Raw genomic sequence first — 57368 nt, forward strand, 5'->3', positions numbered from 1 at the left:
TGCCGAAGTCATAGCCGCTTACTGCCGTGGCTTTAACGAAGGCAACGAACAGCTGAAAGCCGATGCAATACGCTGGCTTCGCGGGGAGTTCACCACCAGAACGGATGCACGAGCGGCCCTGGGGGTCAGAAGCATCGTTGACGACGCGTCCGTTTACGATCAGCTCAAACTGCTTTCCCGATTTGTGCGTCTGGCAGGCTTCGGCGGGCTTATGGTGTGCCTGGACGAACTGGTCAACCTCTACAAGCTTGCCAACACGCAGGCTCGCAATGCGAACTACGAACAGATCCTGCGCATCCTCAATGACTCACTGCAAGGGTCGACTGACGGACTGGGCTTCGTTCTGGGCGGCACGCCGGAATTCCTGATGGACACTCGCCGCGGCCTCTACAGCTACCCGGCTTTACAGTCGCGCCTGGCAGAAAACACCTTTGCCAAGGCCGGCTACGTCGACCTTTCCGGCCCTGTCATTCGGCTGACCAGCCTGACCCCGGAGGACTTCTATGTCCTGCTGCTGAACCTGCGTAATGTTTATGCCTACGGCGATGCGGAACACTACCTGCTTCCGGAAGAGGCCATCCCGGCCTTCATCGAGCACTGCGGTCAGCGTCTGGGCGAGGCTTACTTTCGAACGCCACGCACCACCATCACCGCGTTCATCAACCTGCTGGCGGTTCTTGAGCAAAACCCTGAGGCCGACTGGAGAAACCTTTTGGGCGCCATTGACATTGCCAGGGATGACGGCGGCAAAAGTGATTTCACTGTAGAGGCCGATGATGAACTCACAAGCTTCAAGCTCTGACTCATCCGCATTCGAACGGCTTCACCCCGATGTACAACAATGGGTGTGGTCGCAAGGCTGGACATCGCTCAGGGATGCTCAGGAATGGGCCATACCTGCGCTGATCGACGCTGATCGCGACGTCATCATTGCGGCCTCCACTGCAGCGGGCAAGACCGAGGCGGCGTTTCTGCCCATTCTGACCCATTTGCTCAACAACACCGATGCGCCAGGCGCTGTGCTCTATATCAGCCCGCTCAAGGCCTTGATCAATGATCAGTGGGACAGGCTGACACGTCTTTGCGAGCGCCTGGAAATTCCGGTGGTCGGCTGGCACGGGGACGTTTCGGCAAGCAGGAAGCACCGCTTTCTGAAATCGCCCAGAGGGATCCTGCTCATAACCCCAGAATCGCTGGAAGCCCTGTTCGTGAACCGGGGCTCAGCGCTTGCGGGGCTCTTTCAGCCCCTTCGCTATATCGTCATCGACGAATTACACGCGTTCATCGGCAGCGAGCGCGGTAAACAATTGCAGTCCCTGATGCACCGCGTAGAAACGGTTGTCGGCAAAAAGCTGCCACGCGTAGGCCTGTCTGCGACTCTGGGCGAGATGGCACTCGCCCGCGAGTTCCTCCGTCCGGGTCAAGGCCGACGCATGGACGAAATCATTTCTCGAGCCTCGGGCCAGGACCTTCAGGTTCAGGTACGCGGTTACACCATGCTGCCGATGAAGAAACTGACAGCAAACCTGCAGATGGTCGTGACAAAAGACGATGGCAACGATGATCAGGACGAAGAGCAGGAAGAGGATGTCTCCGGGACCAGGCACGCCATAGCCGCGCATATGTACAAGGTGTTGCGTGGCAGTAACAACCTGATCTTTCCCAACAGCCGCGACAAGGTTGAATGGTACGCCGACCGGCTGCGGCACTTGTGCGAAAACGACGGTTTGCCGAACGAGTTCCTGCCTCACCACGGAAGCTTGTCCCGAGACTTGCGTGAAGATACGGAGCGAGCACTGAAAGCGGGTAGCCCGCCCGCCTCGGCCGTCTGCACCACGACCCTCGAACTTGGCATCGATATCGGCAACATCAAAGCAGTTGCGCAGATCGGCCCTCCGCCATCAGTGGCCAGCCTGCGCCAGCGACTCGGTCGCTCCGGACGTCGCGCAGGTGAGCCTGCCACACTTCGCGCCTATTGCCAGGAAGACACCCTGACACCTGATTCGGACCTCTCGGATCAGCTCCGGCAAAACCTGGTGCAGACGATCGCCATGATTCGATTGTTGATCGAGAAGTGGTTCGAACCTCCGAGAGCCAACGGCCTGCACGCCTCGACGCTGGTTCAGCAATGCCTGTCGACGATTGCACAGCAAGGTGGTGCACATGCCTCGCAACTGTGGAATGAGCTGATCGCGAGCGGAACATTTGCAGCCGTTGATAAAACCGACTTCATGGCCCTTCTCAAGGCGCTGGGTGAAAAGAAACTGATCGTCCAGGACAGCTCTGGCCTGCTATTGCCTGGCGAAATCGGTGAAAAGCTGGTCAACCACTATGAGTTTTACAGTGCATTCAGCAGCGATGAGGAATTCAGACTGCTTCGCGATGGCAAGCCGTTGGGTTCCATTCCTGTCAGTCGCCCGCTGACCCTGGGGCAACGCATCATCTTCGCAGGCAAACGCTGGCAGGTCATGGATGTAGACCTGGAAAAGAAAGTCATTGCGGTCAGACGCGCACGTGGCGGCGAACCTCCGGTATTCGACGGGCTGGGCGCCAAGATCCATGACCGGGTGCGTGAAGAAATGCGCGCGGTACTGACGGAGGTCACGCCCTGCCCGTTCCTTGATGCCAATGCACAAGCCCTGCTGGCGGAAGCGCGCCAGACCTTTCACCGGCTGGGGCTGGCTGACCAGCGCCTGACGGGTTCGACCTCAAGCAGCTACCTGCTGACCTGGGCGGGCGACTACACCAATGATGCGCTGTGCCTGCTACTCAACCAGGCTGGGGTCATGTGCACAGCTTCGGGGTTGGTACTGGAAATCAGTGCTTCTCAGGAAAGTGTGCGGGCAGCACTGGCCAGAATTGCAGAGCTGGATGCGACCGATGTGGAGCCCCTGTTGAAAGATGTGAAGAATCTGATCCGGGAAAAGTGGGACTGGGCCCTGCCAAAATCGCTGTTGATCAAATCATTTGCCTCCAGCCAGCTGGATATACCCAACGCGATTGCGCTTGCCAAGACATTGACGACCTGACGGCAGGCCTGGCGGCTCGGCCCGCGCCGTCTGATATATTGATGCGCATCCCGTATTAATAGATCGACCTTCAAATGCCCATCAATTTCGACCTCAACGACCTCCAGGCATTTCGTGCCGTGGTCGAGAATGGCAGCTTCCGCAAGGCCGCTGAAACCGTGCAGATCACCCAGCCTGCGCTCAGTCGGCGAATAGAAAAGCTCGAGTCTGCGCTGAATGTGAAGCTGTTCGAGCGGACCACCCGCAGGGTCAGTCTGACCACGGTCGGCCGCGCATTTCTGCCTCAGGTCGAGCGCATTCTGGACGATCTGGACAGCGCATTGATGACCATCGAAGGCGTCGGCTCCACACGAATGGGCAGCGTGACGATTGCCTGCGTGCCTTCAGCCGCCTATTACTTCATGCCGCAGGTCATCAGCGCCTTCCACCGGCTGTTTCCGAAAATCAGAATTCGGGTCATGGACGCCAGCGCCAATGAGGTCAACAGTGCGGTTGCCTTGGGCGAAGCCGATTTCGGGGTGAGTTTCAGCGGCAATCTGGCACCGGAGGTGGATTTCGAACTGCTGCTGCAAGAACGCTACGTGATGGCCTGCAGGCGGGATCACCCGCTGGCAACGTGCGACAGCGTCAGTTGGGAAGAGATGTACCGCCACGACTACATCGGCCTGGACATCACCTCGGGTAATCGTCTGGTGCTGGATCAGGCGCTGGCACCGTCGCGCCCGCACAAGGAAAGCATCTGCGAAACCCGTCATGTCACGACCATGATCGGCCTGGTGGAAGCCGGGCTTGGCGTGGCTGCGGTGCCTTCGATCGCGATGCCGATGACCGCTCACCCGTTTCTGGTGAGCGTGCCATTGGTTGCGCCCGAGGTGATTCGCAACGTAGGGCTGATCAAGCGTCGTGGCAGGACCTTGACACCGGCAGCCCTCGAGCTGGAGCAACTGGTCAGGAAAATGCCGTCACGCTCAGCGGGGAACTGAATCCAGACCGGTAGACTGCACTGCAGCCTGGGCTTTCGGGGAGGCCAGGTAATCCAGCAAGGCCTTCGCCTCTTTCGGGTGCTCGGCATTGACCGGGATGCCCGCGGCATAACGGGTAACCGACTGAACATCTTCCGGGATCTTCGCCACGAACGTCACGCCGGGAATCGGCAGCAGCTCGGCAACCTGTTGAAAGCCGACCTCGTAGTCGCCCTTGGCAACCACCGAAGCAACCGGGATGCGCTCGATCATCTTGCCCTTCGGCGCGAGCTCCTTCTCGATACCGAGCTTTTTGAAAAGCTCTTTTTCGATGTACACGCCACTGGCGCTGTCGGAGTAAGCGACCGACCTGGCCTTGAGCAAGGTCGCCTTGAGCTCACTGTCGGTGCCAATCGCAGGCTTGGCCGCACCCTCCTTCACCACCATTCCGATCCGCGAGTCAGCCAGCTCGACACGCGATGCCGGGTCTACCTTGCCTTGCTTGATCAGATCATCCAGCGCATAGCCGACCATGATCACCACATCGGCGTGCTCGCCACGGGCCAGACGATTGGGAATGGCCTCGGGCGCCTTGCCCATCGATGGGCCGAGAATGGTGTCCAGCGAGTCCCCGGAAGACGCCGCGTATTGCGGTCCGAGCAGTTTGTACGCAGCCGTAAAGCCGCCGGAGGTCATGACCTTGAGCTGTTCAGCCTGCGCCGCCGCACTGACCGCGATACAGCCGAGAAAAAGCGCGGCCAATTGAGTTTTGTATAACGATTTCATAGCGATTTTCCTTGATTAAACAGCCAGTTGCGGGCGGGTCGAGATGTGCCGGTAGAGCACCAGTGTGGCACCCAACGCACAGGCTGCAGCGAACGTCATCCAGTAAGCAGGTGCAGCCTTGTCTCCGGTCAGGTGAATCAACCAGGTCGAGATCGCCGGGGTGAAACCACCGAAAACCGCCGTCGCCAGGCTGTAGGCCAGCGAGAAACCGGCAACACGCACCTCTACCGGCATGATTTCGGTCAGCGCCGGGATCATCGCGCCGTTATACAAGCCGTAGAGGAACGAGAACCACAACAGCACTTCCAGCATGTGTCCGAAGCTGGGCGCCAGAGCGAGGAAAGACAGCGCCGGGTACGCACTGATGATGGTCAGCAGGGTCATCGCTACCAGCAGTGGCTTGCGCCCGAACCGGTCGCTCAACATGCCGCCGACCGGCAGCCAGATAAAGTTGGAGACACCGACCAGCAAGGTCACCAGAAGTGCATCGGAGGTACTCAGGTTGAGCACGGTTTTGCCGAATGTCGGTGCGTAGATGGTGATCAGGTAAAAGGTGGTAGTGGTCATCGCCACCATCAGCATTCCGGCAATCACCACGCGCCAGTTTTGCAGCAGCGTCGCGAACACCTGTCGCATGGTCGGACGATGAGAGCGAGTGGCGAACGCTTCGGTTTCCTGCAGGCTGCGGCGCAGCAGGAAAATGAACGGGATGATCAGGCAGCCGATGGCGAACGGAATTCTCCAGCCCCAATCAGCGACAGCAGCAGGTTCCATCCATTGGTTCAAGCCGTAACCCAGTGCAGCGGCAACAACGATTGCCACCTGCTGGCTACCTGACTGCCAGCTGGTGTAGAAGCCCTTGCGGCCGGGTGTCGCCATCTCCGCCAGATACACTGACACGCCACCCAACTCGGCACCGGCAGAAAAGCCTTGCAGCAAGCGGCCGACCAATACCAGGGCCGGCGCCCACAGGCCGATGCTTGCGTAACCGGGCACCAGAACGATCAGCAGCGTGCCACTGGCCATGATCGACAGGGTCACAATCAAGCCTTTGCGCCGGCCCACGTCATCGATGTAAGCGCCCAGAATCACGGCACCCAACGGACGCATCAGGAAGCCCGCACCGAAGACCGCGAAGGTCATCATCAGCGAAGCAAACTCACTGCTGGCCGGGAAAAAGGCGGAGGCGATCTGGGTGGCGTAAAAGCCGAACAGGAAGAAGTCGAATTGCTCGAGGAAATTACCGGAGGTGACCCGAAATACCGCGCCTGCCTTCGACCGGGAGGATTCTTTTCGTAATGAGGATGAGCCGTGCATCAGTGTTCTCCAGCGATCTTATTAGAGTGTTGTAAGCGCTTGTGATGGAGGAGTCTGCCGGACACACTTTGAAACGATAAGTGCTATGTTTTCATCGATTGATGCCCACTGAACATCAATCCGGGCGCAAACCGTTGCATCCCGGCCCAGCGCTTGCAGGTCAACACGCGCCAAACTCACACGCCTGCCCTTGAATTCTTTATCATTGCGCATGTTTTGTTGGCAGAGCCGATCATGAAATTCGCCATCTCCCTTTTTTCCGCCGCGCATGCGCCCTCCTCTCGGCGAGCCTTGCAGTTCGCCAGGGCGGTGCTGGCAGGCGGACATGAAATTGTCCGGTTGTTCTTCTATCAGGACGGCGTACACAGCGCGTCCGCCAACGTCGTGACGCCGCAGGACGAGCAGGATATGGCACTGCAGTGGCGTGACTTCATCGTCGAGCACAAGCTGGACGGCGTGGTGTGCATTGCCGCCGCGTTGCGTCGCGGTGTGCTCGACACGCAAGAGGCCGAGCGTTACCAGCGGCCGGCGGCAAACCTGCGCGAGCCATGGGAATTGTCCGGGCTGGGCCAGCTGCACGATGCCGTGCAATCGGCTGATCGCCTGATCTGCTTCGGAGGGCCATGAGATGCCCAGATCACTATTGGTTGTCAGCCGTCAGTCGCCGTGGTCCGGCCCAGGTGCCCGCGAAGCACTGGATATCGTACTGGCGGGCGGAGCATTCGATCTGTCGGTGGGCCTGCTGTTTCTGGACGATGGGGTTTTTCAGTTGTCGCCACAGCAGTCGCCCGACGCTCTGCAACAGAAAGACCTGACCGCAAACCTGAAAGCCCTGCCGATGTTCGGTGTCGAAGACCTTTACGTCTGCGGGCAGAGCCTGGCCGAGCGCGGCATCTCTCCTGGCGCATTGAGCGAAGAGCTGAGCCAATTGACTACGCGCGCGGAATTGTCAGCGCTTTTTGACCGCTACGACGAGGTGATCACGATCTGATGGCTACTTTGCACGTTGTCTCTCACTCGCCGTTCGCCGACACCCGGCTGGACAGTTGCCTGCGCTTGCTGGGCAACGATGATGGCGTACTGCTCTGTGGCGATGCCACCTATGCGCTGATGCCATCCAGTGCGCAGCTCAAAGCCCTTCAGTCGTTGGTCGACTCATCGCAACTGTTCGCCCTCGACGAAGACCTCAGCGCACGCAATCTCCCCCTCCCTGCCGGAGTCAGCAGCATCGATTACCCGGCGTTCGTGGAGCTGTCGCTGCGCTTCGACAAGGTCAATACCTGGTTATGAAACAGTTGAACATTAACGGGCGCAGCATCGAACTGGACAAGGATGGTTTTCTGCAAGACCTCAGCGACTGGTCGCTGGACGTCGCCCACGCCTTGTCTGCCGAGGAAGGTATCGAGCTGAGTGCCGAGCACCTTGAAATCCTTGAGCTGCTGCGAGGTTTTTACGCCGAGTTCCAGCTTTCGCCCGCGACGCGGCCGCTGATCAAATACACCGCGCTGAAGCTGGGTGCGGAAAAAGGCAACAGCATGCACCTCAATCGCCTGTTCAACGGCACTCCCGCCAAACTCGCCGCCAAGCTGGCGGGCCTGCCCAAGCCGACCAATTGCATATGAATGATTACGCTGCGCTTGTCACTGAAACACCAGAAGAGCATCCCTTTGCGACCTTCGTTCGCATTCTGGGCAAAGGCAAACGTGGCGCGCGCAACCTGACTCGCGAGGAAGCACGGGAAGCCATGGGCATGTTGCTCGATGAAAAAGTCGAGGACACCCAGCTTGGCGCTTTTCTGATGCTGCTGCGTCATAAGGAAGAAAGCCCCGAGGAGCTGGCGGGGTTTACCGAGGCGGTGCGTGAACGTCTGCATGCTCCCGACATGCAGGTCGACATCGACTGGCCGACCTACGCCGGGAAAAAGCGTCACCTGCCCTGGTATCTGCTGGCAGCCAAATGCCTGGCGCAAAACGGCGTCAGGATCCTCCTGCACGGCGGCGGTGCGCATACCGCAGGGCGTCTGTACACCGAGCAGTTGCTCGATCTGCTGAAGATACCGCTGTGCCGCAACTGGTCAGCGGTCAAGACTTCGCTCGAGCAAGACCATCTGGCGTTCATTCCGCTCGCTGACTGGGCACCGCAGTTGCAGCGCATGATCGATCTGCGCAACACGCTGGGGCTACGCTCGCCGATTCATTCGCTGGCACGCATTCTCAATCCGCTGCAGGCGCGTTGCGGTCTGCAAAGCATTTTTCACCCGGGCTATCAGAGCGTGCATCGCGATGCCAGCAGCCTGCTCGGCGACAACGCCATCGTGGTCAAGGGTGACGGCGGCGAAATCGAGATCAACCCCGACACCATCAGCCACCTGTACGGCACCACCGGCGGCCAGCCGTGGGATGAAGAATGGCCAGCGCTCTCACCACGCCGCCACGTAAAACCGGCGACACTCGACCCGCAGCAACTGCTGGCCTTGTGGCGAGGAGAAATCGAAGACAGTTACCCGCAACTGGCATTGATATCGACCATGGCGCTCGCCCTTCGCGGCCTGGGCGTCGATCGTGACGAGGCCTTCGCCCAGGCACAGGTATTCTGGGATCGCCGCGACATCAATCTGTGACCCTTCGGCCTTTTGACAATGAAAGGCCGTAATACAGTCGAACCGATGCACCTGCGCTGACCTCCAAGCTCTATAACCTGGGAATGGGAGTCAGACATGGGCCTTCTGGTCGAAGGACGCTGGCAAGACCAGTGGTACGAAAGCAGCAAAGATGGCGCATTTCAGCGCGAAAATGCGCAGCGACGCAATTGGGTCACGCCCGATGGACAGCCGGGACCGTCCGGTGCAGGCGGGTTTGCTGCGCAGGCGGGCCGCTATCACCTGTACGTGTCTCTGGCTTGCCCGTGGGCACACCGCACGCTTATTTTGCGCAAGCTCAAGGGCCTGGAAGGCCTTATCGATGTATCGGTAGTCAGTTGGCTGATGCTGGAAGACGGCTGGACCTTCGATCAGCAGAAAGGCTCCAGCGGCGATGCCCTGGATGACCTGCAGTTCCTTCACCAGCGCTATACCGCCGACGACCCTCGATACACCGGCCGCGTCACCGTTCCGGTGCTGTGGGACAAGCAGCAGCAATGCATCGTCAGCAACGAATCTGCGGAAATCGTCCGCATGTTCAATTCTGCATTCGACGAGCTGACCGGCAATACGCTGGATTTCTACCCGCAAGCGCTACGCGCGAGCATTGACGAGCTCAACGAGCAGATCTACCCGAAGGTCAACAACGGCGTGTACCGGGTTGGTTTCGCCACCTCGCAGGGCGCGTATGAGGAGGCGTTCGACGATGTGTTCGCTGAACTGGACGTGCTGGAAAACCTGCTCGGTGAAAAGCGTTACCTGACAGGCAAACACCTCACCGAAGCCGACATACGCCTGTTCACCACCATCGTGCGCTTCGATGCGGTGTATTACAGCCACTTCAAATGCAACCTGCGGCGCATCGCAGATTACCCCAATCTCAGCAACTGGCTACGCGAGCTGTATCAGTGGCCGGGTATCGCGGAGACGGTAAGTTTCGAACACATCAAAGGGCATTACTACGGGAGCCATCGCACCATCAACCCGACCGGCATCATACCGAAGGGGCCCGCACTCGATCTGCAGGCAGATCACGACCGTGAGCGACTGTCCGGTGAAGGTGTCTGGAACAACTGACGTATGGGAAGAAGTGGTGGATAGCCCGGACGGGCTACCCACCATTGGCATCAGAGAGTCGCCTGAGCGCCCTCGAACCACGCCAGCTTTTCACGCAACTTGACCACCTCACCGATGATCACCAGCGTCGGCGCATGAACATCATGCTCGGCGACCAGCTGCGGCAGGTTTGCCAAAGTACCCGTGAACACACGCTGATTGACGGTGGTGCCCTGCTCGACCAGTGCAGCAGGCGTGTCGGCAGAGCGACCGTGCCGGATCAACTGATCACAGATAACCGGCAAACCGATCAGCCCCATGTAAAACACCAATGTTTGCGCAGGCGCTACCAGGTCTGACCAGGGCAGATCTGTTGTGCCGTTCTTCAAGTGCCCGGTGATGAAACGTACCGATTGCGCATGATCACGGTGCGTCAGCGGTATACCCGCATACGCCGCGCAACCGCTGGCAGCGGTGATGCCAGGCACCACCTGAAACGGGATGCCATGCGCCGCCAGTTCTTCGATTTCCTCGCCGCCACGGCCGAAGATGAACGGATCGCCGCCCTTCAGACGCACCACTCGCTTGCCCTGTTTTGCCAGCGCCACGAGTTGCTGGTTGATCTGCTCCTGCGGAACGGCATGCTCCGCACGGCGTTTGCCAACGTAAACACGCTCTGCATCACGACGGCACAGGTCAAGAATCGTTGGCGCGACCAGGCGGTCATACAGCACCACATCCGCTTGCTGCATCAGGCGCAAGGCGCGGAAAGTCAGCAAATCCGGATCACCGGGACCCGCACCGACCAGATAGACCTCACCGGTCTCGGAAGGCGGCTCGCCAGCAATCTTGGCGATCAGCATACGTTCGGCTTCAGCACCCTGCCCGGCCAGCTGGCGATCGGCAATGGCGCCCTGAAAAACATCTTCCCAGAACGCTCGGCGCTGCTGCACATTCGGAAACAGGCCTTTGACCTGATTGCGAAAGCGCGCAGCCAGTCCGGCGAGCTGCCCGTAGCTGGAGGGAATCCAGGTTTCCAGCTTGGCGCGAATCAAACGCGCCAGCACCGGCGCATCGCCGCCACTGGACACGGCAATCACCAAGGGCGAGCGGTCGACGATGGCCGGAAAGATCACCGTACACAGCGCCGGGGCGTCGACCACGTTGACCGGAACGCAACGCAAGCGGGCATCGCGGGACACCTGCGCATTGAGCGGCTCATCATCCGTCGCAGCAATGATCAGCACGCAACCATCAAGGTCGCATTCGCTGTAGCCGCGCAGGATCATTTCACCGCCGCTCTGGACAACCAGCTCGCTCAGTTGCGCCTCGATTTCCGGCGCAACCACGCGCAGCACTGCACCGGCGTCGGCAATCAGGCGTGATTTGCGCAGCGCAATTTCACCGCCGCCAACCACCAGCACCCGGCTGCCACGCAGGTTATGGAACAGCGGCAGAAATTCCATTTAACCGATGACCTCAAGGCCGCCCATGTACGGCTTGAGCACCTCAGGCACACGAATCGAACCGTCCGCCTGCTGATAGTTCTCCAGCACTGCCACCAGTGTGCGACCTACCGCCAGGCCCGACCCGTTGAGGGTGTGGACCAGCTCCGGCTTGCCGGTTTCCGGGTTGCGCCAGCGAGCCTGCATGCGCCGCGCCTGGAAATCACCGCAGTTGGAGCAGGAAGAGATTTCGCGATATTTGTCCTGGCTCGGAATCCAGACTTCAAGGTCGTAGGTCTTCACCGCACTGAAACCCATGTCGCCGGTGCACAGCGCCAGCGTGCGATAAGGCAGTTCAAGCAGTTGCAGCACGCGTTCGGCGTTGCCGGTCAGCGACTCGAGCGCGGCCATGGAGTCATCAGGCGCAACGATCTGGACCATCTCGACCTTGTCGAACTGGTGCTGGCGAATCATGCCGCGGGTATCACGCCCGGACGCGCCCGCCTCACTGCGGAAGCAAGGGGTATGGGCGACAAACTTGAGAGGCAGCTGTTTGGCATCAAGAATTTCACCCGACACGATATTGGTCAGCGACACTTCGGCAGTCGGGATCAGGTACAGATCGGCCTCGCCTTCGCGGGAGATCTTGAACAGGTCTTCCTCGAACTTGGGTAACTGACCTGTGCCCTGCAACGCTGGTGCCTGCACCAGATACGGCGTGTAAGTCTCTTCGTAGCCGTGCTCGTTGATGTGCAGATTGATCATGAACTGTGCCAGGGCACGGTGCAGACGCGCGATCGGGCCACGCAGCAGCGCAAAGCGCGCGCCGGACAGCTTGGCGGCAGTCTCGAAATCCAGCCAGCCGAACTTCTCGCCCAGCGCGACGTGATCCTTGACCTCGAAATCGAATGACGTCGGCGTACCCCAGCGACGCACTTCGACGTTGCCTTCTTCGTCGGCACCGACCGGCACGGACTCGTGAGGCAGGTTCGGAATGCTCAGCACCAGCGCATCCAGTTCGGCCTGAATGCCGTCCAGCTCGACCTTGCCTTCGCTCAGCTCGTTGCCCATGCGCTCGACATCAGCCATCAACGGCGCAATGTCTTCGCCGCGCTGCTTGGCCTGACCAATGGATTTGGAACGTGCATTGCGCTCGGCCTGCAGCTGTTCGGTGCGGGTCTGCACTACCTTGCGCTGGGCTTCCAGCGATTCAATGCGCGCCACATCCAGCGTGAAACCACGGGAAGCCAGGCGATCCGCTACGTCCTGAAGTTGAGTACGTAACAGTTTGGAATCGAGCATATCGTTCTCTCGTCTATCAAAGTCTGGTCAGGGACAGGCCAGCCCAGGTTGCGAGCAGCCCGCCGAATACGCTGATACCGGCATAGCCGAGGGCCAGCGGTACCTGCCCGCTTTCCAGCAGGCGCAGCGTATCCAGTGAAAAGGATGAAAAGGTCGTCAGACCGCCTACAAAGCCGACAAGCAAGCCGGCACGAATTTCGATGGGCACTTCCGGACGCAGCAGGAACAGTCCGTACAGTACACCGATGATCAGGCACCCGACGATGTTGACCGCCAGCGTCGCCGCATAAAAATAACGTGGCCAGTTGGCGCTGACCCAGGTACCTGTCGCAAAGCGCAATAATGTACCAGCGATCCCGGCAATCGACACCGCAAGAATAGTCTGAATCATCACTTTCTCCGCTTACGAGGGCTGGCATCGTCCAATGCATTCAGATGCCTGAGCTTTTCACCGATCTTGAGCTCCAGACCGCGAGGCACAGGCTGGTAATACTGCCGTGGCTCCAGCTCGTCTGGAAAGTAGTCTTCGCCAGCTGCGTAAGCATCAGGCTCATCATGGGCATAGCGATATTCTTCGCCGTAACCGAGTTGCTTCATCAGCTTGGTAGGCGCATTGCGCAAGTGCAGTGGAACCTCCAGCGAACCGTGCTCGCCCGCTTCGCGCATGGCCGCCTTGAACGCCATGTAGACCGCGTTGCTTTTTGGCGCACAGGCGAGATAGACAATGGCCTGTGCAACCGCCAGCTCGCCCTCGGGACTGCCAAGGCGTTCCTGTACATCCCAGGCGGACATGCACAACGGCAGCGCACGAGGGTCGGCATTGCCGATATCTTCACTGGCCATGCGCACCACGCGGCGCGCCAGATACAGTGGGTCACAGCCACCGTCGATCATCCGCGCAAACCAGTACAGGGCCGCGTCGGGATTGGAACCACGAATCGACTTGTGCAGTGCCGATATCTGGTCGTAGAACGCCTCGCCGCCCTTGTCGAAGCGGCGTCGACTGTCACCCAACAGGCTCTGCAGCAGCCCGACATCGATTTCGCTGCCGTCTTCGGCCAGATCCGAGGCGTTCTCCAGCAGGTTGAGCATGCGCCGACCGTCGCCATCGGCGGCGGACATCAGAATCGCAAACCCCTCATCGCTCAGGGTCAACTGCCGCTTGCCCAGCCCGCGCTCTTCGGTCAGGGCACGATTGACCAGCTTGCGCAGCGCCGCCTCGTCCAGGCTTTTGAGCACGTAGACACGCGCCCGGGACAACAAGGCGTTGTTGAGTTCGAACGAGGGGTTTTCGGTGGTCGCGCCGATAAAGATCAGCGTGCCGTCCTCGACGTAAGGCAGGAAGGCATCCTGCTGTGACTTGTTGAAGCGGTGCACTTCGTCGACGAACAGGATGGTGCGCTTGCCGTACTGTCCGGCCTGCTGCCGGGCGACTTCGACGGCCTGACGGATTTCCTTGACCCCGGCGAGCACCGCCGAAACCGTCTCGAAGTGCGCGTCCGACACTTTGGCCAGCAGCTTCGCCAGGGTGGTCTTGCCCACCCCTGGCGGGCCCCAGAAAATCATCGAGTGCAGTGCGCCTTGCTCCAGCGCCTCACGTAGAGGCTTGCCGTGGGCAAGCACGTGTTCCTGGCCGACATATTCATCCAGGTTGGTAGCACGCAAACGTGCAGCCAGAGGCTGAGCTATCGGTTCGCGGCTGAACAAGTCCATGGTCAGAAATCGGCCCTTTTACTCTTGAATGACATCAGCGCCCTTGGGAATCTGGAACTGAAACTTGCTGGCTGCGATCGACTCGTTGGCCTTGACCCCGGTAAACAGGATATTGGTGCGCTGACCCACGCTGTCGATCAATTGCATGTCGTTGATGATGCCGTTGCGAAACGACAGGCGCAGGCTGTCGAACAGCGTGTCCTTGGTCTTGGGCTTGAGCACGAAATCGATAACGCCACCCGCCTCTTTCGCGGTGATGTCGAAGCTTTCACTGATCTTCGATACATCACCGGACAACAGCAAGGCTGGAGTCTGGGTCAGGCGCTGGTCGAGCTTCTTGATCGTCACCTGCTCCAGATCAGGGTCCCACAGCGAGACTTTCTTGCCGTCCGAGACCATCAACTGCTCCTGTGGCGCATCGGTATGCCAGTTGAACAGGCCAGGACGCTGCAGGGCCATTTCGCCGGTGGTTTCCTGCAACTGGGTACCGCCACCGTCCAGCGTCAGTTGCGAGAAGCGCGCGGTCAGGGTCTGGGATTTCTCCAGCAACTGAGTCAGGCGCGCCACGTCTTTGCTGTCGGCATGGGCGGGGATCATGGAGAAGGTCAGTGCGGTGGCCAACAGCATGCGGATAAGGCGCATTGGATTCCTCTTTGAAGTCGATGATGATACGACAGCGTGGCGTGCACGCCGTCGCCGCAATACGGGGTGATAAAATCAGTCGCGCACCGGCCCGGGGGCCAGGACTTCGCGCGAACCGTTGGTATTCATGGAGGTCACGACCCCTGCCATTTCCATCGCTTCGATCATGCGCGCTGCGCGGTTATAGCCGATCTTCAACTTGCGCTGTACGGCAGAAATCGAAGCGCGACGGCTTTCCAGCACGAACTTGACGGCCTCATCGTAAAGCGCGTCGCTTTCGCTGTCTTCACTGCCTTCGCCGCCACCGCCATCAAAGCCGCTGCCGGGCTCTTCGACGCCAGCGAGAATATCGTCGTTGTAGTCCGGGGAACCACGCAGCTTCCAGGCTTCTACCACACGATGCACTTCTTCGTCGGAAACGAACGCGCCATGCACACGAATCGGCAGGCTGGTGCCTGGCGGCATGTACAGCATGTCGCCGTGGCCCAACAGTTGTTCTGCACCGCCCTGGTCGATGATGGTCCGCGAATCGATCTTGCTCGACACCTGGAACGCCATACGCGTCGGAATGTTGGCCTTGATCAGACCGGTGATCACATCCACCGACGGACGCTGGGTCGCGAGAATCAGGTGGATGCCCGCAGCACGCGCTTTCTGGGCGATACGCGCGATCAGCTCTTCGACCTTTTTGCCGACGATCATCATCATGTCGGCGAACTCGTCCACCACCACGACGATGGTCGGCAGCTTGCTTAGCAGCGGCGCTTCGTCATGAATGCTTTCGCGCTTGTACAGCGGATCGGCAAGCGGCTCGCCTGCATCCTGAGCTTCCTTGACCTTCTGGTTGAAGCCGGACAGGTTACGCACGCCCATCTTCGCCATCAGCTTGTAGCGGCGCTCCATCTCGGCAACGCTCCAGCGCAGGGCGTTGGCGGCGTCCTTCATGTCGGTGACCACCGGACACAACAGGTGCGGAATACCTTCGTAGATGGACAGCTCGAGCATTTTCGGGTCGATCATGATCAGCTTGGCGTCTTCCGGGCCGGACTTGAACAGGATCGACAGGATCATGGCGTTCACACCCACCGATTTACCGGAACCGGTCGTACCGGCCACCAGCAGGTGGGGCATCTTCGCCAGATCGGTAATCACCGGCTTGCCGCCGATGTCGTGGCCCAGCGCCAGGGTGACGGGCGACTTGGCGTTATCGTATTCGGGGGTGGACAACACTTCGGAGAAGCGCACGATCTGGCGATCTTCGTTAGGGATCTCGATACCGACGGTGGTCTTGCCCGGAATCACCTCGACCACACGAACGCTGGTCACGGCGAGCGAGCGCGCAAGGTCCTTGGCGAGGTTGGAAATGCGGCTGACCTTGACGCCGGCGGCTGGCTGGATCTCGTAGCGGGTAATCACCGGACCGGGATGGATGGAGTCTACCGAGACCTCCACACCGAATTCCTTGAGCTTGATTTCCAGCAAATGACCGACGGCCGCCAGAGACTCTGGCGAATAGTTGAGCTGCTTCTTCTCTGCCGGGTCGAGGATGGAAATCGGCGGCAGCGTGCCTTCCACTGCGCTGTCCACGAACAGCGGGGCCTGCTTTTCCTTCATGACGCGCTTGCTGGGCTCTACAGGCTTCGAAGGCGCTGGCGCGATGACCGCTGGCACGTGTTTTTCGCGCTCGGTCATGTGTTTGCTCAACGACGCTTCACGCTCCACCAGACGTTCTCTGGCCTTGGCCTGCTCGCGACGATCGGGCGCCACAGGCGCCACCACATCGTTGACGCGCATGTCCACCTCACGCAACTGCGCAACCATCTGCTTGCGTTCGGCGCGGGCGGTCCACCAGCGGTTCGCAGCGCCCTGAAACAGTTCGAACAGGTCGAGGGTGATCTTGCCGGTGACATCCATCACCTTGAACCAGGACAGGTCGGTAAACACCGTCAGGCCGAACAGAAACAGGGCGATGAACAGCAAGGTGCTGCCCTGAATATTCAGGGCTTTCTTGGCCAGATCGCCGAGCACTTCGCCCAGCACACCGCCTGCCGAGCCCGGGAAGCCTGCCGAGAAATGAAAGTGGATATGCGCCAGCGCAGCGCCCGCGAGGATCAGGAACACCAGCCCGATCAGACGCCAGGAAAACAGCCAGCCGCTCCACTGCCAAGGCTCATGGCGATGGCGAAAGACCTGCCAGGCCTTGATCGCCAGCAACAGCGGGAAGATGTAGGCGAAATAGCCCAGAATCATGAACAGAATATCGGCACAGAACGCACCTGCACGCCCTGCGGCATTCTGCACCTGTGCCGCATTGCTGCTGGTATGGCTCCAGCCGGGATCGCTCTGATCGTAGGTCAGCAAGGCCATCATCAGATACAGGCACAGTGCGCCAAAGGCGATCAGGGCCCCTTCCTTGAGCCGGTAGTGCAATTGCTGCCGCCAAAGCGGGACAGCGCTGGGTGCTGGGGTGGATTTCTTCAAAACGCTTTATTTCCTGCGCGGTAGCGCGAACATCTCGTTGATTGACCAGAAACGGCTGTCGGACGGCACTGACTGCTCCCGCGTGAACAGGGAGTGCAGACAGCGGGAAAGCCTGCCGACAGACGCTTGAATGATAACGCCCAAAACAGGCATTGTACGGTTTTACAGCCACTTGAGTCTGTACGAAAACACACCAGATCCACTTCAGACGGTTCCGCAAGACGGAACACGCTTTCACCTTCACTGACGATGTTCAATTTGAGCATGCATTACGTTTTGTGACAAAGGCTTATGGCGTGTTTCTGTCAACGGCCCGCAACATGAACGACCACATGACCTCTGCGAGGCTCGCGCCCTACCGCATGCACAAGGTACGCGCCATAATGACAACCGCTTGTGACCACGCCTGTCGCACAGAGTTGCACACACAGACAGGTGCGCCCTCCCCTTCCGTAAAGTTGTGATGCCATGCTGACCTGGTTGACCCGCAACAGCCTCGATTTCCCCCCACTGGAAAAAGCCCTTCGTGAACCCAACGGTTTACTTGCCGCAGGCGGAGACTTGTCGGCCGATCGCCTGATCAGCGCTTATCGACATGGCTGCTTTCCCTGGTTTCAGGACGGTCAGCCGATTCTCTGGTGGTCTCCCGATCCGCGCACGGTGCTGTTTCCTGAAGAACTGCATGTCTCGCGAAGCCTCGGCAAGCTTCTGCGCCAGTCGCGCTATCGGGTGACCTTCGATCAGGATTTTGCCAGCGTGATCAAGGCCTGCGCTGCACCTCGCAGCTACGCCAACGAAACCTGGATAACCGGCTCGATGCAGGCGGCCTACGTTGAGTTGCACCGCCGTGGCCACGCGCACAGCGTCGAGGTCTGGGATCAGGATGAACTGGTCGGCGGACTTTACGGCCTGGCAATGGGCCAGCTGTTTTTCGGCGAGTCGATGTTCAGCCGGGCAGACAACGCCTCGAAAATCGGCTTTGCCACGCTGGTAGAGCATTTGACTGGCTGGGGATTTGTGTTGATCGATTGCCAGATGCCCACTCAACATTTGCATAGCTTCGGCGCGCGCGCCATTCCTCGGCAGACTTTTGCCGATTACCTGTCCCGCCATCTGGATCAGCCGACCGACGCCGACTGGTCAGCTAGGCGAGTTTGACAGGCTGACATACACTCATGGTAAGGATTCACCATTAGGCGACGACCATGACAGAGCTGGCGAGGCTGAAGTTTTATGCCACTCAACCGCACACTTGCAGTTACCTGCCCGAAGAGCAGGCGACGACCCTGTTTCTGGACCCCAGCCAGCCGATGGATGTACAGGTCTATGCCGACCTGTCGGACATGGGTTTTCGCCGCAGCGGTGATCACCTCTATCGCCCGCACTGCCAGAACTGCAGCGCCTGTGTACCTGCACGCATTCCGGTGAGCCTCTTCGTTCCCGACCGTCAGCAAAAACGCATTCTGAAACGCAATGCCGACATTCAGGTGCAAAGCGCCAAACCGGTGTTCACTCAGGAATATTTCGATCTTTATCAGCGTTATATCGAACAGCGTCACGCTGACGGCGACATGTTTCCGCCAAGCCGTGAGCAATTTTCGACATTTCTGGTTCGCGACCTGCCTTTTTCGCGCTTTTACGAGTTTCGGGTCGATCAACGCCTGCTGGCAGTTGCCGTCACCGACCTTCTGCCCAATGGGCTTTCAGCGGTCTATACGTTCTATGAACCCGATGAAGAACGCCGCAGTCTGGGCCGTTACGCGATTTTGTGGCAGATCGCCGAAGCGGCCAGACTGGAACTGCAGGCGGTGTACCTCGGCTACTGGATCAAGAACTGCAAAAAGATGAATTACAAGACCCAATATCGCCCCATCGAGCTGCTCACCAATCAAAGATGGGTCACTCTGTATTGAACCCCTTGGCTTAAACTGGTTTTTTCGGGCACAATGCACGCCGCTTTTGCCTGGCGCCACTTGCACCGGGCCACTCATTTGTATACCGAGGGCTTTACTGCATGTCGAAAGAAGACAGCTTCGAAATGGAAGGCACTGTCGTCGACACCCTGCCCAACACCATGTTTCGCGTGGAGTTGGAAAACGGGCACGTCGTAACCGCGCATATCTCCGGCAAGATGCGCAAGAATTACATCCGTATTCTGACCGGTGACAAAGTGCGCGTAGAGCTGACGCCCTATGACCTGAGCAAAGGGCGCATCACCTACCGCGCTCGCTAAACAGGTATTAACGAAAACGCCCGGCATAAGCCGGGCGTTTTTGTATGCCTGTTTTTTACAGTCGATGTCCTCTACCTGCCCCGCATCCATCAATGATGCGGGGCGAGGCGTCGGCTATCAGGCCATTTCTGCCGTGGTTTCGAAATCGAAGGTGATCTCGCCATCCTTGATATCGATGTGAACCACGCCGCCATGTTCTGACAGTTCGCCGAACAGGATCTCTTCGGCGAGAGGCCGTTTGATCTTGTCCTGAATCAGGCGCGCCATAGGTCTGGCACCCATTGCCGCATCGTAACCACCCTGCGCCAGCCAGCTTCTCGCCGCCTCGGACACTTCGAGCAGTACGCGCTTGTCTTCCAGCTGGGCCTGAAGCTCGGTGAGGAACTTGTCGACCACGCTCTTGATGACTTCGTGGCTGAGGCGACCGAACTGAATGATGGTATCCAGACGGTTGCGGAACTCCGGCGTGAAGCTCTTCTTGATCACTTCCATCGCGTCAGACGAGTGGTCCTGATGCGTGAAACCGATCGAAGCGCGCGCAGCAGACTCGGCCCCGGCGTTGGTAGTCATGATCACGATCACATTGCGGAAGTCCGCCTTGCGCCCGTTATTGTCGGTCAGCGTACCGTGGTCCATTACCTGCAGAAGCAGATTGAAGACTTCCGGGTGAGCCTTTTCGATTTCATCGAGCAACAGCACGCAATGCGGCTGACGGGTAATGGCCTCGGTCAGCAGGCCGCCCTGGTCGAAACCGACGTAGCCCGGAGGCGCGCCGATCAGACGGGAAACGGTATGCCGTTCCATGTACTCGGACATGTCGAAACGGATCAACTCGACGCCCAGCGCCTTGGCCAGCTGACGAGCCGCCTCGGTCTTGCCGACGCCCGTAGGACCGGCGAACAGGAACGAACCGACCGGTTTGTCAGGCGACTTTAGACCTGCCCGAGACAGTTTGATCGCAGTCGACAACGAATCGATGGCCGCATCCTGTCCAAACACCGTGAGCTTGAGATCGCGCTCCAGATTACGCAGCAGTTCCTTGTCGGAACTGTTGACGTGCTTTGGCGGAATGCGCGCGATCTTGGCGACAATATCTTCGACCTGAGGCACGTCGATACGCTTGACGCGTTGTTCGACAGGCTGCAGACGCTGATAGGCACCCGCTTCATCGATCACATCAATGGCCTTGTCAGGCATATGACGGTCGTTGATGTAGCGCGAAGCGAGCTCGGCGGCGGCGCGCAGGGCCTCGTCGCTATACTCGATGCTGTGATGCTGCTCGAAACGGCTTTTCAGGCCGCGCAGGATGCCGATGGTGTCCTCGACCGAAGGCTCGGACACGTCGACTTTCTGGAAGCGACGTGCCAAGGCACGATCCTTCTCGAAAATCCCGCGAAACTCCTGAAAGGTGGTCGAACCGATACAACGGATCTCGCCGGACGACAGCAGCGGCTTGAGCAGGTTGGAAGCATCCATCACCCCGCCGGAAGCTGCGCCAGCACCGATGATCGTGTGGATCTCGTCAATGAACAGGATCGCCTGAGGACGCTTGCGCAGCTCGTTGAGCAACGCCTTGAAGCGCTTCTCGAAATCGCCACGGTATTTCGTCCCGGCCAGCAACGCGCCCAGGTCGAGCGAGTAGACGACGCTGTTGGCAAGCAGGTCAGGCACCTGATTGTCGACGATGCGCTTGGCCAGACCTTCGGCGATGGCCGTTTTACCGACACCCGCTTCGCCGACCAGCAAAGGATTGTTCTTGCGACGACGAGCCAGAATCTGTGCCACCCGCTCGACTTCGCTTTCGCGGCCGACCAGTGGATCGATGCGCCCCTGGCGCGCCAACTCGTTCAGATTGCTGGCATAGGCATCCAGAGGATTGCCTGAGGAAGATGCTTCACCGCCCTCGTCGTCCTGCATATCCTGTTCACCTTCAGAAGAGTGTTCGCCATGCCCTGGAACCTTGGAGATACCGTGGGCGATATAGTTGACGACATCGATCCGGGCCACGCTCTGCTGCTTGAGCAGAAATACGGCCTGGCTTTCCTGCTCACTGAAAATCGCAACCAGCACATTGGCGCCGGTCACTTCGCGCTTGCCTGAGCTCTGCACGTGGAAGACTGCCCGTTGCAGCACACGCTGGAACCCGAGCGTCGGTTGTGTCTCGCGGTCCTCGTCATGAACGGGGATCAGCGGAGTGGTGGAGTCGATGAACTCCTGCAGATCATGCTTGAGTTTATCGAGGTTTGCGCCGCAGGCACGCAGGACAGTGGCTGCAGCCTCATTATCCAATAGAGCCAGCAGGAGATGCTCGACCGTCATGAACTCATGACGCTTCGAACGTGCCTCCTTGAAGGCAAGATTGAGGGTGACTTCGAGCTCACGGTTTAACATAGCTTCACCTCATACCCAAGTGGTCGGCGTTTAACCGTCCTTCTCGATCTCACAGAGTAGCGGATGCTGGCTCTCCCTGGCGTATTGATTGACCTGCATTGCCTTGGTCTCGGCGATGTCGCGGGTAAACAATCCGCAGACTGCCCGTCCCTCTGTATGGACGGCCAGCATGACTTTGGTGGCCAGCTCACGATTCAGGTTAAAAAACACCTCGAGTACTTCTACGACGAAATCCATCGGGGTGTAGTCATCGTTGAATAAAACCACCTTGTACATCGGTGGCGCCTGCAGGGTCGGCTTGGTGTCCTGCACCGCAATGCCCGCCGAGTCGTCCTCGTGCGACTGCGGATCATCCTGATTGAATGTTAGTCGAATCTTGCTGAATGCATGCATGGAAAGAAATGTTCGTTTGAGGGCGGATTGAGCAATTTAGTCGCAGTCTGGACGGTTTTTAAATGGGCTGCCACATGACCTTGACTATCAGCTAAACGGTGTTACAAACAATAGAGCCCACATTGGGTAAAAAGGGTCCGCGCAGTCAACCAAAATTTTTTGGGGTGGGCAGCGGATTGAAGTGGATGATACTCCTGACGGAGTCCTTTGCAGAGGGAGATGGTGATGATTGAAGGAAAAGTCAAGTGGTTCAACAATGCAAAAGGGTTTGGGTTCATAAACGCTGAAGACAAGAGTGACGAGGATCTGTTCGTTCATTTCTCAGCCATCGAAATGGACGGTTACAAAACTCTAAGGGCTGGCCAGAAAGTCAGATTTGAACGCGTCCACGGTCCAAAAGGGCTTCTGGCGATAAAAATCAGCAGTTCGGAAGAAAAAAAGCTGGATCCGGCAAAAGAAACAAATCCGCTGCACCAGCAGGACCACGCTCACGCGGACGCCTGATACTCATGTTGAAAAAGTGATTAGACCTATAGTGGCAGCCATCAGAGCCAGCCGAATTAATAGAAACATGCAATGAGCTTTGCCGGAGACGTAAAAAGACAGGGACATTGGTCTGTTTTATATCCGTCACGCTCCACAGGGTGTCGAATTAGCGGTTATTGCACCGCGGATGCCCAGACTCCAATTCAGGACGTTCCGCTCGTCTGCTCCAAACCCCTCTGAGCAACGAAAATCGCCCTTCCCATCCGATCCCCCGCCTCAGCGCTTGCCAAGCCCCACATGCAGGCATTCCAGACACCTGTATGGAAGACTGCGCGTTCGACCAACGGCGGATATTCATTTTTCGATAGCTCGCATAGCATTAATGCTTGGTGCCAATGGTTTGATATACTCGCGCCGTGACCGCAGAGTCATCAAGGCCGACCCGTCCGAATTCTGACCCTCGGCCTTCCTTATGCGTCGGGCTGCTACCTGACCCGACAGCTTGACGCTCGACTGATGCACCCAACATCACCGCGAATAAACCTCGACCTGGCTCATGGCCGAACCGTGGGCAAGCGCGCTTAGAATGCGCGTATCGAGATTTTGTGCATGCTCAGCAAAAGAGAGTTAATACGAATGTCCAACCGCTCGAAGATCATCTACACCTTCACCGACGAAGCTCCGGCCCTCGCCACCTATTCGCTGCTGCCTATTATCGAAGCGTTCACAGCCTCCTCCGATATCGACGTGGAAACGCGCGACATCTCCCTGGCGGGCCGTGTTCTTTCAAGCTTCCCGGAGTCGCTTGGCGCCGATCAACAAGTGCCGGATCATCTCGCCGAGCTGGGCAAACTGGCCACTACGCCAGAAGCCAACATCATCAAGCTGCCTAACATCAGCGCCTCGGTCCCGCAATTGAAGGCGACCATCAAGGAGCTTCAGGATCAGGGCTACAAGATTCCCGACTACCCTGAAAACCCTGCCACCGACGCGGAAAAAGAAACCCGCGCACGCTACGACAAGACCAAGGGCAGCGCCGTGAACCCGGTTCTGCGCGAAGGCAACTCCGATCGCCGTGCCCCACTGTCGGTCAAGAACTACGCGCGCAAGCACCCGCACAAGATGGGCGCCTGGTCAGCTGACTCCAAGGCTCACGTTGCACACATGAGCAACGGCGACTTCTACGGCAGCGAAAAAGCCGTCGAGATCGCAGCCGACAACACCGTTAAGATCGAGCTCGTCGCCCAGGACGGCACCACCACCGTCCTGAAGGAAAAAACCTCCGTCAAGGCTGGCGAGGTCGTCGACTGCTCGGTCATGAGCGCCAAGGCCCTGCGCAGCTTCATTGCTGCCGAAATCGAAGACGCCCGCAAGCAGGGCGTGCTGTTTTCGGTGCACTTGAAAGCCACCATGATGAAGATCTCCGACCCGATCATGTTTGGCCAGATCGTCGACGAGTTCTACAAGGACGCGCTGACCAAGCACGCCGATACGCTCAAGCAGATCGGCTTCAGCCTGAACAACGGCATCGGCGACCTGTACGAGCGCATCACTGCCCTGCCCGCTGACAAGCAGGCAGAAATCAAGGCTGACATCGAAGCGGTCTACGCCGTTCGTCCACAGCTGGCGATGGTCAATTCCGACAAGGGCATCACCAACCTGCACGTGCCGAGCGACGTTATCGTCGACGCCTCGATGCCAGCGATGATTCGTGACTCCGGCAAGATGTGGGGCACAGATGGTCAGTTGCACGATGCCAAGGCCGTCATTCCGGATCGCTGCTACGCCACCATTTATCAAGCGGTCATCGAAGACTGCAAGAAAAATGGCGCATTCGACCCGACTACCATGGGCAGCGTACCGAACGTCGGCCTGATGGCTCAGAAAGCCGAAGAGTATGGCTCCCACGACAAGACGTTCCACATTCAGACCAACGGCGTGGTTCGCGTAACCGACAGCCAGGGCAACCTGCTGATGGAACAGAACGTCGAAGCCGGCGATATCTGGCGTATGTGCCAGGCCAAGGATGCACCGATCCAGGATTGGGTGAAACTGGCCGTCAACCGTGCCCGCGCCAGCAACACCCCGGCTATCTTCTGGCTGGACTCGTCCCGCGCCCACGACAGCGTGATGATCGAGAAAGTGCGCAAGTACCTGGGCGATCACGACACGTCGGGCCTGGATATCCAGATCCTGTCACCTGTCGACGCGATGAAGCTGACCCTGGAACGCACTCGCGCAGGCAAGGACACCATTTCGGTGACCGGCAACGTTCTGCGCGACTACCTGACTGACCTGTTCCCGATCATGGAACTGGGCACCAGCGCGAAGATGCTGTCGATCGTTCCACTGATGAACGGCGGCGGCCTGTTCGAAACCGGCGCGGGTGGTTCGGCTCCGAAGCACGTGCAGCAGTTCGTCGAGGAAAACTTCCTGCGCTGGGATTCGCTGGGCGAATTCCTGGCGCTGGCAGCGTCCCTCGAGCATCTGGGCCATGCCTACAACAATCCGAAAGCGCTGGTTCTGTCCAGGACCCTCGACCAGGCCACTGGCGAGTTCCTGGACCGCAACAAGTCGCCTTCGCGCAAGGTAGGCGGTATCGACAACCGCGGCAGCCACTTCTACCTGACCCTGTTCTGGGCTCAGGCACTGGCTGCTCAGAACGACGATGCAGACCTCAAGGCGCAGTTCGCACCTCTGGCCAAGACTCTGACCGACAACGAAGAAAAAATCGTTGCCGAGCTGAACGCCGTTCAGGGCAAGCCGGTGGACATTGGCGGCTACTACTTCCCTAACCCGGAAGTCACCAGCAAGGCCATGCGCCCGAGCGCCACGCTCAACGCGGCCATCGCCGCGCTGTAAGAGGCAATCCGAGGCGGTGCATAAAAATGCACCGCCTCGCAAAAAAATCCCCGGCTTGTTGCCGGGGATTTTTTTTACCCATGAAAAATTTCAGCTACAGGTGTGATCTCTTGCGACTGGGAGATCCCAGCTCAAGAACATGATCACCCCCTTTCAACTTTTCAGCGTGCGCGAAAGAAAGTCGCGAATGTATTCGGCGATCTCAGGCGCGTGTGTTTCCAATGCAAAGTGCCCTGCATCCAGCAGATGCACTTCAGCAGCCGGGACGTCCTTGCGATAAGCATGCGCGCCAGGCGGTATGAACGCCGGATCGTGCTTGCCCCAGACCGCCAGCAAGGGAGGCTGATATTTGCGCAGGTATTCCTGAAACGAGGGGTAAGCCGCTACGTTACTGCGGTAGTCAAGAATCAGGTCAAGCTGGATCTCTTCTGCGCCCGGCCGCGCCATATACATAATGTCGAGGTTGTAGCCATCGGGAGAAAGCTTTTCAGGATCGGTTCCCGTACCGTATTGCCAGTCCCGGATGACTTGCGGTGACAAAGAGGCGCGACAGGCTTCGCGATTGGCTGCCGAAGGCTCGCGCCAATAGGCTTGCCACGGGCCCCATTGATCGCTGAATCCTTCCAGGTAGGCGTTGCCGTTCTGACTGATGATTGCAGTCACCTTCTCCGGGTTAGCCGCTGCGAGCCGCAAACCTGTCGGTGCACCATAGTCGAATAGGTATAACGCGTATTTCTTCAGGCCCAGTGCCTCGGTGAAGCGCTCGATCACCTTGTAAAGGTTTTCGAATGTGTAATCGAACTGCCCGCGCGATGGAGCCTTGGTATTACCGAATCCAGGCAGATCGGGAGCGATCAGGCGGTACTGACTCGCCAGCAAGGGCATCAGGTCGCGAAACATGTGGCTGGAACTCGGAAAACCATGAAGCAACAGCAGCACCGGGGCGTCCTTGGCTCCGACTTCGCGATAGAACACATCGACGTCCCCTACCTGCTGAGTGTGAAACGTCACGCGGAAGGCATCATCACTGTTCATTGTATTTTCCCTGGATAGAGGTTTATTGCTTGCAGAAGCGGCGCTCACCAAAGACGCCCCGAGAGCAGAAGCAGCGCCTAACGCTGACGCTTGTAAAACCTTGCGCCGACTGACACCGGATGCGGCATTTTCAGCGTCGGCTGAACCGAAATTTTTCATAGAAGAGTCTGACCGGGCTGGATGAATGAGTCGCCCATCCTAATCATTGCGCATAGACTGCAGAATCACCGCAAAAATCAATTGACCATTTCAGATTATGAAATGCTGGTAGGATTTCGCATCTCTCGTGGCAAGCAGGCGGCCTATGGACCGTATTCAGGAAATGACGCTTTTTGCCGCACTTGCCGAGCAAACCAGTTTTGCCGGGGTGGCCCGCCACTTTGGCCTGTCGACCGCTACGGTAACCCGGGCTGTCGCGAGCCTGGAGAGCCGCCTGGGCATCCTGCTGGTGGTGCGCACCACCCGCAACATGCGGCTCACCGAGGCGGGCCAGCGCTTCGCCGCGGATTGCCGCCGACTGCTCGCCGACCTTGATGAGGCTGAAAGCGCGGCAGGCGGCTTGCATGCGTTGCCAAGCGGAATGCTGACGGTCACCGCACCTCAGATGTTCGGCGCGCTGCATGTCGTGCCCGTAATGACGAGCTTTCTAGAGCGGTTTCCGGCTGTCGACATCCGCGCCATTCTGGTCGACCGGGTAGTGTCCATGCTCGATGAGGGCGTCGACGTGGCGGTCAGGATCGGCACCCTGCCCGATTCGTCTCTTACCGCAATCCCGACAGGTAGCGTGCGGCGCATGGTTTGCGCCTCCCCTGCCTATCTCGAAAAGCATGGAGCCCCGCAGCATCCCGACGATTTGCGACAGCATTCGACAGTTTCAACCACCACCGCCGAACGCTCGCCTCACTGGCTTTTCCGGATCGATGACAAGCATTACTCAGTAGACGTCGCATCGAGACTCAGCCTGACGTCTTATCAGGCGGCGATCAGCGCAGCGTTACAGGGCTGGGGACTGACCCAGGTGCCGCACTATCAGATACGCGAGCACCTGCAGGAAGGCAGGCTCAAGTGCGTTCTGGACACGTTCGAAATAATCCCGGAACCGGTTCACGTTGTTTACCTGGAGGGCCGTCGTCGCTCATCCAAAGTGCGAGCCTTTGTAGACTTCTGCGTCAGCGCCCTGAGGCATGATCTGCAGTTCGAGCAACAATAAGCTGTTACGGCTGACTCATTACCTGCAAGGAGACCCTTATCATGACCTGGCAAGCCCACGTTACCGTCGCCACCATCGTCGAAGATCAAGGCCGCTTTCTGTTCGTCGAAGAAATCAAAGGCGGACGCGCCGTACTCAACCAACCCGCCGGGCACCTCGACCCGAACGAGAGCCTGCAACGCGCTGCGGTGCGTGAAACCCTGGAAGAAACCGGCTGGGACGTCGAATTGACCAGCGTGGTGGGCATCTACCTGTACACCGCACCGAGCAATGGCGTGACCTACCAGCGCATCTGCTTTGCCGCCAAGGCCCTGCGCCACCATCCGGAATATCAACTCGATGAAGGCATCGTCGGCGCAGTCTGGCTGACTCGCGATGAACTGGTAGCCCAGCAGGAGCGCTGGCGCAGCGAGCTGGTATTGCGCTGCCTGAACGACTACCTCGATGGTGAACATTTCAGTCTCGACCTGCTGCGCGACAAGGCGTGAGACTCGACGCCCTCAGCCTGATAGAATCGCGTCCTTTTACAGGTCAGCCGTTGAATCCCCATGCGTGATCCAGCCCCCTCGAACTCAGAAATGAAGCGCGTCATAGTCGGCATGTCCGGCGGCGTGGACTCTTCCGTTTCCGCCGTACTGCTCATGGAGCAGGGTTATCAGGTGGAAGGCTTGTTCATGAAGAACTGGGAAGAAGACGACGGAACGGAATACTGCACCGCCCGCGAAGACCTGGCAGATGCCCAGGCCGTGTGCGACAAGATCGGCATCAAGCTGCACACGGCCAACTTCGCGGCCGAGTACTGGGACAACGTCTTCGAGCACTTTCTTGAAGAGTACAAGGCCGGGCGCACCCCGAACCCGGACATCCTGTGTAACCGCGAAATCAAGTTCAAGGCGTTTCTCGACTACGCACTGATGCTCGGCGCCGACCTTATTGCTACAGGCCACTACGTACGCCGCCGCGACATCGATGCACGCACCGAGCTGCTCAAGGGCCTGGACCCGAACAAGGACCAGAGCTACTTCCTGCACGCCGTTGGCGGCGAGCAGATTGCCCGCACGCTGTTCCCGGTTGGCGAGCTGGAAAAACCGGAAGTGCGCGCCATTGCCGAAAAACACGGCCTGGCCACTGCCAAGAAGAAGGATTCCACAGGGATCTGCTTCATTGGCGAGCGCCGCTTCACCGATTTTCTGCGTCAGTACCTGCCCGCCCAGCCCGGCGAAATCAAGACCACCGAAGGTGAAGTCATTGGTCGTCACAGCGGCCTGATGTACCACACCATCGGCCAGCGCCAGGGTCTGGGCATCGGCGGTCTCAAGGATGCCAGCGATGATCCGTGGTACGTGCTGGTCAAGGACCTGGACAACAATGAACTGATTGTCGGTCAAGGCAATGATCACCCCTGGCTGTTTTCCCGCGCGCTGGTTTCTTCGGAAATCTATTGGGTCAACCCGATCGACCTGAGCAGTCCGCGCAGGCTCACCGCGAAGGTCCGTTACCGTCAGGGCGACCAGCCATGCACGCTGGAAAAAACCGCTGACGGTTACCGCGCCACATTCGATGACCCGCAACGCGCCGTCACTCCCGGTCAGTCCGTGGTGTTCTACGACGGCGAAATCTGTCTCGGTGGCGGCGTGATCGAAATTGCCGAACCCTGGACCAGCAAGGACAAGCGTTGATGAGCCCGACTCAGGAACAACTGATCGCTCTGGGTGGTGTATTCCAGGCCGCCGTGCTGGTCGACCGGATCGCCAAGACCGGTCAGATCAGCGAAGCGGCCCTGAGCTGCATGCTCGGCAGCCTGCTGGTGGTCGACCCCAAGGACACACTGGACGTCTTCGGCGGCGACGACCTCAATCTGCACGAAGGCTATCGCGCCATGGCCAGCGCCCTGGAGCGTGACCCGGCAACCTTGCAACGCGAGCCATTGCGCTACGCCCTGTCGATGCTCGGCCTCGAGCGTCAGCTGGCCAAGCGCGATGACCTGCTTGAAGTAATCGGCAAACGCATTCCGGTGATTCAGTCCCAGGTCGAGCATTTTGGCATCGCCCACGAGAACGTGATTGCCGCGACCGGCGCGCTGTATCAGGACACCCTGAGCACCTTGCGCCAGCGCATACAGGTGCAAGGCGACATGCGCAACCTGCAGCAGCCGAACAATGCCTCGAAGATTCGCGGCATTTTGCTGGCCGGTATTCGCTCTGCCCGGCTGTGGCGGCAAGTTGGCGGTCATCGCTGGCAACTGGTGTTCAGCCGCCGCAAGTTGTTGAAAGAACTCTACCCATTGCTGCATGGCTGACCCGCCGCGCGCCAATGACCTTCACCACCCCAGGCACGACGCTGTCTACGCTGGTCAGCGGGCTCCGGTCCGACTGACTTTTCATGTATGATATGCGCCCTTTTCGTCGCCCGACTGTCCGAGAGCATCCCATGCAGCTTTCTTCGCTCACTGCGGTTTCCCCTGTTGATGGCCGCTACGCCGGCAAAACCCAGGCCTTGCGCCCTATTTTCAGCGAATACGGCCTGATCCGTTTCCGCGTGATGGTTGAAGTTCGCTGGCTCCAGCGTCTTGCGGCTCACCCGCAGATCACCGAAGTTCCGGCCTTCTCCGCGCAAGCCAACGCCATCCTGGATGCCCTGGCCGAAGACTTCTCCGTGGAGCATGCCGAGCGTGTCAAGGACATCGAGCGCACCACCAATCATGACGTGAAGGCTGTGGAGTACCTGCTCAAGGAGCAGGCTGCCAAATTGCCAGAGCTGGAAAAGGTCAGCGAGTTCATCCACTTCGCCTGCACCAGCGAAGACATCAACAACCTGTCTCACGCATTGATGCTGCGCGAGGGCCGCGACACTGTCGTGCTGCCGCTGATGCGCCAGATCGCCGACGCTATCCGCGAGCTGGCGATTCGCTTCGCAGACGTGCCGATGCTGTCCCGTACCCACGGCCAGCCCGCCTCCCCGACCACACTGGGCAAGGAACTGGCCAACGTCGTCTACCGCCTCGAGCGTCAGATCAGCCAGATCGCGGCAGTCCCGTTGCTCGGCAAGATCAACGGCGCAGTCGGCAACTACAACGCCCACCTCTCTGCCTACGCAGACATCGACTGGGAAGCCAACGCGCGCGCCTTCATCGAAGACGAGCTGGGCCTGGGCTTCAACCCCTACACCACGCAGATCGAACCGCACGACTACATTGCCGAGCTGTTCGACGCCATTGCGCGCTTCAACACCATCCTGATCGACTTCGACCGCGACATCTGGGGCTACATCTCGCTGGGCTATTTCAAGCAGCGCACCATCGCTGGCGAAATCGGCTCCTCGACCATGCCGCACAAGGTCAACCCGATCGACTTCGAAAACTCCGAAGGTAACCTGGGCATCGCCAACGCACTGTTCCAGCACCTGGCGAGCAAGCTGCCTGTGTCTCGCTGGCAGCGTGACCTGACCGACTCCACCGTGCTGCGCAACCTGGGCGTCGGCTTTGCCCACAGCGTCATTGCCTACGAAGCCAGTCTCAAGGGCATCAGCAAGCTGGAACTGAACGAACAGCGCATTGCCGCCGATCTGGACGCCTGCTGGGAAGTTCTGGCGGAGCCGATTCAGACTGTCATGCGTCGTTACAACATCGAAAACCCGTACGAAAAACTGAAAGAGCTGACACGCGGCAAGGGCATCGGTCCTGAAGCGTTGCAGACTTTCATCGACGGTCTGGACATGCCTGCCGAAGCCAAGGCCGAGCTCAAGAAGCTCACGCCGGCCAATTACATCGGTAACGCAGCCGCTCAGGCCAAGCGCATCTGACACGCAAAAAAATTGCACACGCCCGGCTGTGCCGGGCGTTTTCATTTCAAGGGCTTACACATGAATCCTGATATTCCTCTACAACTTCTGGGCGGCATCAGTGCTCGCGTTTTCCTGCGTGACTACTGGCAGAAAAAACCGCTGCTGATCCGCCAGGCTCTGCCGGACTTTCAAAGCCCGATCGACGCGGACGAGCTTGCCGGCCTCGCCCTGGAAGAAGAAGTGGAGTCGCGCCTGGTCATCGAAAACGGCGAGCGTCCGTGGGAGCTGCGTCGTGGCCCGTTCGCTGAAGACGAGTTCAGCAAGCTGCCCGAGCGCGACTGGACGCTGCTGGTCCAGGCCGTGGACCAATTCGTTCCGGAGGTCAGCGAGCTGCTGGAAAACTTCCGTTTTCTGCCCAGCTGGCGGATTGACGACGTGATGATCAGCTACGCAGCCCCTGGCGGCAGCGTCGGTCCGCATTTCGACAACTATGATGTGTTCCTGCTTCAGGGACATGGCAAACGCCACTGGCAGATCGGCCAGATGTGCGATGCAGAAAGCCCGCTGCTGCAGCATGCCGACCTGCGCATCCTTGCCGAATTCGAAAAGACCGAAGAGTGGACGCTGGAACCGGGCGACATGCTTTATCTGCCACCGCGCCTGGCGCACTGCGGCGTCGCCGTCGACGACTGCCTGACCTACTCGGTCGGTTTCCGGGCGCCAAGCGCTGCCGAAGTCCTGACCCACTTCACCGACTTCCTCAGCCAGTTCATCCCGGACGAAGAGCGCTATACCGATGCTGACGCCCAGCCGGTCAGCGATCCTCACCAGATCCAGCATGACGCGCTCGATCGCCTGAAAACGCTGCTGGCCGAGCACATGAGTGACGAACGCCTGCTGCTGACCTGGTTCGGCCAGTTCATGACCGAGCCGCGATACCCGGAACTGGTGACCGGCCCTGAGCTGGACGAACAGGACCTGCTCGACAGCCTCGAGCAGGGCGCGGTGCTGATTCGTAACCCGAGCGCACGGTTGGCCTGGTCTGAAGTCGACGACGATCTGCTACTGTTTGCCAGTGGCCAGAGCCGCCTGCTGCCGGGCAGTCTGCGTGACCTGCTCAAACTGATCTGTGCCGCCGATGCGTTGCACAGCGAAAACCTTGGCCAATGGTTGGCCGATGACGAGGGGCGCAATTTGCTTTGCGAACTCGTAAAACAAGGAAGCCTGGGATTTGCCGATGAATAAAGTCACCGTAGCTGTCGCCCAATGGCAGAAGAACAACGCCGATATCCGGCGCATACGCGATTCGGTATTCATTGCCGAACAATCGGTGCCGCCGGAACTGGAGTGGGATGCCGAAGACGCAGGAGCCGTGCACTTTCTTGCGTACGAGGGTGAATATGCGGTGGGCACTGCCCGACTGCTGCCCGATGGCGAGATCGGCCGCTTGTCAGTCCTGAGAGACTGGCGCGGCCTGAAGGTCGGCGAGGCTCTGTTGGGTGCTGTGATCCATGAAGCCGAACAGCGTGGCCTCAAGCCGCTCAAGCTGAGTGCTCAGGTGCAGGCCGTCGAGTTTTATCAGCGCTTCGGCTTTTCGGTTATCAGCGATGAGTTTCTCGAAGCCGGCCTGCCACACGTCGACATGCTCCGCGAAGCGTGATCAACGCGATTATGTAGGCGCTTACTGCGGCACTACATAATCATCGCCCTGCCCTTTTTTCGCTCGACCCTCTCAAGGTTGAACCGAAAAGCGGCAGGGCTTTTTCATGCCTGACCATTCAGCTTGATTGCCTGCAGCCGACACAGTGGCAAACTCATGCTTTACGCGCTTACCGCGGAGAACGAACATGTCAGTACGCAACTTGCTCAATGCAGCGCTCACCTCGATGCTGATCGTCTTCAGCGCTCACGTCTTCGCAGCGACCGAAGTCGTGCCGCTCAACTACCGCACCAGCGCCGATCTATTGCCGGTCGCCAAATCCTTTCTGGGGGACGAAGGCACCGTCAGTGCCTACGGCAATCAATTGATCGTGAATGCAGAATCACGCAAGATCGAAGAACTTCGCGCCTTGATCTCGCAACTCGATACCGCACCGAAACGCTTGCTGATCAGCGTTGACACCAGCGACAACGCGACGCGCAACAGCAGCGGCTCGCGAGTGATCGAATACGGTACCGCCAGTCGTGAAGGCGGCGTGCAACAAGTGCAAACCAGCGAAGGCACCCCTGCACTCATTCAGGTTGGCCAGAGCGTGCCGCTGACGTCCTCCTCCACGGACGCGTACGGATACTCCCGAAGCGACACCGAGTACCGCAATGTCACCCAGGGGTTTTACGTCACAGCCAGCGTGACCGGCGACACGGTTCACCTGAGCATCAGCACCAATCATGACCGCATGAGCCAGGAGCGCCCTGACGCCGTCAAAGTGCAGAGTACCGACAGCCAGGTCAGCGGACGGCTGGGAGAATGGATCACACTGGCGAGCAACAGCAATGAATCCGTCGTGGATCAGAGTGGCCTGGCGCAACGCTATTCCACCCAGGGTCGTGACGATATGATTTTGCGCGTAAAGGTCGAAACCCTCGAATAGTCTCTGCGGGCTGAAAACCCAATACTTACGGGCCTTTTGATGACTGGCCGGTCGACTTTCCACAAATATGTAGTGATTTAAAAAAGTCACTACAAAACGTTTGACGCCCCCAGAAGTGCGAGGCATGATTGCCTCGCTCCCGCTAATCAGAGGCTTTGCAAAGAGCCTTCGAGTCGCCGCTCTCACACACCCGCAGAGCCGATTCGTGTCCGCACCGCCCACAAGGCAGTTTGACGAGGTTGCGACTGGAACGAAGTTGTCCCGAGGGACGGAAGCGTAAACGGTAACCCGGCAAGGCCGACGGTGATGCACAACGCCACTGCAGGCCCGACTGTCCACCTGACAGCCTCATGTCCGGACGCCCGCTCTCCCTCGAGCACATCGTTCACCCGTCGCGACCCACGTAACGTGCGGCTTCAAGCAAAACCCCGGATCAGCGAGCAGCCATCTACCGTGCCTTCGATAAACGAGGCGTTTTGGCGGAGCAGGACTTTCCAACGAGACCTACTTCTAGAGGTTTATCACCATGGCACTGACACGCGAACAACAAATAGCGGCTCTCGAGAAAGACTGGGCTGAAAATCCGCGCTGGAAAAACGTGACCCGTACTTACTCCGCTGCAGATGTGGTGCGCCTGCGCGGCTCGGTTCAACCCGAACACACCTTTGCACGGCTGGGTGCGGACAAGCTGTGGAATCTGGTGACCCAGGGTGCCAAGCCGTCCTTTCGACCGGACAAGGATTTCGTCAATTGCATGGGCGCCCTCACCGGTGGCCAGGCCGTGCAGCAGGTCAAGGCCGGTATTCAGGCCATCTACCTGTCCGGCTGGCAGGTCGCTGCCGACAACAACTCTGCCGAGTCCATGTACCCGGATCAGTCGCTGTACCCGGTCGACTCGGTGCCGACCGTGGTCAAGCGCATCAACAACTCGTTCCGCCGTGCCGACCAGATCCAGTGGAAAGCCGGCAAGGCGCCGGGCGACGAAGGCTACATCGACTACTTCGCCCCGATCGTGGCAGACGCGGAAGCCGGATTCGGCGGTGTACTCAATGCCTATGAGCTGATGAAAAGCATGATCGAAGCCGGTGCCGCCGGGGTGCACTTCGAAGATCAACTGGCTTCAGTGAAGAAATGTGGCCACATGGGCGGCAAGGTGCTGGTCCCGACTCAGGAAGCCATACAGAAACTGGTCGCTGCACGCCTGGCCGCCGACGTGGCCGGTGTACCGACCATCATTCTGGCCCGGACTGACGCCAACGCTGCCGACTTGCTGACATCCGATTGCGATCCGTACGACAAGCCATTCGTGACCGGCGAACGGACCCATGAGGGGTTCTACAAGGTTCGCGCCGGCCTCGATCAGGCCATCTCACGCGGCCTGGCGTACGCGCCCTACGCCGATCTGATCTGGTGCGAAACAGCCAGGCCGGACCTCGACGAGGCACGCCGCTTCGCCGAAGCGATCAAAAAGGAATACCCGGATCAGTTGCTGTCCTACAACTGCTCGCCGTCCTTCAACTGGAAGAAAAACCTCGACGACGCAACCATTGCCAAATTTCAGCGCGAGCTGTCGGCCATGGGTTACAAGCACCAGTTCATCACCCTGGCGGGCATTCACAACATGTGGCACAGCATGTTCAATCTGGCGCACGACTACGCCCGCAACGACATGACCGCCTACGTCAAGCTGCAGGAGCAGGAGTTTGCTGACGCTGCCAAGGGCTACACCTTCGTGGCCCACCAGCAGGAAGTGGGTACCGGCTATTTCGATGACATGACGACCGTGATCCAGGGCGGCGTATCGTCGGTAACCGCACTGACCGGCTCGACTGAAGAAGAGCAATTCCACTGATACACCGCGCAACGCGTTGAAAAGACAGGCCGTCCGTAAGGGCGGTCTGTCTTTTGTGTCAGAAGGTGCCGGTATTGATTTCGGACAATATGCAGTTGCCGAGCGAATGCTACAAAAGGCGCACTTTATAAGCAGTACCCTTACCCACTATGCGCCGACTACCGCACTTTGAACTATCAAGGCCCCTTCAAATGATATTAATTATCATTCAAATTGGCTTTCCTTACATTTCGTGCTCAAGAAACATAATTAACAAAATCCCCGCTGACGCCCGCCTGGCAGGCCCTGCAGCCTCCGTGAAAGGCCTTGGGCAATTGATTCCTTAAATAAATTTGATGTAGAAAATTTACTTGCCAACTGTTTGCACATAAAATCAATCCGTTGACCGCACTGCGACATTTCGTCACTGCCTCGACTCTTTATCAAGCACAGAGACCTTTGCTCTCTAACAAGGACTGACAGCATGCCCGAATCGACAGGTCTGATTGCCCACAACTGGGGCTTCGCCATTTTCCTTTTGGGTGTTGTCGGCCTTTGCGCCTTCATGCTCGGTCTGTCCAGCCTGCTCGGAAGCAAGGCCTGGGGCCGCAGCAAGAACGAACCTTTCGAATCCGGCATGCTGCCTACCGGCAGTGCGCGCCTGCGCCTCTCCGCAAAATTCTATCTGGTCGCGATGCTTTTCGTGATCTTTGACATTGAAGCCCTTTTTCTCTTTGCCTGGTCTGTGTCCGTCCGCGAAAGCGGCTGGACCGGATTTGTCGAAGCTCTCGTTTTCATAGCAATTCTGTTGGCAGGTCTTGTCTACCTATGGCGGGTTGGCGCTCTTGACTGGGCTCCTGAAGGTCGCCGTAATCGGCAAGCGAAGCTGAAACAATGAGGCTTTGGCGATGCAATATAATCTCACCAGGATCGACCCGGACGCTCCTAACGAGCAGTACCCCATCGGCAAACGGGAAACCGTTTCCGATCCGTTAGAAGATCAAGTCCACAAAAACATCTACATGGGCAAGCTGGAAGACGTGCTGAACGGTGCGGTCAACTGGGGACGTAAAAACTCCCTGTGGCCCTACAACTTCGGCCTGTCGTGCTGCTATGTGGAAATGACCACCGCCTTCACGGCCCCCCACGACATCGCGCGCTTTGGCGCTGAAGTCATCCGGGCGTCGCCACGGCAGGCGGATTTCATGGTTATTGCCGGTACCTGCTTCATCAAGATGGCGCCGATCATCCAGCGTCTCTACGAGCAAATGCTCGAACCCAAGTGGGTTATTTCCATGGGTTCGTGTGCCAACTCCGGTGGCATGTACGACATCTACTCAGTGGTCCAGGGGGTGGACAAATTCCTTCCCGTGGATGTCTACGTGCCCGGCTGCCCGCCCCGCCCCGAGGCGTTTCTGCAAGGTTTGATGCTGTTGCAGGAATCCATCGGCAAGGAGCGTCGCCCTCTTTCCTGGGTCGTTGGCGATCAAGGCGTGTATCGCGCCGAGATGCCGTCGCAAAAGGAACAGCGCCGCGAACAGCGTATTCAGGTGACCAACCTGCGCAGCCCCGACGAAGTCTGATCCAGCCCGTTCTTCTTATAAAAAAGACAAGAACCGGGGTTGATTCTGTACGTTGACCGAAGTGATTGAGACCTATGACTGCAGACAACGCTCTGTACATCCCGCCTTACAAGGCTGACGACCAAGATGTCGTCGTTGAACTGAACAACCGTTTTGGTGCCGAGGCTTTCACTGCCCAGCCGACTCGCACCGGCATGCCCGTGCTGTGGGTCGAGCGCGCCAGACTGTTTGAAATTCTGACGTTCCTGCGCAACGTGCCCAAGCCCTACTCCATGCTCTATGACCTGCATGGCGTGGACGAGCGGCTGCGCACAAACCGTCGTGGTCTGCCCGGTGCAGACTTCACCGTGTTCTATCACCTGCTGTCGATCGAACGAAACAGCGACGTGATGATCAAGGTAGCGCTTTCCGAAAGCGACCTGAGCGTACCGACCATCACCAGCATCTGGCCGAACGCCAACTGGTACGAGCGTGAAGTCTGGGACATGTTCGGTATCGACTTCCCAGGCCACCCGCACCTGAGCCGCATCATGATGCCGCCGACCTGGGAAGGCCACCCGCTGCGCAAGGACTTCCCTGCCCGTGCGACGGAATTCGATCCGTACAGCCTGACCCTCGCCAAACAGCAGCTGGAAGAAGAAGCCGCACGCTTCCGTCCGGAAGACTGGGGCATGAAACGCTCTGGCGCCAACGAGGACTACATGTTCCTCAACCTGGGGCCGAACCACCCTTCTGCTCACGGTGCGTTCCGTATCATTCTGCAACTGGACGGCGAAGAAATCGTCGACTGCGTTCCGGACATCGGCTACCACCACCGTGGTGCCGAGAAAATGGCCGAACGCCAGTCCTGGCACAGCTTCATTCCCTACACCGACCGTATCGATTACCTGGGCGGGGTGATGAACAACCTGCCTTATGTGCTCTCGGTCGAGAAGCTGGCAGGCATCAAGGTGCCGGAAAAAGTCGACGTCATCCGTATCATGATGGCCGAGTTCTTCCGTATCACCAGTCACCTGCTGTTCCTGGGTACCTACATTCAGGACGTGGGCGCCATGACACCGGTGTTCTTCACGTTCACCGACCGCCAGAAAGCCTACACCGTGATCGAAGCGATTACCGGCTTCCGTCTGCACCCTGCCTGGTACCGCATCGGCGGGGTCGCTCACGACCTGCCGCGCGGCTGGGAAAAACTGGTCAAGGACTTCGTCGACTGGCTGCCCAAGCGTCTCGACGAATACACCAAGGCTGCGCTGCAGAACAGCATCCTCAAGGGTCGTACCGTCGGCGTTGCCGCCTACAACACCAAGGAAGCCCTCGAGTGGGGCGTCACCGGTGCAGGCCTGCGCTCCACCGGTTGCGACTTCGACCTGCGCAAGGCTCGCCCTTACTCGGGCTACGAGAACTTCGAATTCGAAGTGCCGCTGGCCGCCAATGGCGATGCCTATGACCGCTGCATGGTCCGCGTCGAAGAGATGCGCCAGAGCATCAAGATCATCGACCAGTGCATGCGCAACATGCCGGAAGGCCCGTACAAGGCGGATCACCCGCTGACCACGCCGCCGCCGAAAGAGCGCACCCTGCAGCACATCGAAACCCTGATCACGCACTTCCTGCAGGTTTCGTGGGGCCCGGTCATGCCGGCCAACGAATCCTTCCAGATGATCGAAGCGACCAAGGGTATCAACAGCTATTACCTGACGAGCGACGGCGGCACCATGAGCTACCGTACCCGGATCCGCACCCCGAGTTACCCGCACCTGCAGCAGATCCCTTCGGTGATCAAAGGCAGCATGGTCGCGGACTTGATCGCGTACCTGGGTAGTATCGATTTCGTTATGGCCGACGTGGACCGCTAAGCATGAATAGCCCGCTAATCCAGACAGACCGTTTCGCCCTGAGCGAAACCGAGCGCTCGGCCATCGAGCATGAGATGCATCACTACGAGGACCCGCGCGCGGCGTCCATCGAAGCTCTGAAAATTGTTCAGAAGGAACGCGGCTGGGTGCCCGACGGCGCCATTTACGCGATCGGCGACCTGCTGGGCATCCCTGCCAGCGACGTCGAAGGTGTTGCCACCTTCTACAGCCAGATCTTTCGCCAGCCGGTCGGGCGTCACATCATTCGCGTCTGCAACAGCATGGTGTGCTTCATCGGTGGCCACGAAAACGTGGTCGACGAGATCAAGAGCTCACTGGGCATCGGCCCGGGTCAGACCACCGCCGACGGTCGTTTCACACTGCTGCCGGTCTGCTGCCTCGGCAACTGTGACAAGGCGCCGGCCGTGATGGTCGACGACGACACTTTCGGCGATGTACAGCCTGCTGGCGTTGCCAAGATGCTGGAGGGTTACCTATGACCATCACTTCCTTCGGCCCTGCCAACCGCATTACGCGCACGGCAGAAACCCATCCGCTGACCTGGCGTCTGCGCGACGACGGCGAGCCGGTCTGGCTCGACGAGTACCAGACCAAGGACGGCTACGCGGCAGCGCGCAAGGCGCTGACGCAGCAGGCGCCTGACGATATCGTCCAGTCGGTCAAGGATTCCGGCCTCAAGGGCCGCGGCGGCGCAGGCTTCCCCACCGGTGTAAAGTGGGGCCTGATGCCCAAAGACGAGTCCATGAACATCCGCTACCTGCTGTGCAACGCGGACGAGATGGAGCCCAACACCTGGAAAGACCGCATGCTGATGGAGCAACTGCCCCATCTGCTAGTCGAGGGCATGCTGATCAGTGCCCGCGCGCTGAAAGCCTATCGTGGCTATATCTTCCTGCGTGGCGAATACGTCACCGCGGCCAAGCACCTCAATCGCGCAGTGGCGGAAGCCAAGGCTGCCGGTTTGCTGGGCAAGAACATTCTCGGCACCGGGTTCGACTTCGAACTGTTCGTGCACACCGGTGCCGGTCGCTACATCTGCGGCGAAGAAACCGCGCTGATCAACTCGCTGGAAGGCCGACGCGCCAACCCGCGCTCCAAGCCACCCTTCCCTGCGGCAGTGGGCGTGTGGGGCAAGCCGACCTGTGTGAACAACGTCGAGACCCTGTGCAACGTGCCTGCCATCGTCAACAACGGCAACGACTGGTACAAGTCGCTGGCCCGCGAAGGCAGTGAAGACCACGGCACCAAGCTGATGGGTTTCTCCGGCAAGGTCAAAAACCCCGGTTTGTGGGAGCTGCCTTTCGGCGTACAGGCTCGCGAACTGTTCGAAGACTACGCCGGCGGCATGCGCGATGGCTTCAAGCTCAAGTGCTGGCAACCCGGAGGCGCCGGTACGGGTTTCCTGCTGCCGGAGCATCTGGACGCCCAGATGTATGCAGGCGGTATCGCCAAGGTCGGCACCCGGATGGGGACTGGACTGGCGATGGCGGTCGACGATTCGGTCAACATGGTCTCGCTGCTGCGCAACATGGAAGAGTTTTTCGCTCAGGAGTCCTGCGGCTTCTGCACGCCATGCCGCGACGGTTTGCCATGGAGCGTGAAAATGCTTCGCGCCATCGAGAACGGTCAGGGTCAGCCGGGGGATATCGAAACCCTGCTGGGCCTGGTCAATTTCCTCGGCCCTGGCAAGACCTTCTGTGCCCATGCACCGGGCGCCGTCGAACCCTTGGGCAGTGCGATCAAGTATTTCCGTTCCGAGTTCGAAGCCGGTATCGCGCCAGCCAGCGCAACCACGCTCGTTCCGGGCAAAAGTCCGACAGTGGTCGGCGCATAACAAGACACAACGGTCGGCGGCTGTTCGGGCCGCCGCCCTCGTACCTGCTGACGCCCTCCGGGCTGAACGATACGGGTACTACCGAGATTCCATTAGCCACGCCCGCTGACAACGGGCCAACGAAGACCTTTGAACCATGGCTACTATTCACGTAGACGGCAAAGCGCTCGAAGTCGATGGTGCAGACAACCTGTTACAGGCATGTCTGTCGCTGGGCCTCGATATTCCTTATTTCTGCTGGCACCCCGCCCTTGGCAGCGTTGGCGCCTGTCGCCAGTGCGCGGTCAAGCAGTACACGGACGAGAACGACACACGCGGTCGTATCGTCATGTCCTGCATGACGCCAGCCACCGACAACACCTGGATTTCCATCGAAGACGATGAGTCCAAGGCCTTCCGTGCCAGTGTCGTCGAATGGCTGATGACCAACCACCCGCATGACTGCCCGGTCTGCGAGGAAGGCGGTCACTGCCACCTGCAGGACATGACGGTGATGACCGGCCACAACGAGCGCCGTTATCGCTTCACCAAGCGTACCCACCAGAATCAGGAGCTGGGGCCGTTCATCGCGCACGAGATGAACCGCTGCATCGCCTGTTATCGCTGTGTGCGCTTTTATAAAGACTACGCGGGCGGCACCGACCTGGGCGTCTACGGCGCCCATGACAACGTGTACTTCGGTCGCGTTGAAGATGGCACGCTGGAAAGCGAGTTCTCCGGCAACCTCACCGAGGTCTGCCCGACCGGTGTGTTCACGGACAAGACCCACTCCGAGCGCTACAACCGCAAGTGGGACATGCAGTTCTCTCCAAGCATCTGCCACGGCTGCTCCAGCGGCTGCAACATCAGCCCGGGTGAACGCTACGGTGAATTGCGCCGCATCGAAAACCGTTACAACGGCTCGGTCAACCAGTACTTCCTCTGCGACCGCGGACGTTTTGGCTACGGCTACGTCAACCGCAAGGATCGCCCGCGTCAGCCATTGCTCGTCGACGGTCAGGTCAAACTGAGCCTGGACGAGGCGCTGGACAAGGCGGCGGACCTGCTGCGCGGCCGTAACATCGTCGGTATCGGCTCTCCTCGCGCCAGCCTCGAAAGCAACTATGCGCTGCGTGAGCTGGTGGGTGCCGAGCATTTCTACAGCGGTATCGAAGCCGGTGAGCTGGAGCGTATCAGACTGATCCTCAAGGTCCTGAACGACAGTCCGCTGCCGATCCCTACCCTGCGTGACATCGAAGATCACGATGCCATCTTCGTCCTCGGCGAAGACCTGACCCAGACAGCGGCGCGTATGGCCCTAGGCTTGCGCCAGGCCGTCAAGGGCAAGGCTGAAGACATGGCAGCGGCGATGAAAGTCCAGCCGTGGCTCGATGCAGCCGTGAAGAACATCGGTCAGCACGAACTGAATCCGCTGTTCATCGCCAGCCTCGCCGAGACCCGTCTCGACGACGTCGCAGAAGAATGCGTACATGCAGCGCCCGATGATCTGGCGCGTATCGGTTTTGCCGTGGCCCATGCCCTGGACGCTAGCGCACCTGCCGTCGAAGGACTGGACAGCGAGGCGCTGGAACTGGCGCAACGCATTGCCGACGCACTGCTGGCTGCCAAACGACCGCTGATCATTTCCGGCAGTTCGCTGGGTTCGACAGCGCTGATCGAAGCTGCTGCCAACATCGCCAAGGCCTTGAAGCTGCGCGACAAGCAGGGTTCCATCAGCCTGATCGTGCCTGAAGCCAACAGCATGGGCCTGGCGATGTTCGGCGGCGAGTCCGTAGATGCCGCGCTGCAAGCCGTGATCTCCGGCAAGGCCGACGCTATCGTGGTGCTGGAAAACGATTTGTATCGTCGTGTGGACGCCAGGATCGTCGACGCCGCGCTGAGCGCTGCGAAGGTCGTGATCGTCGCTGACCATCAGAAAACCCCGACCAGCGACCGCGCCCACCTGATCCTGCCAGCTGCCAGCTTCGCTGAAGGCGACGGCACACTGGTCAGCCAGGAAGGCCGCGCCCAACGCTTCTTCCAGGTCTTCGATCCGACCTATCTGGATGCCAGCATTCTGGTTCACGAAGGCTGGCGCTGGTTGCATGCCCTGCGTGCCACCTTGCTGAACAAGCCGGTTGACTGGACGCAACTGGACCACGTCACCGAAGCCTGCGCCGGCAGCACGCCGCAGCTGGCGGGTATCGTCAACGCCGCGCCGTCTGCGTCGTTCCGCATCAAGGGCCTGAAACTGGCTCGCGAACCGCTGCGTTATAGCGGCCGTACCGCGATGCGAGCCAACATCAGCGTGCATGAGCCGCGCACCTCGCAAGACATCGACACAGCGTTCTCGTTCTCCATGGAAGGCTACTCGGGCTCGGCCGAGCCTCGTCAGCAGGTGCCATTCGCCTGGTCGCCAGGCTGGAATTCGCCGCAGGCCTGGAACAAGTTTCAGGACGAAGTCGGTGGTCACTTGCGTGCTGGCGACCCGGGCACTCGCCTGATCGAAAGCCAGGGCGATGGTCTGTCGTGGTTCTCCAGCGTGCCACGCGCGTTCTCTCCAGAGCGCAGCACCTGGCAGGTCGTACCGTTCTTCCACCTGTTCGGCAGCGACGAAACCTCGTCTCTGGCCGCGCCGGTTCAAGAACGCATCCCGCAGGCCTATGTCGCAGTGGCCAAATCCGAAGCCGATCGTCTCGGCGTCAACGACGGTGCCCTGCTCTCCCTGAGCATCGGCGGCGAAACGCTGACCTTGCCGTTGCGCATCAGCGAAGAACTGGGCGCGGGCCTTGTGGCATTGCCGGCAGGACTGCCTGGCATTCCGCCGGCACTCTTCGGCAAATCCGTTGACGGTCTGCAGGAGGCAGCGCAATGACCTGGTTTACCCCTGATGTGATCGACGCAATCATTGCAGTGGTCAAGGCCATCGTGGTGTTGCTGGCCGTCGTGGTCTGCGGTGCGCTGCTGAGCTTTGTGGAACGTCGTCTGCTGGGCTGGTGGCAGGACCGTTATGGTCCGAACCGCGTGGGTCCGTTCGGCATGTTCCAGATCGCAGCCGACATGCTGAAGATGTTCTTCAAGGAAGACTGGACCCCACCGTTCGCCGACAAGGTGATCTTCACCCTGGCGCCGGTGGTTGCCATGAGCGCCTTGCTGATCGCCTTTGCGGTCATCCCGATCACCCCGACCTGGGGCGTCGCGGACCTGAACATCGGTCTGTTGTTCTTCTTCGCCATGGCCGGTCTGTCCGTGTATGCGGTGCTGTTCGCCGGCTGGTCGAGCAACAACAAGTTCGCCCTGCTGGGCAGCCTGCGTGCTTCGGCACAAACCGTGTCCTACGAAGTGTTCATGGGCCTTGCGCTGATGGGTATCGTGGTTCAGGTCGGCTCGTTCAACATGCGCGACATCGTTGAATATCAGGCGCAGAACCTGTGGTTCATCATTCCGCAGTTCTTCGGCTTCTGTACGTTCTTCATCGCAGGCGTGGCGGTGACTCACCGCCACCCGTTCGACCAACCGGAAGCCGAGCAGGAACTGGCTGACGGCTACCACATTGAATATGCCGGCATGAAATGGGGCATGTTCTTCGTGGGCGAATACATCGGGATCATCTTGATCTCGGCGCTGCTGGTGACGCTGTTCTTCGGCGGCTGGCACGGCCCGTTCGACATTCTGCCATCGCTGGCATTCTTCTGGTTCGCCTTGAAAACCGCGTTTTTCATCATGCTGTTCATTCTGCTGCGCGCCTCCATCCCGCGCCCGCGTTATGACCAGGTCATGGATTTCAGCTGGAAGTTCTGTCTGCCGCTGACCCTGATCAATTTGCTGGTGACTGCTGCGATTGTGTTGTTGAACACACCGGCAGGCTCGGTTCAGTGAGGATTTGACCCATGTTCAAATATATTGGTGACATCGTTAAGGGTACGGGTACCCAGTTGCGCAGCCTGGTCATGGTCTTCGGCCACGGCTTTCGCAAGCGCGACACCCTGCAATACCCCGAAGAGCAGGTTTATCTCCCTCCTCGCTACCGTGGCCGCATCGTTCTGACCCGCGACCCCGATGGTGAAGAGCGCTGCGTGGCGTGCAACCTGTGTGCAGTAGCCTGCCCGGTCGGCTGCATTTCGCTGCAGAAGGCCGAGACAGAGGACGGACGCTGGTATCCCGACTTCTTCCGCATCAACTTTTCGCGCTGCATCTTCTGCGGCCTGTGCGAAGAAGCCTGCCCGACAACCGCGATCCAGCTCACGCCGGACTTTGAGATGGCCGACTTCAAGCGTCAGGATCTGGTGTACGAGAAGGAAGACCTGCTGATCTCCGGACCTGGCAAGAACCCTGACTACAACTTCTATCGCGTTGCCGGTATGGCCATCGGCGGCAAGCCCAAGGGCTCCGCACAGAACGAAGCCGAGCCGATCAACGTCAAGAGCTTGCTGCCTTAAGGAAGTAAAGATGGAATTCGCTTTCTACTTCGCATCCGGTATCGCTGTTGTGTCCACCCTGCGGGTGATCACCAACACGAATCCGGTGCACGCCCTGCTCTACCTGATCATCTCGCTGATCGCCGTAGCAATGACGTTCTTCAGCCTCGGCGCTCCGTTCGCCGGCGTGCTGGAAGTCATTGCCTACGCGGGCGCAATCATGGTCCTGTTCGTGTTTGTGGTGATGATGCTGAACCTCGGCCCGGCCTCGGTTCAGCAGGAACGTGCCTGGCTAAAACCCGGCATCTGGATCGGCCCGGTCATTCTCGGCGCGCTGTTGCTGGCCGAGTTGCTGTATGTGCTGTTCGCCAACCCGACCGGCGCTGGTGTCGGTCACACCACGGTCGACGCCAAGGCAGTCGGCATCAGCCTGTTCGGGCCCTATCTGCTGGTGGTGGAACTCGCCTCGATGCTGTTGCTTGCAGCAGCCATCACGGCCTTCCATCTGGGCCGCAACGAGGCCAAGGAGCCAAGCCAATGAATGCTATCCCTCTTGAGCACGGTCTGGCGGTCGCCGGGGTCCTGTTCTGCTTGGGTCTGGTCGGCCTGATGGTGCGCCGTAACATTCTCTTCGTGTTGATGAGCCTGGAAATCATGATGAACGCCGCTGCACTGGCGTTCGTCGTTGCCGGCAGCCGTTGGGGGCAACCGGACGGGCAGGTGATGTTCATCCTGGTGATCAGCCTTGCGGCAGCCGAGGCCAGTATCGGCCTGGCGATCCTGATGCAACTCTATCGCCGCTTCCACACTCTCGATATCGATGCTGCCAGCGAGATGCGCGGATGAATCTTCTCTTTCTGACTTTCGTATTCCCCCTCATCGGCTTTCTGCTGCTGTCGTTCTCCCGTGGACGCATCTCGGAAAACCTCGCTGCGCTGATCGGCGTCGGCTCCATCGGCCTGTCAGCCATCGTCACGGCCTGGGTCATCTGGCAGTTCAACGTGGCGCCACCCGAAGGCGGTCACTACACCCAGGTGCTGTGGCGCTGGATGGACGTCGATGGCTTCCAGCCCAACTTCGCGCTGTATCTGGACGGACTGTCCGTCACGATGCTGGGCGTCGTGGTTGGCGTCGGCTTCCTGATCCACCTGTTCGCGTCCTGGTACATGCGCGGTGAAGCGGGCTACTCGCGCTTCTTCTCCTACACCAACCTGTTCATTGCCAGCATGCTGTTCCTGATCCTGGGCGACAACCTGCTGTTCATCTACTTCGGTTGGGAAGGCGTGGGCCTGTGCAGCTACCTGTTGATCGGTTTCTATTACAGCAACCGCAACAACGGCAACGCAGCGCTCAAAGCGTTCATCGTCACCCGTATCGGTGACGTGTTCATGGCTATCGGCTTGTTCATCCTGTTCCAGCAATTGGGCACGCTCAATGTGCAGGAACTGCTGGTCCGGGCGCCGGAACACTTCAAGGTCGGCGATTTCTGGATCGTGCTGGCGACGTTGATGCTGTTGGGCGGTGCGGTCGGTAAATCTGCACAGCTGCCACTGCAAACCTGGCTGGCGGACGCGATGGCCGGTCCTACGCCAGTTTCGGCGCTGATCCACGCAGCGACCATGGTCACGGCGGGCGTTTACCTGATCGCGCGTACTCACGGCCTGTTCGCACTGGCACCTGACATCCTGCATCTGGTCGGCATTGTCGGCGGCGTCACGCTGGTTCTGGCGGGTTTTGCCGCACTGGTGCAGACCGACATCAAGCGTATCCTCGCCTACTCGACCATGAGCCAGATCGGCTACATGTTCCTGGCACTGGGTGTCGGCGCCTGGGAAGGCGCGATCTTCCACCTGATGACCCACGCCTTCTTCAAGGCGCTGCTGTTCCTTGCATCCGGTGCGGTGATCGTTGCCTGCCACCACGAGCAGAACATCTTCAAGATGGGCGGCCTGTGGAAGAAACTGCCATTGGCCTACGCCAGCTTCATCGTCGGTGGCGCGGCTCTTTCCGCCCTGCCGCTGCTGACGGCGGGCTTCTACTCCAAGGACGAAATTCTCTGGGAAGCATTTGCCAGCGGTAACAACGGCTTGCTGTATGCCGGTCTGGTGGGCGCGTTCATGACGTCGCTGTACACCTTCCGTCTGATCTTCATCGCGTTCCACGGTGAAGCCAAGACCGAAGCACACGCAGGTCACGGTATCGCTCACTGGCTGCCACTGTCGGTGCTGATCGTGCTGTCGACATTCATCGGCGCGCTGATCACTCCGCCCTTGGCCGGTGTGTTGCCGCAGAGCGTCGGCCATGCCGGTGGCGAAGCCAAGCACAGTCTGGAGATCGCTTCCGGCGCCATCGCGCTGGCCGGTATCCTGCTGGCAGCGTTGCTGTTTCTCGGCAAGCGCCGCCTGGCGACGGCGATCGCCAACAGCGCTCCGGGCCGTTTCCTTTCGGCCTGGTGGTTCGCGGCCTGGGGCTTCGACTGGATCTACGACAAGCTGTTCGTCAAGCCGTATCTGGCAATCAGCCATGTACTGCGTAGCGATCCGTTCGACCGCACCATCGGCTTGATCCCACGTCTGGTCAAAGGCGGTCATGACACCATGAGCCGCACCGAGACCGGCCAGTTGCGTTGGTATGCTGCCTCGATCGCCGTGGGTGCCGTTCTGGTACTCGGTGCCGTCGTTCTGGTTGCGATCTGATATGAACCTTGCGAATTTGCGAAAGGAATTGAGCCCGTCATGATTCTGCCCTGGCTAATCCTGATCCCCTTCATCGGCGGCCTGCTGTGCTGGCTGGGTGAGCGCTTCGGCTCTACCCTGCCGCGCTGGATTGCGTTGCTGACAATGACCCTGGAACTGGTTCTCGGCCTCTGGCTGTGGGCTACCGGCAACTTCGGCTACGCGCCGGTGCCGGGTGCCGATCCGACCTGGACCCTGGAATTCCACCACCCGTGGATCACCCGCTTCGGCATTGACGTGCATCTGGCACTCGATGGTCTGTCGCTGCTGATGATCCTGCTGACCGGCCTGCTGGGCGTGCTGTCGGTGCTGTGCTCGTGGAAGGAAATCCAGCGCAAGGTCGGTTTCTTCCACCTTAACCTGATGTGGATCCTGGGCGGTGTCGTCGGCGTGTTCCTGGCCATCGACCTGTTCATGTTCTTCTTCTTCTGGGAAATGATGCTGGTGCCGATGTATTTCCTCATCGCGCTCTGGGGTCACAGTTCTTCGGATGGCAAGAAAACCCGTATCTATGCGGCCACCAAGTTCTTCATCTTCACTCAGGCCAGCGGCTTGATCATGCTGGTGGCGATCCTGGGTCTGGTGCTGGTGCACTTCAATCAGACCGGCGTGATCACCTTTGCCTACGCCGACCTGCTGAAGACCAAACTGGCACCGGGCACCGAGTACATCCTGATGCTGGGCTTCTTCATTGCCTTCGCCGTCAAGCTGCCGGTGGTGCCATTGCACTCCTGGCTGCCGGATGCGCATGCCCAGGCACCGACCGCAGGCTCCGTCGACCTGGCGGGTATCCTGCTGAAGACGGCGGCTTACGGCCTGCTGCGCTTTGCCCTGCCGCTGTTCCCCAACGCATCGGCCGAGTTCGCACCGATTGCCATGACGCTGGGCCTGGTCGGTATCTTCTACGGCGCATTCCTCGCGTTTGCCCAGACCGACATCAAGCGTCTGATCGCGTTCTCCAGCGTTTCGCACATGGGCTTCGTACTGATCGGTATCTACTCGGGCAGCCAGCAAGCCCTGCAAGGCGTACTGATCCAGATGATCGCCCACGGTCTGTCGGCCGCGGCACTGTTCATTCTCAGTGGCCAGTTGTACGAGCGTCTGCACACTCGCGACATGCGTGAGATGGGTGGTCTGTGGTCACGCATCGCCTACATCCCGGCCATCAGCCTGTTCTTTGCCGCCGCCTCTCTGGGTCTGCCGGGCACCGGCAACTTCGTCGGTGAGTTCCTGATTCTGCTGGGCAGCTTCGCCAGCTCACCATGGATCACGGCGATCGCCACCTCCGGTCTGGTGTTTGGTTCTGTCTACTCGCTGATCATGATCCACCGCGCCTACTTCGGCCCGTCGAAGTCCGACGAGGTTCTGAAGGGCATGGACGGACGGGAAATGATCATGGTGCTGGGCCTTGCCGTGTTGCTGGTCGTGCTCGGGGTGTTCCCGCAGCCGTTCCTCGACACATCGGCGGCGACCATGCATGGCGTGCAGCAATGGCTAGGCACTGCCTTCACTCAACTCGCTTCGGCCCGGTAAGAGCGCTATGGACCTGACGATTCAACACTTTATTGCGCTTGCGCCACTGCTGATCACCAGCCTCACCATTGTCGTGGTGATGCTTGCGATCGCATGGCGCCGCAATCACTCGCAAACGTTCCTGCTTTCGGTAGCAGGCCTCAACCTGGCCCTGCTGTCGATTTATCCGGCATTGAAAGTCGCCCCTCTGGTCGTGACGCCACTGCTGCATATCGACAACTTTGCCTGCCTGTACATGGCGATCATCCTCGCCTCTACCCTCGCTTGCGTGACCATGGCGCACGCCTATCTGGGTGACGGCAAGGTCGGGTATCCGGGCAATCGCGAAGAGCTTTACCTGCTGATCCTGCTGGCAGCTGCCGGTGGACTGGTGCTGGTCAGCGCTCAGCATCTGGCGGGCCTGTTCATCGGCCTGGAACTGCTGTCGGTGCCTGTCTATGGGCTGGTGGCTTATGCCTTCTTCAACAAGCGTTCGCTGGAAGGCGGCATCAAGTACATGGTCCTGTCGGCTGCAGGTTCGGCGTTCCTGCTGTTCGGTATGGCGCTGCTGTACGCAGAGGCAGGCTCGCTGAGCTTCGACGGTATCGGCAAGGCCATCGCAGCGACCGGCATGCCGAGTCCGATTGCCAGCCTGGGTCTGGGCATGATGGTCGTCGGCCTGGCCTTCAAGCTGTCACTGGTGCCTTTCCACCTGTGGACCCCGGACGTTTACGAAGGCGCTCCTGCGCCGGTCGCAGCCTTCCTGGCAACTGCCAGCAAGGTGGCGGTATTCGCGGTACTGGTGCGTCTGTTCCAGGTTTCACCAGCAGCCAGCAGCGGTGTCCTGCATGACGTACTGGCAGTCATCGCCGTCGCGTCGATCCTGGTTGGCAACCTGCTGGCGCTGACCCAGACCAATCTCAAGCGTCTGCTGGGCTACTCCTCCATCGCTCACTTCGGTTACCTGATGATTGCGCTGGTGGCCAGCAAAGGCATGGCGGTCGAGGCGATCGGCGTCTATCTGGCGACTTACGTCCTGACCTCGCTGGGCAGCTTCGGTGTGATCACCATGATGTCTTCGCCTTACAGCGGACGTGATGCCGATGCAATGTTCGAATACCGTGGTCTGTTCTGGCGTCGCCCTTACCTGACGGCAGTCATGACCCTGATGATGCTGTCGCTGGCGGGTATCCCGCTCACCGCAGGTTTCATCGGCAAGTTCTATATCATCGCCACCGGTGTCGAATCGCAGCTGTGGTGGCTTGTCGGGGCTCTGGTAATCGGTAGCGCCATCGGCGTGTTCTATTACCTGCGCGTGATGGTCACCATGTATCTGGTCGACAACAAGCTTCCTCGCCACGACGCAGCCATCAACTGGGCACAGCGCACGGGCGGCGTGATGCTGCTGGCCGTTGCGATCCTGACCTTCGTGCTGGGTGTCTACCCGCAACCGCTGCTCGATCTGGTGCTCAACGCCGGTCTGCACGTAGCGGGCTGATCCTGCGCAAACGCAAAGCCCTGCTCTCGAGCAGGGCTTTTTTTTGTCTTCGAAAATGGCTGGAACGGCTACCCGGCAACGCTTTTCGCGGCACGAACAGCGCCAGGGGATAGGCCCATCGTTCTTTTGAATGCACGGCTGAAGGCAGCCAATGAACCGTAACCCAGTTGACTGGCAACAGCCTCCAGAGAACAGTGTTCACGGCTCAGCCTGTGCAATGCCAGGCGCATTCTCAGCTCCGTCAGGTACTGCAATGGCGGCATACCCGTAGCCTCGAGAAAGCGCTGTGCGAACACAGAGCGGGAATGCCTGGCCTCATGAGCAAGCGTGGCCACCGTCCAGTTTCTGCCTGGGTGCCGGTGCATCATGACAATGGCGCGACTCAGCCGAGGGTCTTGCAAAGCACCGAGCCAGCCTGTGGCATCCCCACAGCCGCCTGCAACCCAACCACGCACCAACAGCGCGGCCACGACTTCAGCAAGACGTGCCAGAATCCCCGCATGCCCGGCCTGCAGCATCAAGGTCTCACGCTCCATTGCCGCAAGCATGGGCCGCAGCTCGGGACATGTCTCCAGCAGAGTGCTGACCTGCATGACATCCGGCATGGCGGCAACAAGCGGTTGCATGCCGCCCAGCTCCAACTCCATGCAACAGCTGAAGATGATCGCGTGATCAAAGACTCCGCCCTCCTCGTCGTATGCCCCATTGTGAACGCCATCGACAATGCCGGTAGACGGGTCAAACAGCTGTATATCGCTCGCAGCCGTGTCTTCAGCCGACAAAATGGCATGGTGCCCACCGCGCGGAATAAGAACCGCGTCTCCGGTATCGAGCCTGCATAGAACGTTCTCAGCGCTGCGCAACCACACCGGCCCACGTCCGACGAAATGAAACTGTGCTCGCCCGATTGCGTTACTGAAGCCAACACCAAGAGGCGGTACGACTTCCAGCCTGCGGAATTGAACACCGAATAGACGCATACCGAGCAGCAGTTCGCTGATGGGGTCATTTGAGCAGGTTGGCATGGAGAACGGTCACCGCGAATTCAGGACGTTTAATCAATTTTTCAGGATTTTACGTCATAGACCGTCCTGCGTCATCGACCTACAGTGCGCCCATCACTTCTGCCGCAGGGAAATCGCCTCATGAATCACATTCGCTTCGTTCGCCTACTGCGTAATACCTGGCTTGTCGCGCTGTTAAGCGGACTATCGTCGATTGCCCTGGCAATAGACAAAAGCTACACCGTCACAGCCCCTGACGGCGTCAAGCTCGCTGTGCAGGAATCAGGAGATCCGAGCGGCCCGGCGCTGATTTTCATCCACGGCCTGCTGGGCAGTCACCTCAATTGGGAAAAGCAGATCGGTAGTCCTCAGCTACAGCGCTACCGGATGATTACCTATGACCTGCGCGGTCACGGTCTTTCCGACAAGCCCGGGAATATCGAGGCGTACCGCAATGGACGTCATTATGCGGACGATCTGGCAGCGGTAGTTGAAGCCACTGCAAGCAAGCGTCCGGTGCTGGTTGGCTGGTCAATGGGGGGCGTGGTCATGTCCAACTACCTCGCCGCCTATGGAGATGGGAAGATCGGCGGGGTTGTGTATGTCGATGGTGTCATCGAGCTCAACGCTGCTTTGATTACAGCCCATCCTCAAGTGTATGCAGGCCTGAGCTCAGAGGACCTGAAGACCCACCTTGATGCAGTAAGTACTTTTCTCGGCCTGTGCTTCCAGACAAAGCCGGATGCACTGATCTTCGAGCGGCTGCTGTCGAGTGCCGCGATGGCATCGTGGGCGATGACCCGTGCTACGCCTGCAATGACTGTCGATGCGGCAAAAGGCTTGCCCAGGGCAAAGGTGCCGGTATTGATGCTGTATGGCGGCAAGGATGAGCTGGTCAATGTTCAGCCCAGCATCGCACGTGCCCGGCAACTCAATGCGCGGATTCAATCCAAGGTTTACGAAAATTCAGGCCACGCGCCATTTCTGGAAGAAGCATCGCGCTTCAATACTGATCTGACAGCCTTCATGGACTCGGCTGCCATCGCGGCAAAAGGCTCAGAATGAGACCTGCTCCGGGAGTTATGTCCTAATCAAAAAAAACGCATGCCCCTGCCTGATAAATGGCAGGAGGCATGCGCGGGTCTGTGTCGGCTGCGCCTTCTTACGATATCAGCCAGGCAGTTTTACGGGCTTCTTGGCGCCGCTGAACAACCCCCAGCTGGACATGAACAGCGCCGCCACCAGAGGTCCGATCACAAAGCCGTTCAGACCGAAGACCGACATGCCGCCCAGCGTGGAAATAAGGATCAGGTAATCCGGCATTTTGGTGTCTTTGCCCACCAGGATCGGGCGCAGTACGTTATCCACCAGACCAATCACGAAGACGCCAAACAAGCCCAGTACCACGCCTTGCCAGATCATGCCGCTAAGCAGGAAGTAGATGGCCACTGGCGCCCAGACAATCCCGGCTCCCACCGCAGGCAACAGCGACAGGAATGCCATGATCACCGCCCAGAGCAGTGCACTCGGGATGTCCAGCACCCAGAAGATGAAACCGCCCAGCGCACCTTGCGTGACCGCGACCACCACGTTGCCTTTGACCGTGGCACGTACCACTCGGGTGAACTTGAGCTGCAGGCGACGCTTCTGCTGTTCGCCCAACGGGAAGGCCGTGCGGATCTTGCGTACCAGTTCCTGTCCGTCGCGCAGGAAGAAGTACAGCAGGTAGAGCATGATGAAGACGCTGACGACAAAGTCGAAGGTGCCCTGCCCGAAGCTGAATGCCTGGGTAGCCAGGTACTGACTGCCCTGCATCGCGCCCTTGGCGATCTTGTCGCGCAACCCTTCCAGGTCGCCCATGCCCAGACGATCGAGCAGCGCCTGCATGGAGTGCGGCAACAGGTCCTTGAACTCGGCCAGATAGCCGGCGATATCCAGTTGCCCGGTCTCGACGTTCTTGTACAGCGTGGTGCCCTCCTGAACCAGCAAGGCGCTGATCACGATCACCGGCAGAATGGCGATGACCAGACAGATCATCAGGGTGCACAGGGATGTGAGATTGCGTGACCAGTTGAACTTGATCTGCAATTTGCGCTGCACAGGCGCGAAGATGATTCCAAGGATGACCGCCCAGAACACTGCGCCATAGAACGGCAGCAGAATCCATATGAAGGCAATGGTCACCAGTACCAGTAGCAGAATGAGGGTTTTGTATTGCAGCGTGGTTTCGTTCATGTCCTGTCCATGTCATTAGACCGCGCATCGCGCCCGGTCTAGAGCTTAGTCAGCACACGAGCGCACGAGTGCCATCTTCCATGAAGGCAATATGAAGGCGAGGCCAGTAGCGGGTGATGGCAGGAGTTCAAGCCCCTGCCAGGCAAGCGTCAGACCCGGAACTGAACACCAGGCTGTCCAGGCGCGCACCCGGTTCGGCCAGGCTGCGTGAGGTCTCGGCGCTTTGCCGGGTTTCATCGGCGACGCCCTCGACTGAACCCGCGATCCGATGAGCGCTGCGATTGATTTCTCTGAAAGATTCCGGCTGACGTACTACGGGGCAGTCCGCTCTGGCAGGTCTATGCGTACCCGCAATCCCCCTGCCGGACTCTCCTGCAATTGCAGTTGACCGCCCCACGCCTCGACGATGTCGCGCACGATCCCCAGACCCAGCCCGTGACCGGTAATCTGCTCGTCAAGACGAGCACCACGGCTGAACACTTCTGCGCGTTGCGCCTCGGGAATACCAGGCCCATCGTCATCCACCAACAGACAGAAGCCCTGATGCTGACTCAGAATGTCCAGACGCACTTCGCTGTCGGCCCATTTGCAGGCGTTGTCCAGCAGGTTGCCGAGCAGCTCGAGAATGTCCTCTCGATCCCACGGCAGGTACATGCCCGCCTCGACATCGTTGATCAACTGGAGGTGGGCACCATGAATCATGCCCAGTGTGGAGAAAAGCCCGGGCAGTTCGGCGTCACAATCGAAGCGGGCTCCCGGTAGAGCGTCGCCGGAAAGGCGTGCGCGATTGAGCTCGCGTTCCAGACGCAGACGGATATTTTCCAGCTGCTCCTGCAGCGTCCTGCGCAAGGCCGGGTTGGCGTCCAATTGTCCGCTGAGGGCCAGGCTGAGCAAGACCGCGAGCGGTGTCTTCAAGGCATGTCCAAGATTACCCAGTGCATTGCGTGAGCGTTTCAGGCTGTCTTCGGTATGCGCAAGCAGGTGGTTGATCTGCGCCACCAGTGGTTCGAGTTCAAGGGGAACCTGATTATCCAGTTGTGAGCGCTGGCCCTGCTGGAGCTGAAAAATCTGCTCGCGAACGGTTTCAAGCGGACGAAGCGCTCTTCGCACGGTGATGCGTTGTAACACCAGCACCAGGATCAGCGCGGCAAGCCCAAGTCCCAGTCCGATCTGCTGCATGAGGCGAAAACTCGCCCTGACCGGCGTGTAATCCTGTGCGACGGTGATTGAAATCTGCTTGCCGAACTTGCGGTATTCGCTGGTCAGCATCAACAGCGATTGCCCGGTCTTGCCGAGCTCAAGATTGGCATGCAGACCCACCCCAGGCTGGGGCAGCTCGAAATCCCACAGCGAGCGGGAGCGCCAGTGCCCCTGCGGCAGATCCATGCGGAAATAATGGCCGGACAACGGACGCTGGTAGGCACCCGACAGGCGATGGTCATCCAGCTGCAGCCCGGCCGGTCCTCGTACCAGTGCTACCAGCAGGTTTTCACTTTCGTTGCGCAGGCCAGACTCCAGATAGCGCTGCAGGCCCACTTCGAACAGCCAGAGACTGGTCTGCGCCATCACCAGACCGACAACCACCATAACGGCGATCAGACCCAGACTCAGACGCCGCTGTATGGATTTCAACCGCCGGCTCCACCGTAAAGATAGCCCTGACCGCGGCGTGTCTCGACGACTGCGCGGCCCAACTTGCGCCTCAGGTGATTGACATGGACTTCGATGACGTTGGAATCACGCTCGTTTTCGCCATCGTACAAATGCTCTGACAGATGGCTTTTAGAGAGAATCTGTCCCGGGTGGAGCATGAAATAACGCAGCAACCGAAACTCAGCCGAGGTGAGCTGGATATCCACGCCATCGCGGCTGACGCATTGCCGGCCTTCATCCAGATTAAGGCCGGCCGATTCCAGTGTGGGCTGGTTGGCCAGCCCGTGCGAACGTCGCAGCAGTGCCTGAATACGCAGCTGCAGCTCTTCAGGATGAAAAGGCTTGGTCAGGTAATCGTCGGCGCCTGCCTTCAAGCCTTCTATACGCTCTGACCAGGAGCCTCGCGCGGTCAGAATCAACACGGGGGTCGCCAGACCTTTGCTGCGCCACTGCTGGAGAACCTCAAGCCCTGGCATGCCAGGCAAACCCAGATCCAGAACGATCAGGTCATAAGGCTCGGTTGCTCCTTGATGAACCGCATCGCGCCCGTCAGCCAGCCAGTCGACCGCGTAGCCTTGACGCCCCAGCGCAGCGAGCAGCTCATCGGCAAGGGGAACATGGTCTTCAACCAGTAGCAGGCGCATCAATCATCATCCTCGTCTTTCAGCAATCGGCTATCACGTGCATCGAACTTGAGCTCGCGGACGACGCCCTCAGGGGTCAGCAACTCAAATTCATACACGTACACATTATTCTTTTCCTCGAGCTCGGCCTCCAGCAGACGAGAGCCCGGATGAAGGCCCATCGCGCGCTCGATGAACTGTTCGAGAGGCAGGATGACCCCGCGCTGCCGC

53 protein-coding genes (2 of these 53 cut by a window edge) are annotated in these 57368 nt (G+C 59.2%); 37 read left to right on the forward strand and 16 right to left on the reverse strand.

The annotated features are described in order from the left end of the window. The 3 genes from LIX91_RS20555 to LIX91_RS20565 all read left to right on the forward strand — a co-directional run. A protein-coding gene (locus LIX91_RS20555; protein WP_046235384.1) for an ATP-binding protein crosses the window boundary here: on the forward strand, positions 1-802 show its 3' portion. Its footprint begins 494 nt before the window's first position; the window shows 802 of its 1296 coding nt (coding positions 495-1296); its start codon lies beyond the left edge, outside the window; the stop codon is at positions 800-802. Between the two features lie 43 nt (positions 803-845). Next, positions 846-3029, forward strand: coding sequence for a DEAD/DEAH box helicase (locus tag LIX91_RS20560; protein ID WP_103697159.1), 2184 nt, complete (start codon positions 846-848; stop codon positions 3027-3029). Positions 3030-3103: 74 nt separating this feature from the next. Further along, a complete protein-coding gene (locus LIX91_RS20565) occupies positions 3104-4012 on the forward strand; it encodes a LysR family transcriptional regulator (RefSeq protein WP_003343442.1) in 909 nt (302 codons plus the stop codon). On the opposite strand, the gene LIX91_RS20570 is transcribed toward LIX91_RS20565, so the two are convergent. After that, positions 3998-4777: a substrate-binding domain-containing protein gene (locus LIX91_RS20570; RefSeq protein WP_103697160.1), complete on the reverse strand. Its 780-nt coding sequence runs from the start codon at positions 4775-4777 to the stop codon at positions 3998-4000. The genes LIX91_RS20565 and LIX91_RS20570 overlap by 15 nt on opposite strands. 15 nt (positions 4778-4792) lie before the next feature. After that, positions 4793-6094, reverse strand: coding sequence for an MFS transporter (locus LIX91_RS20575; RefSeq protein ID WP_226489051.1), 1302 nt, complete (start codon positions 6092-6094; stop codon positions 4793-4795). 234 nt (positions 6095-6328) lie between these two features. Here LIX91_RS20575 and tusD point away from each other — a divergent pair, with 234 nt between their 5' ends. The 6 genes from tusD (at position 6329) to LIX91_RS20605 (ending at position 9809) form a co-directional block, all read left to right on the forward strand. After that, positions 6329-6721 carry a sulfurtransferase complex subunit TusD gene (tusD, locus tag LIX91_RS20580; protein ID WP_003371788.1) on the forward strand — a complete coding sequence of 131 codons (393 nt, stop codon included), beginning with the start codon at positions 6329-6331 and terminating at the stop codon, positions 6719-6721. 1 nt (position 6722) lies between these two features. Beyond that, the gene (tusC, locus tag LIX91_RS20585; RefSeq protein ID WP_032698760.1) at positions 6723-7085 is read left to right on the forward strand and encodes a sulfurtransferase complex subunit TusC; all 363 of its coding nucleotides are present in this window, start codon (positions 6723-6725) and stop codon (positions 7083-7085) included. Beyond that, positions 7085-7384, forward strand: a complete 300-nt coding sequence (gene tusB, locus LIX91_RS20590; protein WP_003411630.1) for a sulfurtransferase complex subunit TusB — start codon at positions 7085-7087, stop codon at positions 7382-7384. The genes tusC and tusB overlap by 1 nt, the downstream gene beginning before the upstream one ends. Then, positions 7381-7716 carry a TusE/DsrC/DsvC family sulfur relay protein gene (locus LIX91_RS20595; RefSeq protein ID WP_003411635.1) on the forward strand — a complete coding sequence of 112 codons (336 nt, stop codon included), beginning with the start codon at positions 7381-7383 and terminating at the stop codon, positions 7714-7716. The genes tusB and LIX91_RS20595 overlap by 4 nt, the downstream gene beginning before the upstream one ends. Then, positions 7713-8714 carry a glycosyl transferase family protein gene (locus LIX91_RS20600; RefSeq protein ID WP_024665363.1) on the forward strand — a complete coding sequence of 334 codons (1002 nt, stop codon included), beginning with the start codon at positions 7713-7715 and terminating at the stop codon, positions 8712-8714. Before LIX91_RS20595 ends, LIX91_RS20600 begins: the two co-directional genes overlap by 4 nt. A gap of 96 nt (positions 8715-8810) precedes the next feature. Further along, positions 8811-9809: a glutathione S-transferase family protein gene (locus LIX91_RS20605; RefSeq protein ID WP_226489052.1), complete on the forward strand. Its 999-nt coding sequence runs from the start codon at positions 8811-8813 to the stop codon at positions 9807-9809. A 50-nt stretch (positions 9810-9859) separates the two neighbouring features. Here LIX91_RS20605 and cysG read toward each other — a convergent pair whose 3' ends face one another. The 6 genes from cysG to ftsK form a co-directional block, all read right to left on the reverse strand. After that, complete coding sequence (gene cysG / locus LIX91_RS20610) at positions 9860-11254, reverse strand: siroheme synthase CysG (RefSeq protein WP_003417582.1); 1395 nt, start codon at positions 11252-11254, stop codon at positions 9860-9862. Further along, positions 11255-12535, reverse strand: a complete 1281-nt coding sequence (serS, locus tag LIX91_RS20615) for a serine--tRNA ligase (protein WP_003317946.1) — start codon at positions 12533-12535, stop codon at positions 11255-11257. Between the two features lie 16 nt (positions 12536-12551). Next, the gene (gene crcB / locus LIX91_RS20620; RefSeq protein ID WP_003317947.1) at positions 12552-12926 is read right to left on the reverse strand and encodes a fluoride efflux transporter CrcB; all 375 of its coding nucleotides are present in this window, start codon (positions 12924-12926) and stop codon (positions 12552-12554) included. Next, the gene (locus LIX91_RS20625) at positions 12926-14248 is read right to left on the reverse strand and encodes a replication-associated recombination protein A (protein ID WP_003405078.1); all 1323 of its coding nucleotides are present in this window, start codon (positions 14246-14248) and stop codon (positions 12926-12928) included. The genes crcB and LIX91_RS20625 overlap by 1 nt, the downstream gene beginning before the upstream one ends. Positions 14249-14266: 18 nt before the next feature. Next, on the reverse strand, positions 14267-14890 hold the full coding sequence (lolA, locus tag LIX91_RS20630) for an outer membrane lipoprotein chaperone LolA (RefSeq protein WP_003371767.1): 624 nt from the start codon (positions 14888-14890) through the stop codon (positions 14267-14269). Between the two features lie 75 nt (positions 14891-14965). After that, positions 14966-17371, reverse strand: a complete 2406-nt coding sequence (ftsK, locus tag LIX91_RS20635) for a DNA translocase FtsK (protein ID WP_003343466.1) — start codon at positions 17369-17371, stop codon at positions 14966-14968. 468 nt (positions 17372-17839) lie between these two features. On the opposite strand from ftsK, the gene aat reads away from it, so the two are divergent. The 3 genes from aat to infA all read left to right on the forward strand — a co-directional run bounded on the left by aat (position 17840) and on the right by infA (position 19604). Further along, the gene (aat, locus tag LIX91_RS20640; protein ID WP_100072887.1) at positions 17840-18529 is read left to right on the forward strand and encodes a leucyl/phenylalanyl-tRNA--protein transferase; all 690 of its coding nucleotides are present in this window, start codon (positions 17840-17842) and stop codon (positions 18527-18529) included. Positions 18530-18576: 47 nt separating this feature from the next. After that, on the forward strand, positions 18577-19284 hold the full coding sequence (locus LIX91_RS20645) for an arginyltransferase (protein WP_046270285.1): 708 nt from the start codon (positions 18577-18579) through the stop codon (positions 19282-19284). A 101-nt stretch (positions 19285-19385) separates the two neighbouring features. Beyond that, positions 19386-19604, forward strand: a complete 219-nt coding sequence (gene infA / locus LIX91_RS20650; RefSeq protein WP_002553999.1) for a translation initiation factor IF-1 — start codon at positions 19386-19388, stop codon at positions 19602-19604. Between the two features lie 117 nt (positions 19605-19721). On the opposite strand, the gene clpA is transcribed toward infA, so the two are convergent. After that, positions 19722-21995: an ATP-dependent Clp protease ATP-binding subunit ClpA gene (clpA, locus tag LIX91_RS20655; protein WP_003371759.1), complete on the reverse strand. Its 2274-nt coding sequence runs from the start codon at positions 21993-21995 to the stop codon at positions 19722-19724. Between the two features lie 30 nt (positions 21996-22025). Beyond that, the gene (gene clpS, locus LIX91_RS20660) at positions 22026-22388 is read right to left on the reverse strand and encodes an ATP-dependent Clp protease adapter ClpS (protein WP_226489053.1); all 363 of its coding nucleotides are present in this window, start codon (positions 22386-22388) and stop codon (positions 22026-22028) included. Between the two features lie 219 nt (positions 22389-22607). On the opposite strand from clpS, the gene LIX91_RS20665 reads away from it, so the two are divergent. Together LIX91_RS20665 and LIX91_RS20670 are read left to right on the forward strand one after the other, a co-directional pair. After that, entirely contained in the window at positions 22608-22892 is a 285-nt protein-coding gene (locus tag LIX91_RS20665) for a cold shock domain-containing protein (protein WP_272912621.1), read from the forward strand. 618 nt (positions 22893-23510) lie between these two features. Beyond that, complete coding sequence (locus LIX91_RS20670; protein WP_226489054.1) at positions 23511-25736, forward strand: NADP-dependent isocitrate dehydrogenase; 2226 nt, start codon at positions 23511-23513, stop codon at positions 25734-25736. Between the two features lie 153 nt (positions 25737-25889). Here the strand turns inward: LIX91_RS20670 and LIX91_RS20675 are convergent, their stop codons facing one another. After that, positions 25890-26771, reverse strand: a complete 882-nt coding sequence (locus tag LIX91_RS20675; RefSeq protein WP_226489065.1) for an alpha/beta fold hydrolase — start codon at positions 26769-26771, stop codon at positions 25890-25892. A 304-nt stretch (positions 26772-27075) separates the two neighbouring features. On the opposite strand from LIX91_RS20675, the gene LIX91_RS20680 reads away from it, so the two are divergent. From LIX91_RS20680 to nuoN, 22 genes are all read left to right on the forward strand, one after another. Further along, positions 27076-27981: a LysR family transcriptional regulator gene (locus LIX91_RS20680; protein ID WP_226489055.1), complete on the forward strand. Its 906-nt coding sequence runs from the start codon at positions 27076-27078 to the stop codon at positions 27979-27981. A gap of 41 nt (positions 27982-28022) precedes the next feature. Further along, a complete protein-coding gene (locus tag LIX91_RS20685) occupies positions 28023-28469 on the forward strand; it encodes an NUDIX hydrolase (RefSeq protein WP_046235395.1) in 447 nt (148 codons plus the stop codon). 60 nt (positions 28470-28529) lie between these two features. Next, positions 28530-29660: a tRNA 2-thiouridine(34) synthase MnmA gene (gene mnmA, locus LIX91_RS20690; protein WP_226489056.1), complete on the forward strand. Its 1131-nt coding sequence runs from the start codon at positions 28530-28532 to the stop codon at positions 29658-29660. After that, positions 29660-30280: a high frequency lysogenization protein HflD gene (hflD, locus tag LIX91_RS20695; protein ID WP_003417603.1), complete on the forward strand. Its 621-nt coding sequence runs from the start codon at positions 29660-29662 to the stop codon at positions 30278-30280. The genes mnmA and hflD overlap by 1 nt, the downstream gene beginning before the upstream one ends. Positions 30281-30411: 131 nt before the next feature. Then, complete coding sequence (gene purB, locus LIX91_RS20700) at positions 30412-31782, forward strand: adenylosuccinate lyase (RefSeq protein ID WP_226489057.1); 1371 nt, start codon at positions 30412-30414, stop codon at positions 31780-31782. A gap of 60 nt (positions 31783-31842) precedes the next feature. Further along, on the forward strand, positions 31843-33009 hold the full coding sequence (locus tag LIX91_RS20705) for a cupin domain-containing protein (RefSeq protein ID WP_003405098.1): 1167 nt from the start codon (positions 31843-31845) through the stop codon (positions 33007-33009). Continuing rightward, positions 33002-33424, forward strand: a complete 423-nt coding sequence (locus LIX91_RS20710) for a GNAT family N-acetyltransferase (protein ID WP_003317965.1) — start codon at positions 33002-33004, stop codon at positions 33422-33424. Before LIX91_RS20705 ends, LIX91_RS20710 begins: the two co-directional genes overlap by 8 nt. A gap of 187 nt (positions 33425-33611) precedes the next feature. Next, entirely contained in the window at positions 33612-34355 is a 744-nt protein-coding gene (locus tag LIX91_RS20715) for a secretin N-terminal domain-containing protein (protein WP_226489058.1), read from the forward strand. A gap of 526 nt (positions 34356-34881) precedes the next feature. Then, complete coding sequence (aceA, locus tag LIX91_RS20720) at positions 34882-36207, forward strand: isocitrate lyase (protein ID WP_016568452.1); 1326 nt, start codon at positions 34882-34884, stop codon at positions 36205-36207. Positions 36208-36670: 463 nt separating this feature from the next. After that, a complete protein-coding gene (locus LIX91_RS20725; protein WP_002554011.1) occupies positions 36671-37084 on the forward strand; it encodes an NADH-quinone oxidoreductase subunit A in 414 nt (137 codons plus the stop codon). Positions 37085-37094: 10 nt separating this feature from the next. Continuing rightward, positions 37095-37769 carry a NuoB/complex I 20 kDa subunit family protein gene (locus LIX91_RS20730; RefSeq protein ID WP_002554012.1) on the forward strand — a complete coding sequence of 225 codons (675 nt, stop codon included), beginning with the start codon at positions 37095-37097 and terminating at the stop codon, positions 37767-37769. 74 nt (positions 37770-37843) lie between these two features. Beyond that, positions 37844-39625 carry an NADH-quinone oxidoreductase subunit C/D gene (nuoC, locus tag LIX91_RS20735; RefSeq protein WP_002554013.1) on the forward strand — a complete coding sequence of 594 codons (1782 nt, stop codon included), beginning with the start codon at positions 37844-37846 and terminating at the stop codon, positions 39623-39625. 2 nt (positions 39626-39627) lie between these two features. After that, positions 39628-40125, forward strand: a complete 498-nt coding sequence (gene nuoE, locus LIX91_RS20740) for an NADH-quinone oxidoreductase subunit NuoE (protein ID WP_226489059.1) — start codon at positions 39628-39630, stop codon at positions 40123-40125. After that, complete coding sequence (gene nuoF / locus LIX91_RS20745; protein WP_003395689.1) at positions 40122-41480, forward strand: NADH-quinone oxidoreductase subunit NuoF; 1359 nt, start codon at positions 40122-40124, stop codon at positions 41478-41480. The genes nuoE and nuoF overlap by 4 nt, the downstream gene beginning before the upstream one ends. A 136-nt stretch (positions 41481-41616) precedes the next feature. Next, complete coding sequence (gene nuoG / locus LIX91_RS20750) at positions 41617-44334, forward strand: NADH-quinone oxidoreductase subunit NuoG (RefSeq protein ID WP_226489060.1); 2718 nt, start codon at positions 41617-41619, stop codon at positions 44332-44334. Beyond that, complete coding sequence (gene nuoH / locus LIX91_RS20755; RefSeq protein WP_003411662.1) at positions 44331-45338, forward strand: NADH-quinone oxidoreductase subunit NuoH; 1008 nt, start codon at positions 44331-44333, stop codon at positions 45336-45338. The genes nuoG and nuoH overlap by 4 nt, the downstream gene beginning before the upstream one ends. Before the next feature lie 11 nt (positions 45339-45349). Then, positions 45350-45898 carry an NADH-quinone oxidoreductase subunit NuoI gene (gene nuoI / locus LIX91_RS20760; protein ID WP_002554018.1) on the forward strand — a complete coding sequence of 183 codons (549 nt, stop codon included), beginning with the start codon at positions 45350-45352 and terminating at the stop codon, positions 45896-45898. A gap of 10 nt (positions 45899-45908) precedes the next feature. After that, positions 45909-46418 (forward strand): NADH-quinone oxidoreductase subunit J, encoded by a 510-nt coding sequence (gene nuoJ, locus LIX91_RS20765; protein WP_003317979.1) that lies wholly within the window; start codon positions 45909-45911, stop codon positions 46416-46418. After that, positions 46415-46723 (forward strand): NADH-quinone oxidoreductase subunit NuoK, encoded by a 309-nt coding sequence (nuoK, locus tag LIX91_RS20770; RefSeq protein ID WP_003317980.1) that lies wholly within the window; start codon positions 46415-46417, stop codon positions 46721-46723. Before nuoJ ends, nuoK begins: the two co-directional genes overlap by 4 nt. Next, on the forward strand, positions 46720-48573 hold the full coding sequence (gene nuoL, locus LIX91_RS20775; protein WP_010427021.1) for an NADH-quinone oxidoreductase subunit L: 1854 nt from the start codon (positions 46720-46722) through the stop codon (positions 48571-48573). Before nuoK ends, nuoL begins: the two co-directional genes overlap by 4 nt. 39 nt (positions 48574-48612) lie before the next feature. Then, the gene (gene nuoM, locus LIX91_RS20780) at positions 48613-50145 is read left to right on the forward strand and encodes an NADH-quinone oxidoreductase subunit M (protein ID WP_002554022.1); all 1533 of its coding nucleotides are present in this window, start codon (positions 48613-48615) and stop codon (positions 50143-50145) included. A 7-nt stretch (positions 50146-50152) separates the two neighbouring features. Then, positions 50153-51622, forward strand: coding sequence for an NADH-quinone oxidoreductase subunit NuoN (gene nuoN, locus LIX91_RS20785; RefSeq protein WP_003317984.1), 1470 nt, complete (start codon positions 50153-50155; stop codon positions 51620-51622). 68 nt (positions 51623-51690) lie between these two features. Here the strand turns inward: nuoN and LIX91_RS20790 are convergent, their stop codons facing one another. Next, on the reverse strand, positions 51691-52647 hold the full coding sequence (locus LIX91_RS20790; RefSeq protein ID WP_226489061.1) for an AraC family transcriptional regulator: 957 nt from the start codon (positions 52645-52647) through the stop codon (positions 51691-51693). 120 nt (positions 52648-52767) lie between these two features. Between LIX91_RS20790 and LIX91_RS20795 the strand changes: the two genes are divergently transcribed. Next, positions 52768-53691 carry an alpha/beta fold hydrolase gene (locus LIX91_RS20795; protein WP_226489062.1) on the forward strand — a complete coding sequence of 308 codons (924 nt, stop codon included), beginning with the start codon at positions 52768-52770 and terminating at the stop codon, positions 53689-53691. A gap of 105 nt (positions 53692-53796) precedes the next feature. On the opposite strand, the gene LIX91_RS20800 is transcribed toward LIX91_RS20795, so the two are convergent. The 4 genes from LIX91_RS20800 to LIX91_RS20815 form a co-directional block, all read right to left on the reverse strand. After that, positions 53797-54861, reverse strand: coding sequence for an AI-2E family transporter (locus LIX91_RS20800; protein ID WP_003411676.1), 1065 nt, complete (start codon positions 54859-54861; stop codon positions 53797-53799). A gap of 312 nt (positions 54862-55173) precedes the next feature. Continuing rightward, positions 55174-56493 (reverse strand): sensor histidine kinase, encoded by a 1320-nt coding sequence (locus tag LIX91_RS20805; protein ID WP_046270274.1) that lies wholly within the window; start codon positions 56491-56493, stop codon positions 55174-55176. Continuing rightward, positions 56490-57158 (reverse strand): response regulator transcription factor, encoded by a 669-nt coding sequence (locus tag LIX91_RS20810; protein ID WP_003395667.1) that lies wholly within the window; start codon positions 57156-57158, stop codon positions 56490-56492. The genes LIX91_RS20805 and LIX91_RS20810 overlap by 4 nt, the downstream gene beginning before the upstream one ends. Continuing rightward, positions 57158-57368, reverse strand: the 3' portion of a protein-coding gene (locus tag LIX91_RS20815; protein ID WP_003317989.1) for a PepSY domain-containing protein. Its footprint extends 98 nt past the window's final position; the window shows 211 of its 309 coding nt (coding positions 99-309); its start codon lies off the right edge, out of view; its stop codon occupies positions 57158-57160. Before LIX91_RS20815 ends, LIX91_RS20810 begins: the two co-directional genes overlap by 1 nt.

Source organism: Pseudomonas sp. B20, assembly GCF_020515755.1.
GTDB lineage: Bacteria > Pseudomonadota > Gammaproteobacteria > Pseudomonadales > Pseudomonadaceae > Aquipseudomonas > Aquipseudomonas syringae.

What these genes read in the sequence shown, in the direction of transcription:
- LIX91_RS20565 (WP_003343442.1), top strand. Translation starts at nt 3,104, where the DNA reads ATGCCCATCAATTTCGACCTCAACGACCTCCAGGCATTTCGTGCCGTG.
- LIX91_RS20570 (WP_103697160.1), bottom strand. Translation starts at nt 4,777, where the DNA reads ATGAAATCGTTATACAAAACTCAATTGGCCGCGCTTTTTCTCGGCTGT.
- LIX91_RS20575 (WP_226489051.1), bottom strand. Translation starts at nt 6,094, where the DNA reads ATGCACGGCTCATCCTCATTACGAAAAGAATCCTCCCGGTCGAAGGCA.
- tusD (WP_003371788.1), top strand. Translation starts at nt 6,329, where the DNA reads ATGAAATTCGCCATCTCCCTTTTTTCCGCCGCGCATGCGCCCTCCTCT.
- tusC (WP_032698760.1), top strand. Translation starts at nt 6,723, where the DNA reads ATGCCCAGATCACTATTGGTTGTCAGCCGTCAGTCGCCGTGGTCCGGC.
- tusB (WP_003411630.1), top strand. Translation starts at nt 7,085, where the DNA reads ATGGCTACTTTGCACGTTGTCTCTCACTCGCCGTTCGCCGACACCCGG.
- LIX91_RS20595 (WP_003411635.1), top strand. Translation starts at nt 7,381, where the DNA reads ATGAAACAGTTGAACATTAACGGGCGCAGCATCGAACTGGACAAGGAT.
- LIX91_RS20600 (WP_024665363.1), top strand. Translation starts at nt 7,713, where the DNA reads ATGAATGATTACGCTGCGCTTGTCACTGAAACACCAGAAGAGCATCCC.
- LIX91_RS20605 (WP_226489052.1), top strand. Translation starts at nt 8,811, where the DNA reads ATGGGCCTTCTGGTCGAAGGACGCTGGCAAGACCAGTGGTACGAAAGC.
- cysG (WP_003417582.1), bottom strand. Translation starts at nt 11,254, where the DNA reads ATGGAATTTCTGCCGCTGTTCCATAACCTGCGTGGCAGCCGGGTGCTG.
- serS (WP_003317946.1), bottom strand. Translation starts at nt 12,535, where the DNA reads ATGCTCGATTCCAAACTGTTACGTACTCAACTTCAGGACGTAGCGGAT.
- crcB (WP_003317947.1), bottom strand. Translation starts at nt 12,926, where the DNA reads ATGATTCAGACTATTCTTGCGGTGTCGATTGCCGGGATCGCTGGTACA.
- LIX91_RS20625 (WP_003405078.1), bottom strand. Translation starts at nt 14,248, where the DNA reads ATGGACTTGTTCAGCCGCGAACCGATAGCTCAGCCTCTGGCTGCACGT.
- lolA (WP_003371767.1), bottom strand. Translation starts at nt 14,890, where the DNA reads ATGCGCCTTATCCGCATGCTGTTGGCCACCGCACTGACCTTCTCCATG.
- aat (WP_100072887.1), top strand. Translation starts at nt 17,840, where the DNA reads ATGCTGACCTGGTTGACCCGCAACAGCCTCGATTTCCCCCCACTGGAA.
- LIX91_RS20645 (WP_046270285.1), top strand. Translation starts at nt 18,577, where the DNA reads ATGACAGAGCTGGCGAGGCTGAAGTTTTATGCCACTCAACCGCACACT.
- infA (WP_002553999.1), top strand. Translation starts at nt 19,386, where the DNA reads ATGTCGAAAGAAGACAGCTTCGAAATGGAAGGCACTGTCGTCGACACC.
- clpA (WP_003371759.1), bottom strand. Translation starts at nt 21,995, where the DNA reads ATGTTAAACCGTGAGCTCGAAGTCACCCTCAATCTTGCCTTCAAGGAG.
- clpS (WP_226489053.1), bottom strand. Translation starts at nt 22,388, where the DNA reads ATGCATGCATTCAGCAAGATTCGACTAACATTCAATCAGGATGATCCG.
- LIX91_RS20665 (WP_272912621.1), top strand. Translation starts at nt 22,608, where the DNA reads ATGGTGATGATTGAAGGAAAAGTCAAGTGGTTCAACAATGCAAAAGGG.
- LIX91_RS20670 (WP_226489054.1), top strand. Translation starts at nt 23,511, where the DNA reads ATGTCCAACCGCTCGAAGATCATCTACACCTTCACCGACGAAGCTCCG.
- LIX91_RS20675 (WP_226489065.1), bottom strand. Translation starts at nt 26,771, where the DNA reads ATGAACAGTGATGATGCCTTCCGCGTGACGTTTCACACTCAGCAGGTA.
- LIX91_RS20680 (WP_226489055.1), top strand. Translation starts at nt 27,076, where the DNA reads ATGGACCGTATTCAGGAAATGACGCTTTTTGCCGCACTTGCCGAGCAA.
- LIX91_RS20685 (WP_046235395.1), top strand. Translation starts at nt 28,023, where the DNA reads ATGACCTGGCAAGCCCACGTTACCGTCGCCACCATCGTCGAAGATCAA.
- mnmA (WP_226489056.1), top strand. Translation starts at nt 28,530, where the DNA reads ATGCGTGATCCAGCCCCCTCGAACTCAGAAATGAAGCGCGTCATAGTC.
- hflD (WP_003417603.1), top strand. Translation starts at nt 29,660, where the DNA reads ATGAGCCCGACTCAGGAACAACTGATCGCTCTGGGTGGTGTATTCCAG.
- purB (WP_226489057.1), top strand. Translation starts at nt 30,412, where the DNA reads ATGCAGCTTTCTTCGCTCACTGCGGTTTCCCCTGTTGATGGCCGCTAC.
- LIX91_RS20705 (WP_003405098.1), top strand. Translation starts at nt 31,843, where the DNA reads ATGAATCCTGATATTCCTCTACAACTTCTGGGCGGCATCAGTGCTCGC.
- LIX91_RS20710 (WP_003317965.1), top strand. Translation starts at nt 33,002, where the DNA reads ATGAATAAAGTCACCGTAGCTGTCGCCCAATGGCAGAAGAACAACGCC.
- LIX91_RS20715 (WP_226489058.1), top strand. Translation starts at nt 33,612, where the DNA reads ATGTCAGTACGCAACTTGCTCAATGCAGCGCTCACCTCGATGCTGATC.
- aceA (WP_016568452.1), top strand. Translation starts at nt 34,882, where the DNA reads ATGGCACTGACACGCGAACAACAAATAGCGGCTCTCGAGAAAGACTGG.
- LIX91_RS20725 (WP_002554011.1), top strand. Translation starts at nt 36,671, where the DNA reads ATGCCCGAATCGACAGGTCTGATTGCCCACAACTGGGGCTTCGCCATT.
- LIX91_RS20730 (WP_002554012.1), top strand. Translation starts at nt 37,095, where the DNA reads ATGCAATATAATCTCACCAGGATCGACCCGGACGCTCCTAACGAGCAG.
- nuoC (WP_002554013.1), top strand. Translation starts at nt 37,844, where the DNA reads ATGACTGCAGACAACGCTCTGTACATCCCGCCTTACAAGGCTGACGAC.
- nuoE (WP_226489059.1), top strand. Translation starts at nt 39,628, where the DNA reads ATGAATAGCCCGCTAATCCAGACAGACCGTTTCGCCCTGAGCGAAACC.
- nuoF (WP_003395689.1), top strand. Translation starts at nt 40,122, where the DNA reads ATGACCATCACTTCCTTCGGCCCTGCCAACCGCATTACGCGCACGGCA.
- nuoG (WP_226489060.1), top strand. Translation starts at nt 41,617, where the DNA reads ATGGCTACTATTCACGTAGACGGCAAAGCGCTCGAAGTCGATGGTGCA.
- nuoH (WP_003411662.1), top strand. Translation starts at nt 44,331, where the DNA reads ATGACCTGGTTTACCCCTGATGTGATCGACGCAATCATTGCAGTGGTC.
- nuoI (WP_002554018.1), top strand. Translation starts at nt 45,350, where the DNA reads ATGTTCAAATATATTGGTGACATCGTTAAGGGTACGGGTACCCAGTTG.
- nuoJ (WP_003317979.1), top strand. Translation starts at nt 45,909, where the DNA reads ATGGAATTCGCTTTCTACTTCGCATCCGGTATCGCTGTTGTGTCCACC.
- nuoK (WP_003317980.1), top strand. Translation starts at nt 46,415, where the DNA reads ATGAATGCTATCCCTCTTGAGCACGGTCTGGCGGTCGCCGGGGTCCTG.
- nuoL (WP_010427021.1), top strand. Translation starts at nt 46,720, where the DNA reads ATGAATCTTCTCTTTCTGACTTTCGTATTCCCCCTCATCGGCTTTCTG.
- nuoM (WP_002554022.1), top strand. Translation starts at nt 48,613, where the DNA reads ATGATTCTGCCCTGGCTAATCCTGATCCCCTTCATCGGCGGCCTGCTG.
- nuoN (WP_003317984.1), top strand. Translation starts at nt 50,153, where the DNA reads ATGGACCTGACGATTCAACACTTTATTGCGCTTGCGCCACTGCTGATC.
- LIX91_RS20790 (WP_226489061.1), bottom strand. Translation starts at nt 52,647, where the DNA reads ATGCCAACCTGCTCAAATGACCCCATCAGCGAACTGCTGCTCGGTATG.
- LIX91_RS20795 (WP_226489062.1), top strand. Translation starts at nt 52,768, where the DNA reads ATGAATCACATTCGCTTCGTTCGCCTACTGCGTAATACCTGGCTTGTC.
- LIX91_RS20800 (WP_003411676.1), bottom strand. Translation starts at nt 54,861, where the DNA reads ATGAACGAAACCACGCTGCAATACAAAACCCTCATTCTGCTACTGGTA.
- LIX91_RS20810 (WP_003395667.1), bottom strand. Translation starts at nt 57,158, where the DNA reads ATGCGCCTGCTACTGGTTGAAGACCATGTTCCCCTTGCCGATGAGCTG.